38 protein-coding genes (1 of these 38 running past the window's edge) are annotated in these 57,671 nt (G+C 61.3%); 27 read left to right on the forward strand and 11 right to left on the reverse strand.

Annotated elements, in window-relative coordinates:
• The 11 genes from PMX70_RS00775 to PMX70_RS00825 all read left to right on the forward strand — a co-directional run.
• Positions 1-2,777, forward strand: the 3' portion of a protein-coding gene (locus PMX70_RS00775; RefSeq protein ID WP_271742513.1) for a PD-(D/E)XK nuclease family protein. The gene continues 319 nt to the left of window position 1, outside the view; the window shows 2,777 of its 3,096 coding nt (coding positions 320-3,096); its start codon lies off the left edge, out of view; the stop codon is at positions 2,775-2,777.
• Between the two features lie 3 nt (positions 2,778-2,780).
• Entirely contained in the window at positions 2,781-6,413 is a 3,633-nt protein-coding gene (locus tag PMX70_RS00780; protein ID WP_271742514.1) for a UvrD-helicase domain-containing protein, read from the forward strand.
• 176 nt (positions 6,414-6,589) lie between these two features.
• On the forward strand, positions 6,590-10,393 hold the full coding sequence (dnaE, locus tag PMX70_RS00785; protein WP_271742515.1) for a DNA polymerase III subunit alpha: 3,804 nt from the start codon (positions 6,590-6,592) through the stop codon (positions 10,391-10,393).
• A 160-nt stretch (positions 10,394-10,553) separates the two neighbouring features.
• A complete protein-coding gene (locus PMX70_RS00790; protein WP_271742516.1) occupies positions 10,554-14,018 on the forward strand; it encodes a DEAD/DEAH box helicase in 3,465 nt (1,154 codons plus the stop codon).
• Between the two features lie 165 nt (positions 14,019-14,183).
• Entirely contained in the window at positions 14,184-14,546 is a 363-nt protein-coding gene (locus tag PMX70_RS00795) for a desulfoferrodoxin family protein (RefSeq protein WP_035137352.1), read from the forward strand.
• A gap of 117 nt (positions 14,547-14,663) precedes the next feature.
• Positions 14,664-16,649 (forward strand): NAD(+) synthetase, encoded by a 1,986-nt coding sequence (locus tag PMX70_RS00800; protein ID WP_271742517.1) that lies wholly within the window; start codon positions 14,664-14,666, stop codon positions 16,647-16,649.
• Between the two features lie 137 nt (positions 16,650-16,786).
• Positions 16,787-17,308: a crossover junction endodeoxyribonuclease RuvC gene (gene ruvC, locus PMX70_RS00805; RefSeq protein ID WP_022095142.1), complete on the forward strand. Its 522-nt coding sequence runs from the start codon at positions 16,787-16,789 to the stop codon at positions 17,306-17,308.
• A complete protein-coding gene (gene ruvA / locus PMX70_RS00810) occupies positions 17,308-17,928 on the forward strand; it encodes a Holliday junction branch migration protein RuvA (protein WP_271736621.1) in 621 nt (206 codons plus the stop codon). Before ruvC ends, ruvA begins: the two co-directional genes overlap by 1 nt.
• Positions 17,928-18,995 (forward strand): Holliday junction branch migration DNA helicase RuvB, encoded by a 1,068-nt coding sequence (ruvB, locus tag PMX70_RS00815; protein ID WP_022095140.1) that lies wholly within the window; start codon positions 17,928-17,930, stop codon positions 18,993-18,995. The genes ruvA and ruvB overlap by 1 nt, the downstream gene beginning before the upstream one ends.
• Before the next feature lie 144 nt (positions 18,996-19,139).
• Positions 19,140-20,807, forward strand: a complete 1,668-nt coding sequence (locus PMX70_RS00820; RefSeq protein WP_271742519.1) for a formate--tetrahydrofolate ligase — start codon at positions 19,140-19,142, stop codon at positions 20,805-20,807.
• A 179-nt stretch (positions 20,808-20,986) separates the two neighbouring features.
• Positions 20,987-21,979, forward strand: a complete 993-nt coding sequence (locus PMX70_RS00825) for a hypothetical protein (protein ID WP_271742520.1) — start codon at positions 20,987-20,989, stop codon at positions 21,977-21,979.
• A 12-nt stretch (positions 21,980-21,991) separates the two neighbouring features.
• Here PMX70_RS00825 and PMX70_RS00830 read toward each other — a convergent pair whose 3' ends face one another.
• Positions 21,992-23,173 carry a cation diffusion facilitator family transporter gene (locus PMX70_RS00830; RefSeq protein WP_271742521.1) on the reverse strand — a complete coding sequence of 394 codons (1,182 nt, stop codon included), beginning with the start codon at positions 23,171-23,173 and terminating at the stop codon, positions 21,992-21,994.
• Positions 23,174-23,391: 218 nt separating this feature from the next.
• On the opposite strand from PMX70_RS00830, the gene PMX70_RS00835 reads away from it, so the two are divergent.
• A complete protein-coding gene (locus tag PMX70_RS00835; protein ID WP_271742522.1) occupies positions 23,392-24,729 on the forward strand; it encodes a TFIIB-type zinc ribbon-containing protein in 1,338 nt (445 codons plus the stop codon).
• 724 nt (positions 24,730-25,453) lie between these two features.
• On the opposite strand, the gene PMX70_RS00840 is transcribed toward PMX70_RS00835, so the two are convergent.
• On the reverse strand, positions 25,454-25,726 hold the full coding sequence (locus PMX70_RS00840) for a helix-turn-helix domain-containing protein (RefSeq protein ID WP_117848843.1): 273 nt from the start codon (positions 25,724-25,726) through the stop codon (positions 25,454-25,456).
• Between the two features lie 254 nt (positions 25,727-25,980).
• Between PMX70_RS00840 and PMX70_RS00845 the strand changes: the two genes are divergently transcribed.
• Entirely contained in the window at positions 25,981-26,250 is a 270-nt protein-coding gene (locus tag PMX70_RS00845; protein ID WP_117769543.1) for a hypothetical protein, read from the forward strand.
• A 95-nt stretch (positions 26,251-26,345) separates the two neighbouring features.
• Here the strand turns inward: PMX70_RS00845 and PMX70_RS00850 are convergent, their stop codons facing one another.
• Entirely contained in the window at positions 26,346-28,847 is a 2,502-nt protein-coding gene (locus PMX70_RS00850) for a phosphatidylinositol-specific phospholipase C (RefSeq protein WP_271742523.1), read from the reverse strand.
• Between the two features lie 305 nt (positions 28,848-29,152).
• The gene (locus tag PMX70_RS00855) at positions 29,153-29,746 is read right to left on the reverse strand and encodes a hypothetical protein (RefSeq protein WP_138112914.1); all 594 of its coding nucleotides are present in this window, start codon (positions 29,744-29,746) and stop codon (positions 29,153-29,155) included.
• Positions 29,747-30,206: 460 nt separating this feature from the next.
• Here PMX70_RS00855 and PMX70_RS00860 point away from each other — a divergent pair, with 460 nt between their 5' ends.
• The 7 genes from PMX70_RS00860 (at position 30,207) to PMX70_RS00890 (ending at position 40,758) form a co-directional block, all read left to right on the forward strand.
• Positions 30,207-30,839 (forward strand): cyclodeaminase/cyclohydrolase family protein, encoded by a 633-nt coding sequence (locus PMX70_RS00860; protein ID WP_271742524.1) that lies wholly within the window; start codon positions 30,207-30,209, stop codon positions 30,837-30,839.
• Between the two features lie 2 nt (positions 30,840-30,841).
• Entirely contained in the window at positions 30,842-31,696 is an 855-nt protein-coding gene (locus PMX70_RS00865) for a bifunctional 5,10-methylenetetrahydrofolate dehydrogenase/5,10-methenyltetrahydrofolate cyclohydrolase (protein WP_271742525.1), read from the forward strand.
• Positions 31,697-31,808: 112 nt separating this feature from the next.
• Positions 31,809-33,332, forward strand: a complete 1,524-nt coding sequence (locus PMX70_RS00870; RefSeq protein WP_117770612.1) for a C69 family dipeptidase — start codon at positions 31,809-31,811, stop codon at positions 33,330-33,332.
• 99 nt (positions 33,333-33,431) lie between these two features.
• Positions 33,432-33,848, forward strand: a complete 417-nt coding sequence (locus tag PMX70_RS00875) for a hypothetical protein (protein ID WP_022095127.1) — start codon at positions 33,432-33,434, stop codon at positions 33,846-33,848.
• An 8-nt stretch (positions 33,849-33,856) separates the two neighbouring features.
• A complete protein-coding gene (locus PMX70_RS00880; RefSeq protein ID WP_271742526.1) occupies positions 33,857-35,620 on the forward strand; it encodes an ABC1 kinase family protein in 1,764 nt (587 codons plus the stop codon).
• A gap of 431 nt (positions 35,621-36,051) precedes the next feature.
• Positions 36,052-39,840 carry a DUF4430 domain-containing protein gene (locus PMX70_RS00885; RefSeq protein ID WP_271742528.1) on the forward strand — a complete coding sequence of 1,263 codons (3,789 nt, stop codon included), beginning with the start codon at positions 36,052-36,054 and terminating at the stop codon, positions 39,838-39,840.
• Positions 39,841-39,849: 9 nt separating this feature from the next.
• Positions 39,850-40,758 (forward strand): DUF4430 domain-containing protein, encoded by a 909-nt coding sequence (locus PMX70_RS00890; RefSeq protein ID WP_271742529.1) that lies wholly within the window; start codon positions 39,850-39,852, stop codon positions 40,756-40,758.
• A gap of 160 nt (positions 40,759-40,918) precedes the next feature.
• Here the strand turns inward: PMX70_RS00890 and PMX70_RS00895 are convergent, their stop codons facing one another.
• The 3 genes from PMX70_RS00895 to PMX70_RS00905 form a co-directional block, all read right to left on the reverse strand.
• Positions 40,919-41,326, reverse strand: coding sequence for a GtrA family protein (locus PMX70_RS00895; protein WP_022095123.1), 408 nt, complete (start codon positions 41,324-41,326; stop codon positions 40,919-40,921).
• Positions 41,327-41,545: 219 nt separating this feature from the next.
• On the reverse strand, positions 41,546-41,941 hold the full coding sequence (locus PMX70_RS00900) for a GtrA family protein (RefSeq protein ID WP_161144770.1): 396 nt from the start codon (positions 41,939-41,941) through the stop codon (positions 41,546-41,548).
• Between the two features lie 78 nt (positions 41,942-42,019).
• Positions 42,020-43,936, reverse strand: coding sequence for a fructose-1,6-bisphosphatase (locus PMX70_RS00905; RefSeq protein ID WP_271742530.1), 1,917 nt, complete (start codon positions 43,934-43,936; stop codon positions 42,020-42,022).
• 320 nt (positions 43,937-44,256) lie between these two features.
• Here PMX70_RS00905 and PMX70_RS00910 point away from each other — a divergent pair, with 320 nt between their 5' ends.
• A complete protein-coding gene (locus PMX70_RS00910; RefSeq protein ID WP_055285769.1) occupies positions 44,257-45,147 on the forward strand; it encodes a DegV family protein in 891 nt (296 codons plus the stop codon).
• A gap of 80 nt (positions 45,148-45,227) precedes the next feature.
• Here PMX70_RS00910 and PMX70_RS00915 read toward each other — a convergent pair whose 3' ends face one another.
• Positions 45,228-46,319, reverse strand: coding sequence for a beta/alpha barrel domain-containing protein (locus tag PMX70_RS00915; RefSeq protein ID WP_271742531.1), 1,092 nt, complete (start codon positions 46,317-46,319; stop codon positions 45,228-45,230).
• Positions 46,320-46,511: 192 nt separating this feature from the next.
• Here PMX70_RS00915 and PMX70_RS00920 point away from each other — a divergent pair, with 192 nt between their 5' ends.
• Complete coding sequence (locus tag PMX70_RS00920; protein ID WP_271742532.1) at positions 46,512-46,682, forward strand: hypothetical protein; 171 nt, start codon at positions 46,512-46,514, stop codon at positions 46,680-46,682.
• Between the two features lie 24 nt (positions 46,683-46,706).
• Here the strand turns inward: PMX70_RS00920 and PMX70_RS00925 are convergent, their stop codons facing one another.
• Positions 46,707-47,810, reverse strand: a complete 1,104-nt coding sequence (locus PMX70_RS00925) for an RsmB/NOP family class I SAM-dependent RNA methyltransferase (protein WP_271742533.1) — start codon at positions 47,808-47,810, stop codon at positions 46,707-46,709.
• Between the two features lie 151 nt (positions 47,811-47,961).
• On the reverse strand, positions 47,962-50,112 hold the full coding sequence (locus PMX70_RS00930) for a class I tRNA ligase family protein (RefSeq protein WP_271742534.1): 2,151 nt from the start codon (positions 50,110-50,112) through the stop codon (positions 47,962-47,964).
• 132 nt (positions 50,113-50,244) lie between these two features.
• Here PMX70_RS00930 and PMX70_RS00935 point away from each other — a divergent pair, with 132 nt between their 5' ends.
• The 3 genes from PMX70_RS00935 (at position 50,245) to queA (ending at position 52,679) form a co-directional block, all read left to right on the forward strand.
• Positions 50,245-50,811 carry a DUF3267 domain-containing protein gene (locus PMX70_RS00935; RefSeq protein WP_271742535.1) on the forward strand — a complete coding sequence of 189 codons (567 nt, stop codon included), beginning with the start codon at positions 50,245-50,247 and terminating at the stop codon, positions 50,809-50,811.
• Positions 50,812-50,821: 10 nt separating this feature from the next.
• Positions 50,822-51,397 carry an epoxyqueuosine reductase QueH gene (locus PMX70_RS00940; RefSeq protein WP_117773028.1) on the forward strand — a complete coding sequence of 192 codons (576 nt, stop codon included), beginning with the start codon at positions 50,822-50,824 and terminating at the stop codon, positions 51,395-51,397.
• A gap of 70 nt (positions 51,398-51,467) precedes the next feature.
• Positions 51,468-52,679, forward strand: coding sequence for a tRNA preQ1(34) S-adenosylmethionine ribosyltransferase-isomerase QueA (queA, locus tag PMX70_RS00945; RefSeq protein ID WP_117773026.1), 1,212 nt, complete (start codon positions 51,468-51,470; stop codon positions 52,677-52,679).
• 367 nt (positions 52,680-53,046) lie between these two features.
• Here queA and PMX70_RS00950 read toward each other — a convergent pair whose 3' ends face one another.
• Positions 53,047-54,810 carry a coiled-coil domain-containing protein gene (locus PMX70_RS00950; RefSeq protein ID WP_117773024.1) on the reverse strand — a complete coding sequence of 588 codons (1,764 nt, stop codon included), beginning with the start codon at positions 54,808-54,810 and terminating at the stop codon, positions 53,047-53,049.
• 294 nt (positions 54,811-55,104) lie between these two features.
• Between PMX70_RS00950 and PMX70_RS00955 the strand changes: the two genes are divergently transcribed.
• Both PMX70_RS00955 and tgt read left to right on the forward strand, forming a co-directional pair.
• On the forward strand, positions 55,105-55,905 hold the full coding sequence (locus PMX70_RS00955) for an SDR family NAD(P)-dependent oxidoreductase (protein WP_006235414.1): 801 nt from the start codon (positions 55,105-55,107) through the stop codon (positions 55,903-55,905).
• Positions 55,906-56,329: 424 nt separating this feature from the next.
• On the forward strand, positions 56,330-57,469 hold the full coding sequence (gene tgt / locus PMX70_RS00960; protein WP_055250876.1) for a tRNA guanosine(34) transglycosylase Tgt: 1,140 nt from the start codon (positions 56,330-56,332) through the stop codon (positions 57,467-57,469).
• Positions 57,470-57,671: the final 202 nt, after the last annotated feature.

The following is a 57,671-nucleotide window of genomic DNA, read 5'->3' on the forward strand; positions in this document are numbered from 1 at the left end:
GCAGCCAGGGCACAGTGCGCATGCTCGCGCGCATGGCCCGCGACGTGTTGCCGGGCGTTGCGGGGACGGGTGCCGAACGATGCCGTGGCGACAACTGCCAGCCTGAGCCAAAAAGCGATGCCGAGGCTCGTGTGTTCGAGCTTTTGCGTGCCTACGCGGGCGATTTGGACCGTCGAGATATGGTCGAGCCCTGCGAGGCGGCTGACATTATGGCCGGTGCCCTGGCCGATAGCCTGCCGACGTGCACCCGCGCCGTATGCGTGCGCGGTATCACGTCGTTTACGTACGCACTGCTCGAGCTACTGTCTGCCGTGGCGAACAATGGGGGAGAGGTCGTCGTGCTGCTTGCCCGCGAGCAGGCGGCGATGCGCGAGGAGCTTGCCGTGGCATTTGATGCCCGCGGTGTGCTGTTTGAGGTCGCGCCGCTGGGGGAGGACGCCGTCGCGTCTGATGCCGCTTGCGGGACCGCCGCTCAGCCTGCCTTTATTGAGGTCGCTGGCCCCCATGCCCGTGCTCATGCTTATGCGGACGCAATTGATGATCTGGTAAAAACGTGCCGGGGTTCCGAGGTCGACGGCGTCGCGACGCCTGCCGACCCTGTGCGCGTGCTCGTTGTTTCTGCCCGGGCACCCCAGCTGTTCGTTGAGCTCGCCTCTCGTCTGGCGGCTCGTCATATCGCTTCCGAGACAACTGAGTTCACGGCGTTTTCCCAGTCCATCGCGGGCAGGCAGTTTACGGCGCTCGCCGGCCTGATCGAGCGCATGAAGGCCGCCGATGAGGGCATGGCGTCAAAGACCGAGTGGTGGCCCGCGCCGGAGCTTACCGACTGGATCTACAGTCCGCTTTCGGGTGCCGACGCCGCGAGCGCTCGCGGCTTCGACAAGAACATGCGCCTGTCGCGCAGCAAGACCGCTGCGGGCGTCAAGAGCCTGCTGCAGAGCGTGCAGGGCCAGGTGAGGGGCGCCCGCAAGGCCGCCAGCGACGATAATTGGTTTAAGAATGTGCCGTGCGTGGTCTCGGACGTGTTTCAGGCGCTGTGGCGCGACAAACCCGTGACGGCGCTCAAGGCCATGCTCGCCGTTGCAGAGGCGCTGCCCGATCGCGCTCTAGGCGGTCTTGACGGCCAGGCCCGTCGTCAGGCAGAGACGGCTTTGCTGCGCCATGCCATCGACATCCTTATGAACGATGCTCGCGCGCTCGACGTGTCGCAGGCCGCGACCGTGCCGGTTCTCGACGGCGTTCGAACTAAGGTGGACAAGCGCAGCACCGCCTACGATTACGAGACCTACGAGGTCGATCGCACGCCACGGGCGCAAGTGCGCTTCGTGTCGCTTGCCGATGCGTCGGTTTTGCGTCCTGGCGGCTACGATGCCGTGCTGTTTGCCGATGTCGACCTGGACAGCTATCCGCTTTCGCACGAAGAGGGCCCGCTTGCCACGTTGATGGCCGAGCTGCGCCGCGACGGCGTGTCTTTGGAGCCCGCCGCCCTGCTGCGCGTGCGCTTTGGCCGTGCAATGCAGGCGACGAGCGGTCCGGTCGCGCTTGCCCGCGTGACACACGATCGCCAGGCGCGAGAGTGCTACCCGGCAGCCGTATGGACCGAGCTGCGGGCACATGCCGAGGCCGCTGGCGCTGCCAAGTCCACGTGCGTGGGCGAGGGCGATATCATCGCCGACTTTGATCCCGCGGCAGGTGAAGGCCTCAAGCGCGAGCGCGTGACCTGCGAAGCCCCTCAGCACCTGAGCGATGAAGCCATTCCGTATCTGGTTCTGCGCCGTCGCGATGGCGAGGGCGAGAACGCGCCGCTCGTGCCGCGTCTGACGTCCGCCTCGCAGATCGAGGCCTATTCTACCTGTCCACTGTGCTGGTTCGTGTCGTATCGCGTCAAGCCCCAGTCTATCGACGCGGGCTTTGACAACATGGAGAAGGGCAACTTTGTCCACGACGTGCTGGAGCATCTGCATGCCCGTCTGCCCCAAGAAGGCATGGAGCGCGTGACGCCCGAGAATCTGCCGCGTGCACAGGAGCTGCTGCACGAGGTCTTTGACGAGACGTTGGCCGAGCACGCTGGCAAGCGCGGCACGGAGGGCCCGCTGGTGCCGCTCTCCCCGGTGGAGGAGCGCCAGGTGGCCGAGATCTTGCCGCAGCTGGAGGGTGTGCTTGCCTACGAGTCCGAGGCACTTGCCCCCTTTGCCCCGCGCTACCTGGAGTTCGCCTTCAACGAGCTCAAGGTCGAGTATGCCGGTTGGCCGCTTGGCGGGCGCATCGACCGCGTGGACGTGGACGCCGAGAATCGTGCCGTGGTGATCGACTACAAGCATCGCACGGGCGTTGAGGAGTTTAAGCTCGCCGACCCTACGGTGCGCGACGAGGAATCGGGCACGGCACCCATCGACGATCCGCGCTGGTTGCCACCACATACCCAAACGCTTATTTACGCCCAGGCCATGCGCCGGGCGCTGGATTTGGACACCCGCGCGGCGCTCTACTTTTCGACCAAGGGCGGCAAGCCGGCGTTGCGCGGTGCCGCGAGCGCCGAGCTGCTCGAGGAAGAGCGCGGCGACGGCCGCATCCCGGGCCTTAAGAAAGGTTTCCCCGGCGAGGGTGGCAGCATGGACTTCGACGCCCTGCTCGATCGCGTGGAGGCCGGCATCGCCGAGCGCTTGCGCGAACTCGAGGCGGGCAACGTCGCTGCTGTCGACCCGGCGTCGACGCAGGCCGCGCATGCCCGCTGCTCGTATAACCACGAAGGAACGTTTGTAAGGAGGGACGTGTAGACCATGGATCTTTCGACTTTGATGCCGCAACAGCTGCAGATTGTCAAAACGCTCGACCGCCCGCTGTTTGTCTCGGCGGGCGCCGGTTCGGGTAAGACCTTTACCCTCACGCGCCGCATCGTCTATGCGCTCTCGCCCGAATCCGGTCCGTTCGTCGAGCATCTGGACCAGGTACTCGCCATCACCTTTACCAAGGATGCCGCGGCCGAGATCCGCGACCGCGTGCGCCGTGCGCTTATCGACGAGGGTATGGACGAGGAAGCACTGACCGTCGACGACGCGTGGATTTCGACCATTCACGGCATGTGCTCGCGTATCCTGCGCGCGCACGCGCTGGAGCTGGGCATCGACCCCGAGTTCACGGTGCTCACCGATACCGACGAGCTCATGGATCAGGCTGTTGAGCATGTGCTGGGTCGCGCGACGGCACCCGATGCCGCCCCCGAGCTCGCGGCATCGCTCAAGGCCCTCTATGCCTGGTATCCCATGGCGGGCGAGGGCGGTTCCTTTGGCGGCGGTACGACCATCAAGGGTCTGGTGCGCGACCTGCTGGAGCTGTCGAGCCAGTTGCCGGGCGGTATGGACGACGTGCGCGTGGCGCGCGGCCAGGCCGATACCTCGGCACTCGCCGATGCCTATCGCGCGGCGCTGGGTGCGAGCAAGGCCTCGACCGAGAAGGCGCAGGCGGCGCTCGATGCCATCGACGCGTTCGAGGCGAGCGGCAAGACCATGGCCGATGCGGCGCGACTCATGATGTCGTGCACCATGCCGCGCGCGAGCAAGGCATTCCCTAAGGAGCAAGCCGAGCTGCTCAAGGCCGAGGCCGCCGATGCGTTTATCAATATCGTGCTTGCCTGCGGTGGCCCGGCGCTCGATGCGCTGGTGGGCCTGGCCCGTTCCGTGGAGGCGGAGTACCGTGCGCTCAAGGCCGACCAGTCCGCGCTCGACAATAACGATCTGCTGCGCATGGCATATGAGGCGCTGCGCGATTATCCCGCCATCCGAGCCGCCTACGAGGGCCGCTTTAAGATGGTCATGATCGACGAGTTCCAGGATACCGACCAGATGCAGGTCGACCTGATCCGTTACCTGACCGGCGCGGGGGAGCGTGCGCTTTGTACCGTGGGCGATGCGCAGCAGTCGATCTACCGCTTCCGCGGCGCCGAGGTCGAGGTCTTCCGTCGCCAGGAGCGCAAGGTGGGCTCGTCTACCGCGCCCGAGGCGACTGCCGCGGCCGACGCCCCTGCTGGCGAGCTCGTTAAGCTCGTGCGCAACTTCCGCAGCCATGACGAGGTGCTGCGTTACGTGGCGCGCGTCTTTGATGGCGACGATGGCGGCCTGATGCAGGGCTTTTTGGATCTTGAGGCGAGCGACGGCCGCAAGGACACGCTGGTGGCGGACGCCTCGCGTCGCCAGGCCCTCTTTGTTGCCGGCGGCAGTACGCAGGAGCGCACGCAGGCCAAGGCCCGTGCGATCGCCGAACGCTTCCGCGCACTTGCCGATGCCGGCCAGCCCCAGGGCGGCATGGTGCTGCTGCTGGGCCGCATGACCAACGCAGATGTCTACGCGCAGGCTTTCCGCGATCAGGGGCTCGACTGCGTCATCGCGGGCGGCTCGGTCTTTGCCCAGGCTGCCGAGGTGCAGACGGTGCGTGCCCTGGTCTGCGCGCTCGCCAATCCGGCCGATACGGCGCAGGGCCTTATGCCGCTGCTCGCCTCGCCGATGTTTGCGCTCGGCGCCCAGGAGTTCCTGGCGCTGGCGACCAAACTCGACGAGCAGACGGGCGAGACGTCGCGCCGCAACATCGATGTGGGCATCATGAGTGATTTCGACGTGCCGGGTTTGCAAGACTTGCCGCTGGTGACGCGCGCCCGCGAGGTGCTGCGGTATGCGCTTCGTCGCGTGGGCCGCGATTCGTTCGCCGCCATCGCGCGCGACGTGGTCAACGCCTCCGGCTGGTTTGTGCGTCTGGCACAGCGCGGTCCCGAAGGCAAGGCCATTGCCGCCAACGTGCTCAAGGCGCTCGACGCCGTGGCCGAGGCGGAGGCCGAGTTCGGTAACTCGCCGCGTTCCATCGCGCTGGCCTTCGACCGCTTCTTGGCGGGCAAGGAAGCCCCGGGTGCCCTCAACGAGGAGGGCGACGGCGCGGTGCGCATCATGACGGTTCACGCCTCTAAGGGTCTGGAATATCCGGTCGTGGCGGTCGCCGAGTGCTTTGGCGTGCGTAAGCCCTCGGGTGCGGCACAGATGGGTCGCGTCGAGGGAGGAGCGCAGGTCGTGGCGCTGCCGGCACGCTTCGACGGCGTTAAGCTCACCGACGGAACCTTTGTGAAGGGCGACGACGTCAAAAAGCAGTTTGAGCACGCGTTTAAGGGCAAGGGCACGTCGCTGTGGCTACCGCCGGAGCTCATGGAGGATGTCTGCGCGACGGGTTCTCCCGCCGAGGCATTCGTTCGCCTGCGCAACGACGACCTGCAGCTTTCGCTCGAGGAGCGGGCTCGTCTGCTCTATGTCGCCATGACGCGTGCGCGCGAGCTGGTGATCTTGGCGATGGATGCCGGCGTGAGCCGCGGCAAGGTGGCGGCGCCGACCTTCGATGTCGAGACGGATCTGACCTACGATGTCCTGCGCCGCATTCTGCCGACGGACGCTCTGGACATGCCGCAGCTCGATAGCGACCGTTTGGTGTTCGACAACTCCAAGCCGGGCGACTACGAGCTCATCTCGCTCGCGGGCTTTACCTTTGGCGAGCAGGCGTTTGAGGCCAACGCTTCGCTGGATGTCGAGGGCAGGCTTGTCCGCGGCGATGCCGATGCAGATGCTGCCGACGATTCGGCCAGTACAATCGTCCCTGGTCCTGCCGACCCCAAGCCCGATTCGTTTGAGCTTGTGTATCCCCAGGCAGTGGGCGTGCGCATGGGCATCTGTCCATTTCCGGTGCGTGACTCGTATAGCTACTCGTCAATCGCCGCGGCGCTCCATGCCGAGACAGAAGACCGTGCCGCCGAGGCGCGTGTGCCCATGGACGAGGCTGGCGATGATGCGGAGTCGGATGGTTCCGAGATGACGGATGCGGACGTGGCCGCTGTCGAGCCCGCCGGCAACCCCATGGCGCTGGGCTCGGCGTTCCATGCCGCCTGCCAGTGGCTGATCGAGATGGGTTCCGATGCGCTGCCCGCTGAGCGTGCCGATGCTCTGGCGCGCCTGTGGCGCCTGACGCCGGAGCAGCGCGAACGCTTCGACGTTGCCCTGAACCGCTGGCTCAAGTCGGCTGTTCGTGCCGATCTGCTCGCGTGGCCGTGCGTTCGCGCCGAGGTGCCGTTCTTTTCGCTGGGCTGCGAGGACGAGGACATCGCTCGCTACGGTGCCTATGCCGAGGGCGCCATCGATGCACTGGCCACCGACCCGGCCGATCCGTCGCGCGCCCTGGTCATTGATTACAAGACGGGCGGCACGCCGGACGAGACGCCGGACCAGCTGCTCGAGAAGCACGCCCTGCAGGCGCGCGTTTACGCCGACGTGTTGCACAAGGCGGGCTTTGAGGCCGTGACCGTCAAGTTCGTCCGCGTGGAGCAGCCGGATCCGACCCTCTTCGTCGAACCCGCCGAACCTCAAGTGGTCACCTACAACTTCTAGCCCTCAGATAACTTGCGGTGGAATACGGACTGTTTTGGCCAAAAAAGCCGCCAAACAGTCCGTATTTCAACGCAACTGCAAGAGGAGCCGTGTGGGTTTGGCTAGGTTCGGGTGCCGTCCGCGCCGTGCGGTAAAATCGTTCAGTCAGAACACGAACCCGCATCGGAGCTCATCACATGGCATTCGTCCATCTGCACAATCACACTGTTTTCTCCATGCTCGACGGCGCAACCCGTATCCAGGATATGGTCAATCGTGCCGTTGAACTTGGCATGCCCGCCGTGGCCATTACCGACCACGGCTACATGTATGGCGTGCCCGACCTGTCGCTGGCCTGCGACGCCGTCAATCACAACACGCCCGAGTACAAAACCTGGAGCCACGACAAGGCCTTCTTGGAAAAGGACCGCCGCGACGAGCTGGTGGAGCCCGACCCCGAGGCAAACCCGCGCGAGCATGCCCAGTACGTCAAAGACATGGCCATGTGGGACGAGAAGGGCAACATCGACGAGCTCAAACCGCCCCTGGTCATCAAGCCCATCTTTGGCTGCGAGGTCTACTTTACGCCGGACGAGACCCTTGCCCGCGACCACAAGCCCGAGCTCTACCACATGATCCTTCTGGCCAAGGATCAGGAGGGCTACGTCAACCTAATGCAGACGGTCTCCGAGGCCGCCGTGCAGGGCTTTTACTACAAGCCGCGCGTGACGCTCGACAACCTGCGCCGCCATGCCAAGGGCATGATCTGCACGAGCGCCTGTATCGCGGGCATCATCCCCAAATACATCGACCGCGGCGACATGGAAGGCGCCATCAAGTGGGCCGAGACCTTCCGTGATACCTTCGAGCCCGGTGACTTCTACATCGAGATCCAGGAACACGGCATCACCACCGACAACGGCCTGACTGACGAGCAGATGGACCGCACGCTCATCGACATCGCCAAGCAGGTGGGCGTCAAGGTCATCGCCACCAACGACTTCCACTACCTGCGCCGCGAGGATGCGCCCGTGCAGGACGTCATCATGTGTATTGGCATGAACGCCAAGGTCGATGACCCCAACCGCATGCGCATGACCGGCTCGGAGTTTTACATGAAGACCGAGGAGGAGATGCGGGCGATGTTCCCGTATTGCCCCGAGGCCTGCGACAACACGCTCGAGATCGCCGACAAGTGCTACGTTGAGCTGGACTGGGACTCTATCATCCTGCCGCGCTTTCCGTTGCTCGATCCCGGCGAGACGCACGAGAGCCAGTTCCGCCGCGAGTGCGAGAAGGGCCTGCGCCAGCACTATGGCGACGACTGGGCCACGCGCGAGATCGGTGGCGTCAACATCAAAGAGCGCTTTGAGTACGAATACAAGGTCATCTGCGACAAGGGCTTTGCCGCCTACTTTTTGATCGTTGCCGAGTACGTGCAATGGGCTAAGGACAACGGCATCGGCGTCGGCCCCGGCCGTGGCTCGGCCGCCGGCGCTATCGTCGCCTACGCCATGAACATCACCGCGTTCGACCCGCTCGAGAACGGCCTGATGTTCGAGAGGTTCCTGTCCCCGCAACGTACCGAGATGCCCGATATCGATATGGACTTCGACGATGAGCGACGCCTCGAGGTCGTGGAGCACGTTCGTCAGCTCTACGGCCCCGAGAAGGTCACCCACGTCATCACCTACTCGACCATCAAGGCCAAGCAGGCCATCAACGACGCCGCGCGCGTCCTGGACTACCCGGTCTACATGGGCCAGCGCCTGTCCAAGATGGTCTCGAGCGACCCCAAGGTCAAGCTCAAGCAGGTGCTCGAAAAGCAACCCGGCAAAGAGGATCTGTTTAACCCCGATTTTGCCGAGGCCTATAAAAAGGACGACGACGCCCGTCGCATCATCGACACGGCGCTCTCGATCGAGGGCCTCACCCGTGGCGAGGGCGTGCACGCGTGCGCCGTTCTGATCTGCCGTGACCCCGTCAACGAGCACGTGCCCACCAAGCTCGATACCAAGGGCGGCGTCGAGATTACCCAGTACGAGGGCCATACCGTCGCCGACATGGGCCTGCTCAAGATGGACTTCCTGGGCCTGCGCACGCTGACGGTTATCTCCAAGGCCAAGGCCAACATCAAAAAGAACTTCGGTATCGACATCAAAGAGGAAGAGATCCCCTTTGACGATCCCGAGATCTTTAAGCTCATGGGCTCCGGCCACACCGCCGGCGTCTTCCAGGTCGAGTCCGCCGGCATGACGGCCACGATCAAGAACATGAAGCCCACCGAGTACAAGCACGTCGTAGCATTGATCGCCCTGTACCGCCCGGGCCCGTTGGGCGCCGGCATGGTCTCGTCCTACATCAACCGTATGAATGGCAAGGAGCCGGCGGTCTCCTACGACGACCGCCTGGACGACATCCTGGGCGAAACCTACGGCACCATGGTCTACCAGGAGCAGGTTATGCTCATCTCCGTCGAGATGTGTGGCTTCTCCAAGGGCGAATCGGACTCGCGTATCCGTAAGCCCGTGGCTAAGAAGAAAATCAAGCTGCTCACGTCGACGGTGCTCCACTGGGAGGATGGCTCGGACGAGACCACCTACGACCACTGGATGAACGGCGCCATCAAGAACAACTACACGCGCGAGGTCGCCCAGAAGATTTGGGACGATGTTCTTGAGTTCGCGTCCTACGCCTTTAACAAGTCGCACTCCGCCGGCTACGCCATTTTGGTTATGCAGACGGCGTGGCTCAAGGCGCATTATCCGCACGAGTACATGGCGGCCGTTCTGACGTCCTACACGGGCAAGACCGACAAGATCGTTCACTACGTCTCGGCATGCCGTCACGACGGCATCCCCGTGCTTTCGCCAGATGTCAACGAGTCCGGTACCGAGTTCACGGCTACCAAGGAGGGCGTGCGCTTTGGTCTGGCCGGCATCCGCGGCGTGGGCACCGGCGTGGCGCAGGCGATTATCGCCGAACGCGAGGCGGGCGGTCCGTTTAAGACGCTGCACGACTTTGTCGAGCGCGTGGACTCGAGCCAGGCCAACCGCCGCGTGATCGAATCGCTGATCAAGGCAGGCGCCTTCGACTCCACGGGGTATCCGCGTCGCCAGATGATGCACTTTGTGGACAAGAACAACCCCGAGAACATCATCGATGCCGCGGTAAAGCGCCAGAAAGATCGCGCGAGCGGCCAGACGTCGTTCTTCGATATGTTTGGCGACGTTGAGGGCTCGGGCTTTGAGGTGAGCGTGCCCGATCCGGATGGCCAGGAGTGGGACCGCCACCTTAAGCTGAGCCAGGAGAAGGAAGTTCTGGGCATCTATGTCTCGGACCACCCGCTGCGCCCGTTTGAGTATGCACTTAGCAAAGCGCGCGACTTCTCGTTCTCGCAGATCGACACCGGCTACGAAGTTCAGAATCCTACAGGCGGCACCATCAACCAGGAGATTCCCGAGGGCAAGGCGCTGTGGTGGGCCGGCATGGTCTCGAGCGTGTCCAAGCGCGTGACCAAAAACGGCGACCCCATGGGCATCGTGCAGCTCGAGGACATGGAAGGCGAGGCCACGGTCGTGGTGTTCCCCAAGACCTACAAGGAGGCCGAGGGGTATCTGTACGGCGAGGTCGATCCCGAGACCGGCGCGCAGCTGTCCGACGCGTTTGTGCGCATTAAGGGCAAGCTCGAGCGCTCGGACCGCGGCGACCAGATCATCGCGCAGGAGATTGTGCCGCTGGAGCTTAGCGAGGAGAAAAACAAGCCCAAGGTCTTTGAGGTCATGGTGCCCAACAGCCGATTTAGCCAGGGCAATATGGCGCGCCTGGCCACGGTGCTCACCACCAACCCGGGCGGCGACCGCGTGGAGATCTTTATTGAGCAAGTCGACGGGCGTGTGCTGCGTGCCGAGGTGCCGGCCAAGGTCAATGCACGCTCGATTCCGCTGCTGGCAGAGGCAAAGGCCATCGTCGGCAACCAAGGCCGCGTGACGGTTATCTAAAATGATTTTGCCGGGGTAGCTAATTTGGGACGGGGCTATTTTAGCTACCCTTTGACTGATGGCGAATGAGTCGGGGTCGGAATACATCTCAACCGATGTATGGGGGTAGCTAAAATAGCCCCGTCCCAAATTAGCTACCTTGTGTGGATTGGAGGAAGTGATGGCGCAGGGGACGTTTGTGCGGGCGCTTCGCAAAGAGGCGGCGTTGAGCGGCACCTTTATGAAGGGGCGTTCGCTCATGCTCAACGGCGCCGTGCTGTCGATCGAGGACAGCGGCTCGCGCTTCTCCAAAAACGTGACGGTTGAGGGCTCGGTGCGCGGTTCGCGCGGCGACCTGTACAAGACGCACGTGGCGCTCGACATGGACGAGCACGAGGTGATCGACTATGACTGCGATTGCCCCGCTGCCTATCGCTACCCCGGTATGTGCAAGCACGCCATTGCCACGGCTCTGGCGTATTTGGATTCCAGCGGCGCCGAGCCCGTCGAAGGTTTGCGCACGCCGGTCCGCACGTTTGCGGCTCAGCCCAAACAGTCCGCGCGTCCCGCGCCTACAACGCCCACGGTCAACCCCAACTTTCCCTTCCCAGCACCTGTCCCCACGAGTCCCAGCCTCATGGCGGCGCTCTCCGATCTTTCGGACGCGCGCATGGATGAGCTGGCGAGCATGCGCCGCAAGCTTGCCGGTGCCGTTGGTCCCGACGCCCCCAAAGCGGCGTTGGAGCCCTCGTTGGTGCCGTACTACAATCCGCTGTTCGCCGACCGCTTTAGCTGGGCGCTCGAGTTCCGCATTCGCTGCGGTTCGGTGTCCTACGTGGTCAAGGATATCGACGGCATGGCCGATGCCTACGTGCGCGGCGGCACCTTCTCGTACGGCAAGAAGCTCACGTTTGTCCATACGCCCGAAGCCTTCGAAGATGTGTCGACAAAGCTGCTCAGCCTTGTCTTGACGACAGTTGCCTATCTCGATGACATCACAAGCTCGCGTTCGGCGTCGTACGACTTTGCCCGCAGCGGTTTTGTCGCCGAGCGTCAGTTGCCGCTGTCCGAGCATAGCATCGTATATGTGCTGGACCTGCTGCGCGGCCAGACCATCTCTTTTGAGCCCGCCTGGTCGCGGGGGACGACGACGCATCGCACCTATGACGTGGCGGTTGAGATGCCTCCGGAAGGGGAGGACGAGGGTCTGTCTAAGCGCCCACCGCTCCTTGCCGCCAAAATCGCGCCGGCGGCTGGTGGTAGCTACGATCTGCGCCTGCCGGCCGATGCATACTGCTTTGCTTCGGGCGACGTAGCTTATCTGGTCGACACCCGCCGTGCGCGCCGCACCGATGTAGCGTTTGCCCAGCATGCGGCGCCGTTCCTATCGCGCTTGCTGCCCTGTCGCACGCCAGTCCATATCGCTGCCGACCAGGTGGGGGAGTTCTGTCGTATGGCTCTGCCCATTTTGCGCGACTATACCGACCTTACCGCGCCCGCTGCGCTCGATACCGTGGCGCCCGAGCCGAGCTTTGCTATGGCAATCGGCGTCGACGATGGGCTCGTGACCTGCAAAATTACGGTTACCTACGGCGACTGGTCGGCAGACCTCTTTAGTCTGGGCGCTCCGGGCAGCCCCTTCGAAGAGCAGCGCCCGGGCGTGCCGCCCCGCGACGAGGTGGCGGAGTTTCGCGTTATGGACACGGCGGCCCTGTACTTCGATTTCTACGAGGGCGGTCTGGCGTTTGAGGAGCGCGATGACGAGAGCTTGTTCTGCCTGCTGACCGAGGGCCTATCCGCCCTGTCCAAGCTTGGTGAGGTCATGCTCAGCGACCGTCTGCGCCAGATTTCGGTCCGCCCCGCGCCCAAGCTTTCGGTGCGTGCGACCGTCAAGAGTAACCTGCTCGACGTCGAACTGAGCGCGAGCGGGCTTTCGGCGGCAGACCTTGCCATCTATCTGGACTCCTACAAGCGTCACCAGACGTTTGCGCGCCTTACGTCCGGCGACATCATTCGCCTGGACGAGGGCGCCCGAGCCGCGTTTGGCCTCGCCGAGGATCTGGGCGTCGATGCCGTCGACCTGCTCGACGGCGTGTTGCTTCCCGCATCGAGCACCCTGTTCGTCGATAGCATGCTCGCGCGCACGCCCGCGCTCGAGGCCGATCGCGACGCTGCGTTCCGCCGTACCGTCGAGCGTCTGGATACGCTCGGCAAGATGGACTTTACGGTGCCCGCCACGCTCAAGGCCACGCTTCGAGGCTACCAGGTCGATGGCTACCAGTGGCTCGGCTCGCTCGAACACCTGGGCCTTGGCGGCATCCTGGCCGACGACATGGGCCTGGGCAAAACGCTCCAGATGATCGCGCATATCCTGGCGCGCGTGGAGGCGGGGGACACCAAGCCCACGCTCGTGGTATGCCCGGCCTCACTCGTGTACAACTGGACTGCCGAGCTGGAGCGCTTTGCGCCCTCGCTCGATGTGTGCGCCATCGTGGGCGCCAAGGCGCAGCGTCGCGTACAGATTGCCGGCGTGGCCGAGCATAACGTGGTCGTGACGTCGTATGACCTTATGCGGCGCGATATCGACGAGTACGCCGAGCAGGACTTTGCCCGTGCGGTGCTCGATGAGGCCCAGTACATTAAAAACCCGCTCACCCAGGTGGCGCGCGCCGCAAAGCGCTTGCCTGCCGGCGTGCGCTTTGCCCTGACGGGCACGCCCATCGAAAACCGCCTATCCGAGCTCTGGAGCATCTTCGACTTTTTAATACCGGGCCTGCTCGGCACGCGCGAGTCGTTTGCCAAGCGCTTCGAAAGCCCGGTCGAGCATGCCGAGGGCGACAGTGCCGCTCGCCTGCAGGCGCTCGTGTCGCCGTTTGTGCTGCGCCGTGTCAAGGAGGACGTGGTGGCCGACCTGCCCGAGAAGATCGAGGATACGGTCATGGCGCAGCTCACCGGCGAGCAGCGCAAGCTCTACCTGGCCAACCAGGACCGCATCGCCCAGCAGGTGCAGCACCGCGAGTCATCCGAGTTTAAGAAAGACAAGCTCAAGGTGCTCGCTGAGCTCACCAAGCTGCGCCAGATCTGCTGCGACCCGCGTCTACACTACGAGGATTACAAGGCGGGGAGCGCCAAACTCGATACGTGCATGGAGCTCGTGCACGGCGCACTCGACGGCGGACATCGCATCCTGTTGTTCAGCCAGTTTACGGGTATGCTCGATATCATCGGCAAGCGCTTGGCCAAGGAGGACATCGCCTTCCTTAAGCTCACGGGCGCTTCGTCTAAGGAGAGCCGCGCCAAGATGGTCGCGCAGTTCCAAGCGGGCGAGGTTCCAGTCTTTTTGATTTCGCTCAAGGCGGGCGGCGTGGGCCTTAACCTGACGGCGGCCGACGTGGTCATCCACTACGACCCGTGGTGGAACGTGGCGGCGCAGGACCAAGCGACCGACCGTGCGCATCGTATTGGCCAGCAACATACCGTGACCGTGTACAAGCTCATCGCCAAGGACACGATTGAGGAACGCATTATGCAGATGCAGGAGTCCAAGCGCGACCTGGTCAACAGCGTGCTCGGCGGCGACGGCATCTCGTCGGCGCTGTTTACCCGCGAGGATGTTCTGGCGCTGCTCGGCGGCGACGGGCGCTAGCCGCGCGCGGGGTGGGACTGCTGGAATGGGCAGGACGGTCGACGCATTTTGGCCCGACCGCTTGCCTGATCCGTTATGTGTTCATTTGCAATGCCGTGGATGGTTTGTCTGCCTTTGGGCATAAGAACCATCAAGAACATTGGCACATCAGCAAAGGAGAACATCATGGCGAAATTCTTTAAGGACCCTGACGGCAAGCTCATCGCTGCCCTTGGCGACGGCGTTGCGACCCCTGCCGGTTGCACGGAACTGACTGCAAACACTGAGGACGCGGCGCACGAGAAACACGTGCCTGTTGTCGAGACCGAGCGCGACGGTCACGTGATTCGCGCACGCGTTGGCTCGGTCGAGCACCCCAGCCTGCCCGAGCACTACATTGAGTGGATCGCGCTTGAGGCCGAGGGCCGCTTAGAGGTCCATTACCTTGAGCCCGGCATGAAACCCGCGACGTTTTTCGCGGGCGGCTCCAAGACCGGTACCGTCTATGCCTACTGCAACCTGCACGGGCTGTGGTCCGCGACATTCTAGGAGCGCGCCCCCGCTCGGGGTATCATAGCTAGCATATGCACATGCAAGCGCCGGCTGCATTATGCGGCCGGCGCTTTTACTACGATTTCGATGGTTTACGACGGAAAGGGCTGAGCCATGAAGCTCGCGCTTGCGCAGATCGATATGCGCCTTGGGGATATTGAGGGCATTTGCGGCCGCATCGAGGACCAGGCTCGTCTGGCCCACGAGCGCGGGGCGCGCGTGCTGTGCGTTCCGGCTCCGCTCTTTATGGGCGCCATGCCCGGTGGCCTGGTGGGCGCTGCCGACTTTGAGCACGACGTGCTTGCCGGTTTGACTGGTGTCGCCGAGCGTATCCAGGAGCTTGACATGATCTGCATCGTGCCCGCGGCGGTTTCGTTTGAGGGCCAGCCGCTGCTCGACTACATGATGCTCAAGGACGGTCATGTGGTGCCGGCGCGTTCGAGCATTGCCCTGCAGCGTGGCGAGAACAACGACACGCGTTGGGCGCCGCCGGTGTTCGACGTGGACGGCGTGCGCATCGCCGTGATTTTTGACTTGGACCGCGAGCTCGAGATGTTGCCGACCGGCGTCGACCTCATCGCGTATTTCCAATTCAACGCGTTTGACATGACCGACCGCGAGACTGCCGCCATTGCCGCCGTTCGCAGCGGCGCCTACCGCAAGATCGCATCCAAGCGCAGCGTGTGGTTTGCCTGCATGGCGCCGGTCGGTGCCTATGACGAGTCGGTGTATACCGGCGGTTCGTTTGTGCTCGACGACTGCGGTCGCGTGGTGGCCCAGGCGCCGTGTTTTGAGGAGAGCCTGCTGGTTCAGGAGATTCAGCGCGGCGTGATGCTCGATGCCCTGGAAGATCACGAACTGCCCGAGTTCCGTTCCGAGGAGTGGTTGTGGCAGGCGCTGGTGCTCGCCGTGCGCGACAACGCTCGGGCCCACGGTGCGTCGCGTGCCGTGGTGGCACTCGAGGGTGACCTGCCGTCATCCCTGCTGGCGGCGCTGGCCGTTGACGCTCTGGGTCCGCGTAACGTAATTGGCCTGGTGCTGGGGCGCAACCGTATCTTTACGCCGGCGCAGGAGGAGGCCGAGGCTGCCCGCTGTGCCGCCGTCCGTGCCATCGCCGAGCGTTTGCACATTCGCACTGTCGAGCGCGATGCACCGGATGCGGCGCGTGTGCTCGATCGCGACGTGTCGGCGGGCGATGCCGAGCGTCTGCGCTTGCGCACGCTGGGCCTCATGCTGGAGGACACGGCGCTCGAGCTGGGTGCGATGGCGCTGAGCCCGCTGTCCAAAACCGAGTACGCGCTGGCGGCGCCGGCGCTTTGCGGCGGTTACCAGGGCGACTTTGCGCCCTTTGGCGATGTGTACCTGTCGACGCTTGAGTTTGTGGCGCGTGTGCGCAACCGCACGTCTGCCGTGGTGCCCCAAGAGCTCGTGACGCTCAACGCGGTGGAAGATTGTATGGAGCGAGTGCTGGCGCAGGCGCTCTCGACGCTCGACGGTCCGGTCGATATGCTCGACCGCGCGGCACAGCTGCTCGGCGGGCTTGAGCCGGGTGAGGTCGATGGCGCGCTCGAGGCGCACGTGGACCGCAATCGAGCTTTCGACGACATCCCGATGGCCGCCGGCAAGCCCGAGGCTTGCTCGCTGCTGCTGATGCTCGTGCGTCAGGGCGAGGCCGCCCGCCGCATGCTGCCGACGGCGCCGATCGTCTCGGCCCGTTCGTTTGTCGAGCGCGCCTGGCCGTACATGCTCGCGTGGTCCGACCTGGGGCTGAGCGGCAAGGAACGCATGACGGTCGATGCGCTGGCGCGCGCCGAGGTGAACCGCTTTGCCGACGAGGATACAAGCGAGCGCATGCGTGGCGAGATGATGGGCATATTGGGTGACCTGTTGGGTATTTCGCCCGAGCAGATGGAGGAGCTGCGCTCTGAGGACGGTCAGCGTCGTTTACACGAGGGAATGAAAAAGTTCGAGGGCGAGGTTCAGGACGCCATCGATAAGATGATGGGCGGTCAGGGCGGCTCGCAAGGTAGTCCCCAGGGTGGCCCGATGCCGCACCCGCCAGTAGATCCGAGGCAGTTCCCCTTTTTCTCGCAGAACTAACTATGGGATAGGATTCGCTTCCAACCCCGATACTTCAACTAAGCATCTTGGTCCCGTTGTGTTATTCTAGAACAGACGTTCGTGAATGATGCGCGGGGCCTTGCTTTGTGCTGTGCTGGTGACGAGGGGAGGTTGGCTTGGTCATTTTGGGTATCGACCCCGGTTTGGCCCATACGGGTTGGGGGATTATCGAGGAGCGGCGTGGCGAGGTTCGCTGCCGTGCCTATGGCTGCATCGAGACCAGTGCCGGAAGTCCGCTCGCGGTGCGCCTGTCGCATATCGCCCATGACCTTAAGGATGTCGTTGAGCGTTATCGACCCGACACGGCTGCTGTCGAGAGCATCTACTTTGGCGCCAACGTTCGTTCGGCCATCCCCACGGCGCATGCCCGCGGTGCTGCACTCGTCGCACTTTCGGAATGCGCGCTCGAGATTGGCGAGTACACGCCCATGCAGATCAAACAGGCTGTGGTGGGCACTGGCGCCGCGGACAAGCGGCAGGTCGCCTACATGGTACGCACACTCACACAGCTCGATCACGACCCGCATCCCGACCATGCCGCCGATGCCCTGGCCTGCGCCATCTGCCACGTAAACCTCAGCCGCACCCGCGCCCTCACCGGTGGCGAGTTCTATCAACAGAGAGGAACCGGATACTGATGATTTCCCAGCTCCACGGAACGCTTGTCGAGGCCACGATGAGCTCTGCTGTCGTCGATGTGTCGGGCGTTGGCTTTGAGCTCGGCATCTCGGGCAGCACTGCGGCCACGTTGCCGACGCCCGGTGGCGAGGTCTGCCTCTACACGCGTATGCAGGTGCGCGAGGACGCCATGACACTTTTCGGTTTTTCCTCAAAGGATGAGCGCATGATGTTCGACCGGCTCGTGTCCGTTTCGGGCGTTGGCCCGCGCCTGGCGCTTGCCGTGCTTTCCACCTATACCGTGGGACAGCTGTATTCGCTGGTGATGGCCGAGGACGACAAGGGCATGGCCAAGGTACCCGGTGTGGGCAAAAAGACAGCTCAGCGCCTGATCCTGGAACTCAAGAGCACCTTTGCCAAGGATAAGGGCTTTGTGCCGGTCGACGTGATTCCCGGACAGGTTGCGATGCCCGTGCCCGCTGCCGCTCCCTCGGTGATCGATGATGCCCGTGCGGCGCTCCTTTCCATGGGCTTTAGCCCGCAGGAGACCGATGTTGCCCTGAGCGGGTATGATGGGCAGAATATGCGTGTCGAGGATCTGCTCGGCGCGGCGCTTAAGCGACTCGGAATGGATGCGTGATGTGGGAAGCCGATGACTCTCAGGACTTGTGGGCGACGCCCGGTAACTCGCCGGCGGCATCCATGGCGCACGGCGAGCGCATGGTGGGCTCGGAGCTGACGGCCGAGGATCTCGATGTCGACCGCACTTTGCGCCCTCAGCGCCTGGACGATTACTGCGGCCAGGAGCACATCAAGCAGAGCCTGCGCGTGTTGATCGAAGCGGCGCAGAGCCGTGGCGAGACGCTCGACCACGTGATCTTCTCGGGTCCTCCGGGCCTGGGCAAGACCACGCTGGCCACCGTTATCGCCAACGAGCTGGGCGCTCAGATCAAGACCACGAGTGGCCCTGCCATCGCGCGCACGGGCGACCTGGCGGCCATCCTTACTAACTTGCAGCCGGGCGATGTGCTGTTTATCGACGAGATCCACCGCCTCAACCGTTCGGTCGAGGAGGTCCTGTACCCCGCGATGGAGGACTTTGCCCTCGATATCGTGATTGGCAAGGGTCCGGCGGCGCGCTCGATTCGCCTGGATATCCCCAAGTTTACGCTGGTGGCGGCAACGACCCGCTCAGGCATGTTGACCGGCCCGTTGCGCGACCGCTTTGGCATTTCATATCGCCTGGATTACTACACGGTCGAGGAGCTCGCGCAGATTGTGACGCGCTCGGCGACTATCCTGGGCGTGACGATCGACCATCCCAGTGCACTCGAGATCGGCTCGCGTTCGCGCGGCACGCCACGTCTTGCCAACCGTCTGCTCAAGCGCGTGCGCGATTACGCACAGGTGCGCGGCAACGGCCCCATCGAGCTCGATATCTGTCGCCAGGCGCTCGAGTTCTTCGAGATCGACGAGCTCGGTCTGGACTGGATGGATATTCGCATTTTGGAGACGCTCGCCAAGACGTTCTCCGGTCGCGCCGTGGGACTTACGACCCTTGCCAGCGCGGTGGGCGAGGACCCGGGCACGCTCGAGGATGTCTATGAGCCCTATTTGCTGCAGTGCGGATTGATGATTCGTACGCCGCAGGGCCGTCAGGCAACCCTCCGCACCTTTGAGCACCTGGGGATTGAACCTACCGTTTAGGGCGTTTTGTTTTGGCGGGCTGTTGGACTATCGCTGGGCATCGGGTAAACATATCGCCGTTCATCGGTTATGGGCGTTTTACTATTGCGCGCCCGTGCTATGCTGAATTGGTCTTTTTCTCATTCGGTAACGAAAGGACCGCCCATGCCTACTGACATCGAAATCGCACGTTCTGTCACGCCGCTGCCTATTACCGAGGTGGCCAAGAACGCCGGCGTCGACGTTAAGCACCTTATTCCGTACGGCTTCGACAAGGCTAAGGTCGACTATTCACTGCTCAACGAGCCGACTGATCACCAGGCCAAGCTCGTCCTCGTGACCGCTATCAACCCAACGCCCGCGGGCGAGGGCAAGACCACCACGACCATCGGTCTGGCCGATGGCCTGCGTCGTCGCGGTATCAAGAGCGCCGTGGCCCTGCGTGAGCCTTCGCTCGGTCCCGTCTTTGGCGTCAAGGGCGGTGCCGCTGGCGGCGGTTGGGCCCAGGTCATTCCCATGGAGGACATCAACCTGCACTTTACCGGCGACTTCCATGCCATCGGTGCTGCCAACAACCTGCTGGCCGCCATGCTCGATAACCACATCCAGCAGGGCAATCAGCTCGGTATTGACGTTAAGCGCATCACCTGGAAGCGCGTCGTCGACATGAACGACCGTCAGCTGCGCCATGTTATCGATGGCATTGGCGGTAAGGCCCAAGGTGTGCCGCGCGAGGACGGCTTCGACATCACCGTTGCCTCCGAGGTCATGGCAATCCTGTGCCTGTCTACGAGCATCAACGACCTCAAGGAACGCTTGGGTGAGATTGTCGTCGGCTATAGCTTTGCCGGCGAGCCCGTCCGTGCCCGCGACCTCAAGGCCCAGGGTGCCATGGCCGCGTTGCTTAAGGACGCGCTTAAGCCCAACCTGGTGCAAACGCTCGAGGGCACGCCCGCGTTTGTCCACGGCGGTCCCTTCGCCAACATTGCCCACGGCTGCAACTCTATTATGGCCACGCGTATGGCGATGCGCTTTGGCGATGTTGCCATTACCGAGGCCGGCTTCGGTGCCGATCTGGGTGCCGAGAAGTTCCTCGACATCAAGTGCCGCATGACGGGCGTTCGCCCCAGCGCCGTCGTGGTCGTCGCGACCGCTCGTGCGCTTAAGTACAACGGTGGCGTCGCCAAGGCCGACCTCAACGAGGAGAACCTCGAGGCACTCAAGGCTGGCATGCCCAACTTGCTGCGTCATGTCGACAACATCCAGAACGTTTATGGTCTGCCCTGCGTGGTCGCCATCAACCGCTTCCCGACGGACACCGAGGCTGAGCTTGCACTCATCGAGTCCGAGTGCCAGAAGCTCGGCGTCAACGTTAAGCTTTCCGAGGTCTGGGCCAAGGGCGGCGAGGGCGCGCTCGAGCTGGCCGATGAGGTCATGCGTCTGATTGAGCAGCCGAGCGAGCTCAAGTTTGCCTATGAGGACGGCGCTGATGTCGCTGATGCCCTCGAGGCCGTTGCCACCAAGGTCTACCGCGCCGACGGCGTTGACTTTACGCCGGCCGCCAAGCGCCAGCTCGCCGAGCTGCGCGAGAACGGCTTTGGCAACCTGCCGGTGTGCGTCGCCAAGACGCAGTACAGCTTTAGCGACAACGCCAAGGCCCTGAGCGCTCCCGAGAACTTCCGCATCACCGTGCGTGAGCTTAAGGTTTCCGCCGGTGCCCACTTTGTGGTCGCGCTGACCGGCAGCGTTCTGACCATGCCGGGTCTGCCCAAGGTGCCCGCGGCCGAGAACATCGACGTCGACAACGACGGCAACATCACCGGCCTGTTCTAAGTCTGCTGTCCATAGCTGCTTGTCCGCCCCGCCGTGCCCACAAGGCCCGGCGGGGCTTTTTGATCCTTAGGCCCGCGCATGTCTTGTAGATACCGACGGACTCTGCCCATCATAGGCTTTTGCGCGGGTAGAATGCATGGATAACTTGAGGCTCACGCGCGACGGAAAGGAATCGTTGCATGGATCAGGACAAGACAACCGTGATGGGCGGCTACGGTTCCGCGCAGGCTGGCGATAGCGCCGATGCGACCCGCGTTGTTCCCAACCCCGGTTATGCCGACCCCGCCGCGACGCAGCCTTCTGCCGAGCCCACCCGGGTTATGGGCTATGGCGACACGGCGCAGGATTCTTACGCTGCATCTTCGCAAGGCCCCTATGGCAACGCAGCTCCGGATCCGTTTGATTACATGCCGCAGGATTCTTATGCTGCCTCGACGCCGAATCCCTATGACAACCTGCCGCAGAATCCCATTCCGCAGCCTCAGCAGACGACGTATATGCCTCGCACGGCGCAGCCTCGCTACGAGTCGCGCGAGCCGTATCGCGAGTACCCCAAGTCGATTCCGCAATATAGCGAAGACGAGGAGAAGAGGCCGTCGCGTTCGTCGAGCGTGATCAAGAAGATCCTCATCGTGCTGGCGATTTTCTTTGCGCTGTCGGTTGTGTTTGCCATCGTGTCGGGCATGCTCAACAAGCGGGGGAGCTCAACGGCCGATACCGCTGCCGAGCAAACCGAGTCCGCCTCGTCTAGCACCGTCGATCTGAGCGATATCCCGGGGCAGTATTGGTCCAACGCCAAGAAGCTTCTCAAGTCGCGCGGCGCCGATCTTTCGAATGCCGTGGTCCTGACTGATGATGGCTCAACGCCCGTCGTCGATGCCAACTGGGTCGTTACTTCTGCCTACTATAACGACAGCGGCAACCTCGAAATTCAGCTCACGCACAAGGACGGCTCGTCGGGCAACGCGTCCGGCGACCAGGGCGGCGCGGACAGCTCGAGTTCCAATACGCTGGAGGACTTGAGCAACAAGGCGCAGGAGTTGGGAGACAAGGCGCAAGAGCTGGGCGACACGGCACAAAACCTGGGCGATACCGCGCAGAACTTGGGCGGCTTGGCGACGGATGCCTGGAACGCCCTGCAAAACGGCATCTCGGGCGCGCAGGGAAACTAGCTGTTAAGCAGGCTACAACTGCTCGGCCGGACGCTCGGGCGAGCTAAAGCCCGAATCAAACGTGACGACGCATGAGGCATCGGGTCGGCGCTCGTGCACGATGCGCGTGACGAGCTCCAGCAGCTCCTCGTCGGATATGTCAAAGCCGTCGGGACGCACCAGGTCAAACGAAACGAACCCGTCGTGCTCGTGCAGGTCGTGGATGGAGAGCGCGGGATCGATCTGCATGACGCCGCGCTTGACCCAGCTGCGCAGGTCGTCGCTGGTGGTGGCGATGGGGTCGCAGTGCAGCGTGATATCGATGCCCATTTGGCGCTTGATGTCGTGCTCGATGGTGTCCAAAATCTCGTGGTGCTCAAATGCGTCGCCCTCGCCGGGCATCTCCACGTGGGCGCTGGCAAACTGACGACCGGGGCCGTAGTCGTGCACCATCAGGTCGTGTGTGCCCAAGACCTGCGGATAGGACATGATCTTATCGCGGATTGCCTGGACAAGCTTGGGGTCGGGCGCTTGCCCCAGCAATGGGCTGATGGCGTCGCGCACTAGGCCCATGCCGCTGATGCAGATGAAGATGCCCACACCCAGGCCTGCCCAGCCATCGAGGTCAAAGCCGGTCGTCTGCGAAATAAGCGCCGCCACCAAGACCGAGCCCGAGGTGATGACGTCGTTTTTGGAGTCCTGCGCCGTGGCGATGAGCGTTTCGGAATCGATGCGGTTACCCAGCGTGCGGTTGAACGCGGCCATCCAGAGCTTTACGAGCATGGACGTAGCCAGTGCCGCAAGGGAAATGAACGTGTAAGCGGTGGGGGAAGGCTTGATGATCTTGGTGACCGACTCGAGGATCAGGTTGATGCCGACGGCGCAAACCAGGACGGCGACGAACAGGCCGGCTAGGTACTCATAGCGGCCGTGACCATAGGGGTGGCCTTCGTCTGCCGGGCGGCTGGCAAGGCGGAACCCGAGCAGGCTCACGATGTTGCTCGAGGCATCGGAGAGGTTGTTGAAAGCGTCGGCGATGAGGGAGACGGAGCCGGCGAGCAGGCCCGCGATGCCCTTGGCCAGGCACAGGGTGATGTTGAGGCCAATGCAGACGAGGCTTGCGGAAAAGCCCGCGTTGGTGCGGCAAGATGCATCGACCGGCTCGCTCTCGCTGCCGGGAACAAGCGTATGTACCAGCCGATTTACAAATAGCATAGCGGTCGTCCTCACAATCATGTTTAAGGGGATAGTGTAGCTTGCGCGGGGGCGCCGTGCACCGATGCTCAGAAAATGCAGCAATAGTCTGCCGGTGCTAACGAGCGAGCCTTCTCGTCTGCCTGGGTGGTCCATTTTGGGCCACATGGGTATGGGCATGTGCCTGCTTGCTCGACATACTTAATGTCGACAGCCCCTGTGCAAAGGAGGACGTTTCCATGGACGAGATGTTTGCCATTAAATGTCAAAACTGCGGCGGCCCTATGTACTCGCACCAGGCTAAGCGCAGCTTTGAGTGCGCCTATTGCGGCACGGTCGTTCCGTGGCAGGCTGATGCGGGGGAGCCCAAGAGCGCCCTGGGCATTCGCCATACGCCGCTGACGGTGGTGAATGGACTGCTCAAGCTCACGCATGTGTCGCAACTCGAGCGCCCGGAGGACCCGGACTGGTATTTCTTCAATTCGCACTGGCGCAATCAGTCGGTCCTGGAACATCTGCTGTGGGAGGATCGCGGCACGGCGCAGGAGTTCCAAGAGGCCACGCATGTGAGCATTCCTTGCCCCTTCTGTGGTGCGTCCTTTGAGGGCGAGTCGACCCAGCGCGTGTTTGAGTGCCCGTCCTGCGGCAACAAGATCGGCATTGCCGACCTGCTCAAGCCGGGGACGTTTAGCAAGCGTCTGACCATGGGCGTGGGTGCGGAGTATGTGCCGGATCAGGGTATTCCCTGCGAAATCTCGCCGCAGCAGGCACGTGCCAACGCGCTGCAGCTGGTGCGCCAGTATCCGGATGCCTTTGCCGGGCACGACGTGGAAGATGCGATCCAAAACGACATGATGCTCTTCTATTTCCCCATGGCGCTGGCGGACCTGCGCATGATGGCGAGCTTCCCGGGCAAGGGCCTGAGCAAGGAAACCCTGGTGTACTACGAGGTGCTCGACTGGGCATACCCCAGAGCAAACTACCTGGACGTTCGCCTCATGGGCATTTTGGAGCCGTGGGACTTTGCCAAGGTCGGTCCGTTCGATCCCGCCATGCAGGAAGGCGACTTCCGCGTCGTCTCCGTCGATGCATCTACCAAGGACCAGGTGGTCATTGATAAGTTGGCGCTCGACGTTGCGGGTAACGACGCCGAGGCTGTACTGGGGCTCAATAAAAAGAGCATCCGCACCTGGGCGCGCAAGGCCCGCAAGCATAAGGACGGCCTGGTGATGGTGCCGGTCTACTTTGTCGATCGTCCGGCGACAGACGGCCGCGATGGCGAGCAGGTGCGCATTGCCGTAAACGGCCAGACGGGCCGCGCGGCCGCGGTGGTGTTTAGCGACAAGCGCGAAACGCATATCGTGGCGCCGCTTAGCCCGAGCCTGCATCTGTCCAGTGAAAGCACCGTGCACGCCACGCCCGTCGAGGTCAAATACGTTAAATCGCCGTTCCTCTACCAGATTGTGCGCCGTGGAGACGGCGAGCAGCCGCGTCAGGTGGCAGCCGCCGTCGAGGGTTCTTACCGAGAGGAAAAGCCCAAACGCAAGGGCTTGTTCGCTGCGATCTTTGGGAAGTAGGGGAGTAGCGCCGGTTGTTGCCGTAACGTGATGGCCGGGGGTGCGGGGCGGCTCTCAGGAGTGCGGGCTGCTGTCTGATTGTTTGAGGGTGCCAGATGTAAATAAACAGTGGAGCGGCTGCAAAAGAGCTGCCTCACTGGGTAAAATCAGGTTGTGCCGCGGAACCCGCTCCTCAGCGCTTAAACTTCGGAGACGCGGGCAACGCAGGTATTATCGTCTAGGGCCGGCTGCAACCGGCCCTTTTCTATGACTCCCTTCGCTATCCGTTACTGCTTATATTCCCGCCAGATCGCGTAGAGGTTCCGGGCAATGCCGGTCGCGTACATCGAGAGGCGCAGGATTTCAAGAAACAAGTTCATAGGCTTCACCCCAATCGGAGATCGGAGCGTTGCCCGCAGGCGGATTCCGCGGCAGACAAGATTTTACCCTATACGCCGCAGCGGGGGATATCTGACCCCAGTGTTAGAGTGGTGTCCATTTGCATGGATGACCGGGCATGATCGCGACATGTCCTGGAGTTGAAATGCCGCTGGGGATACGAGGGGGAGCCGGGGTCGGATGTTGGGGCTCAACGAAGCAAGTGGCGCTTCTGTCTTTTTGGGATCGGGGATGCGAATCAGCCTGCAGCAATGGGCCCAGCTCGATTCGGGGCGCAGTGAGTCCCGAATCGAGCGTTCCTGGCTGCCATGCATGTCAGGTGATGAAAGCCCACAGCGGCATCGCCTTACACGGCAACGGGGGCCTCTTTGGGGCGTCCCACCCTTGGTGCATCGGCGAGTCGTGCCTCGATGGAGGCTTTGGACATCATGTGCTTGGTGCCATCCTTCCATGAATCCAGCAGTCCTGCATTTAGCAGTTGTGACACCCGTGCTGAGCTAACACCGAGCATACGCGCGGCATCCACTGCGGTGACGGCGGGAATGTCGCCGAGTTCGCGGTTGACGGCTACAGCGATAATCTTGCCGCCGTGTCGCGGCTCATGTCCGAAGTCTGGCACGGGAAGTTCAATGCCGTCCGAATCAAAGAACTCGAATTCCCATACGTAAACCAGGTAAGACCTCCTCTAATGGCGAATAATACGAGGCGTGCTCCTAGAATATTCCGGTCGCATCGATGCAGCTGAGCATACCTATCTTAAAGCCTCGCGCGGACACGAATTGCTGTGCTGTCTGACATCATCGCATGGGGCCTTGCGGTGGTTAAAATGTGACCATAGAGGCAGTTTTAGCGAACCCCGCGGGAGTGACGCGTATGGACAACAACACGCTGCTGTTCCAGGACAAAGGTTCGGGTAGGTTTAAAGACGTCAAGATCTACCTTAACCGCATCGAGGTGCTCAAGAAGGGCACTTTTGGTGGCAAGCACACCGAGATTGTTTATCTTAAGGACATTACGGGGGTCAGCAGGATCAAGGGCCGCGACGTTTTCCTACGTAACAGGCTGTTGACTGCCTGTGTCTTTAGTCTGAGCAGCCGCTCCCAAGCTCAGGAGTTCGTGAATGCGCTGAACATGGTGATGTAGCCGATAACGGTGTTCGGGCTAAGGTAAAAATCGGGGCGCAGAACGGTATTCTGCGCCCCCCCAATTGAGTCGATGTGTCTAAAAGGCGGGCTTGCCTATTCGCTGTCGTCCCCAACGTTTTCGCGGTCATTGGCAAGCATCGCCGCGCCGGCGACCGTTGTCGCCACGGCGGCGGCAGCGAGCCCGGCGGCAATGCCGGAGCCGTCGCCCGTGTCGGCGAGTTTTCCGCCCGAGTTCTTGCCCTTGTTGCCCTTACCGTTCTTATCAGCGCTGCCTGCGTTGGAACCCGTGCCACCGTCGGTGCCGGTGCCGGCGCCGCCTGCACTGTCCGAGGCCGCTACGGTAAAGCTTGCGGCTCCGTCGCTGGCGAGCGTGTAGTTCTGCGCCGCGTCGCCCAAGAGACCGTTCACGCGCACCCAGTACGTTCCTGCGGCAAATGTTTCGCCCTCGGCCATTGCCGTGCCCGGAGCGCCGTTCGCGTCGTGCACAAACTCGAGCTGGGCAGTGCAGGCATCGGTTTCGAGCTTGCCCTCGAGTGATGCCGCAATCTTGGCGCGCACGTCTTCGTCGGCCTTAAGGCCTTCGAGTCCCTCAAAATGGGGCGTCAGCGCGCGTGGATCGATATCGATGGGCACAGAGCCCTGCAGCCCCGTAACGGTCTCGTTGCCCAGGGCGTCGACATCCACGTATTCAATGGCAAACGCATGGCCCGAAGCTGTCGCGTTGAGCTCGTTGCTGCTGTCGGCAAGGCGGAAATGACCCTCGCCAACGGTCTTGCCATCCTGGAATGAGGCATCGCTCAGCGAGTCGCCGTACGTCATGCGCATGCGGGTCGGGAGATAGTACGGGAGATAGTACGAAGCCGTCTGCTTGTGCTCCGTATCGTAATTGCGCTGATAGATGCTCCGGGCCAGCGCCGCATCAACAAAGTCGGATGCGATGATGCCAATGTGCTTGAGGTAATCTGACTTTGTATCCTCGATGCCGCTGGGATTGATGTACGGGCTCTTATACAGATGCTCGTTGACTACTCGTGCCGAGGTAAAAGGATTGCCTCCGTGCGACAAGCCCGTGCAGCTGGTGTAGTTGATAGACCAGCAACGCTCCAGGACTTTCTCCTTGGCCCCGTTATCGTCCTCGACATCTACCTCGTTGCGCGTGCGCCCGGACGTTTCCTTCAGCGCATTATCGACCCAGCTGAGCTTGTCGGTTCCCGTGAGTTTGTACTTGTCCTGGGCGTATACCTTGGTGCAATAGGGCTCTTTGTCGCCTGTTTCCCCCGCGGCTTCAAAGCCCCGCGCGTCTTGGACGAGACACATAGTGGCGCTGTCGGAGTGAGCCTTGATCTTGTCATCCCATTCGGTGAGGTCGAGTCCCCACGTGTGGCCGCTTACGCTGTCGCCGGCGAGTCCAAATCGACGTAGCAGGACGATTTTTCCGCGCACCTCGCCCAGTGTGGGAACGCGGCTCGACGTATAGAACAGTTTGGGGTTATCGGCCATAACCTTGGCGAAGGCCGTCGTTATGCTTTCGTCGGTAGCCTCATCGTTGCCGCGCGATGCGAGCATGATGAGCGCTTCTGACGGGTTTTCGTTCAAAAACGTTTTGAAGTACCCGATGACATCGGAGAGATGCAGATAGTTCCCGTCTTTTTTGAGTAGGTAGAAAATCCCGTGGTCGATGCCGGGGTCATCGCCCTTTCCGAGCCGGATATCAAAATAGCGAATGCCTTCGAGCAACTGCGTGGGAATGTAATCCTGCTGGCATTTTACTTGCGAGGATTGGGGCTCAGTGTCGTTGTCCACGCTACAGGTGCCCGAATCGTGCGTACCCGGGATGCTCAGCTCGTCGAGGAACTTGTTGTCGTCGACGTATTTCATCCAACATGGCCCATCGACGTAGCTGCTGTACGTGATCCAGTCGAGGCTGCTAACCGTGGCATCGTTCTTTTTCATGTCGTAACCGATAAGTTCGAGCTCCCACGGAATGCTCTTACTCTTATGGCAGATCTTATTGTTGTCCTGGTCTTCGCCGTTCGATTCTATTGTCAGGTACTTAATGTCTTTTTTCTCGGTTTCTTTCTCGACCGTGCGGTCTCGGATGATATAGGTTCCGTTTGATTGCCGCTCGAACGCAAAAGAGCGGCTGGGCTTGCCGTCATGCTCGCCACTCCATACGTGGATGACCTTTCCGTCTTTGTCCGAGTCGCCATCGACCGACCAAATGCTGTAGCCCGTCTTTTTATGCTCTTCGAAATTGAGCAAGGTGCGGATAGCATACCAGTTTGTATCGTCATTCTCGGTCGTTACGTTCTCAAGGATGAGCTTGCTGGACGTGCCGTCATTAAACAGATGGCAGACGTTGCCGATGACGTTGCCGTCTTCGTTAACGCTTGCGGTACGAAAATAGCCCGCGGGGCGAAGGCGAATGACGAAATTGTCGAGGCTGACTGCTGGCCCGGCCGTGCCGTCCGCAAAGGCTGCCCGCGGGCTAATGCCCAGCATGGCGGTTTCGGGCAGGCTTGCAAGTGGCGACAACGCCGCGAGTCCAAGGCCCAACGTAAATGCTCGGCGGCTGATGGCGTGATGTTCGGTCATAACTTCTCCATTCGCAGAGTGCGGTTATGCGATAGTTTTGGTCACTATACTGCCCAGATGTTTAAAGATGCTGGTTTAATTGTCTGCGCGGCGCAATAAATCGGTGGGCGGACGTGTTGGGGTGTTTGTCGTTTTCGTACTGTTGCCACATTTGGGGCGGTTCCGCCGTCCGGCATCCTCGCGTTCGTCGGCTACCGGCATAAGAAAGGGAGGGTCGGTTTACCGGCCCTCCCTGGGTACGAAGCGCTGGGGTACCGTCGCTTGTTTGCACTGCGACCGTGTTTCCCGTTGCGCTCGCCAGTCGCTTAGCGCTTGATCTCGATATCGTCGAGCTTGACGTCCATGGCCTCGGTCTTGGCCTCGGCGATGTCGTCGGCAAATTCCAGAGACTTCATCATGGTCTCGACGGCGTCCTTGTGCTCCTCGACGTTGTCGATACGCACATACACACTGCCGCCGTCAACGTCGGTGAAGTATTCGGTCGTTACGCCGCCCGAGTGTGTATAGGAAGCGTTGCGCCAAGTCTTGCCGTTGTACTTGACGGGGTCATTCTCGGTCCACTCAAAGCTGGCATTCCACTTTGCCTCGTAGTCGAACAGTTCATCGGCGTTCTTGTCAGAGTCGAAGACGGGGATGAAGCGATCGCTGGCGTGCTCGCTCTCGGTGAACTTAAACTGGGCCCTGTCGGCGGTGTCGCCTGCGACGTCGGTGATCTCGACGCCCTCGGGGACCTCGACCTTAAACCAAATGAAGTCGGTCCTCATATCCACGGCTGGCTTTTCTGCTCCACCGCCACCGCCACTTCCGGTAGCGCCGCCGCTGCCACCGCAGCCCACCAGGGCAACTGCGGCAAAGAGGCTTATGCAGAGGGTGAGAATCGCAAAGGCCTTCTTTTTCATGGTCGTGTCCTCCTCGATCTGTAACCGCCCACGGATTACCTGCCTTTACTGTACGCGTGGACGGCTCGCTAGGGTGGGCCATGTGTCCCATTCTGGGGGCTGGAATTGCGCCGACAAGTGGCAATATGTGCGGTCGCAAAAGAGGGGAGGGCCGATGCTGTCGGCCCTCCCCGGGGTGAGGTGCCCGTTGATTTAATGGGGCGCGCGTGCGTGGGCGTTGCCCCAACAGGTTCCTTGTTTATAGATATGCCTCAGTTTTTGACGTCCGGAAGTCTCGAAAGGTGGGCCATGTGTCCCATGTTTGCGGTGGCATGGTCTATCGTTCGTCATAGAAATCCGCGATGGCCAGGTGCGCTGACGCTCATGTACTTATGGGCTAGACTTAGCACCATTATGTGATTGATGCGGTCGGTCGGCGGTTGCCACCCGACCGATGTATATGACTTGAAGGTGCGTGCGTATGAGCCAAGAGATGATGGATAAAACCTGTCGAGAGTTTGCCCAAGCGCTAGCTGCTCGCGAGCCGGTTCCCGGTGGCGGTAGTGCGAGCGCCTTTGTGGGCGCACTGGGCGCCTCGCTTTGCGGGATGGTCGCTCGTTATGGGGCAACTAATCCCGCGCTTGCCGATCGCGCAGACGATCTGACGCGCGCATTTGCCCAGGCAGACGAGTTGGTGCAGGAGCTTGTGGGCCTGGTTGCCGAGGATGTTCGTGCATACGGCCAGGTATCTGCGGCATACGGTATTCCTCGTGATGATCCGGCTCGACCTGCGGCGATTCAGGATGCGCTGCGCGTGGCTGCCATGCCTCCGTATCGGATCATGGACGCCTGCGGGCGCGCGCTGGCGCTGCTCGAGGTCATGGCGGACAAGGGCTCCCGACAGCTGCTGTCCGACGTGGCGTGCGGTGCCGTATTCTGCCGCGCCGCCATGCAGGGCGCGAGCCTGACGCTCTTTGCGAACACCACATCTATGAAGGATCGCGCTCGTGCTGAGGAGCTCGAGACGGCGTGTGATGAGTTGCTCGACACATGGTTGCCGCGCGCCGATGCGCTGGCGCGCCGCGCCTCCGACGCTGCAAGGAAAAGGGGATAGACATGGCTGAACTGCTGAAGGGTGCTCCCGTTGCTCGCGCTTTGACTGAGGAACTTGCTGCTCGCTGCGCAGCCCTGCGCGAGCGGGGCGTTGTTCCGACGTTGGCTATCGTGCGCGTGGGCGAGCGCGAGGACGATCTGTCCTATGAGCGTGGCGCTCTTAAACGCTGCGAAAAGGTTGGCATCGAGGCTCGTCGCGTTTTGCTTCCTGCCGACGTCTCGCAGGACGAGCTGCTGGCGGCTATCGAGGGCATTAATGCCGACTTGGCTGTTCATGGCTGTTTGATGTTCCGCCCGCTGCCCGCCGGCCTTGACGAGAACGCCGTCGCCGCAGCGCTCGATCCCGCCAAGGACGTTGACTCCATGACGCCGTCTTCGCTGCTTACCACGCTTTCGGGGCGCGGCGAGGGTTTTGCTCCCTGCACGGCCGAGGCAGTGTTAGCGTTGCTGGACCATTACGGTGTTGAGCTGGATGGAGCTAAGGTTGCTGTGGCCGGGCGTTCGCTGGTGATCGGGCGTCCTGTTGCCGCCATGCTTACGGCGCGCAATGCGACCGTGACGACGTGCCATACGCATACGCGCGACCTTGCTGCCGAGTGCCGTGCTGCCGACATTGTGGTTGCCGCCGTTGGACGCGCGCGTACGATTGGCGTGGATGCCGTTCGCGAGGACCAGACGATCATTGATGTGGGCATTAACTGGGATGAGGACGCTGGCAAGCTGGTCGGGGACGTCGATTTTGATGCTGTGGAGCCGGTTGTTGGTGCCATCACCCCCGTGCCGGGCGGCGTGGGCGCCGTGACAACGGCGATTCTCGCCAAACACGTGATCGAAGCGGCCGAGCGCGCATCGAAATAGGCATTTTCGCACACAGGGGTCCCGAGGGGTCCTGAAGGGTTGCGGTTTCGCCCTTTTTGCGTCGAAGCGATACACTGTTGCCGTTTGATTTCTTCGCTCAAGGAGGATGCGCATGCCGTGCACAACGATTTTGGTCGGTAAAAACGCAAGCTACGACGGGTCGACGCTTGTCGCGCGTAACGAGGACTCGTCCAACGGGGTGTTTGAGCCCAAGCGCATGCGCGTGGTGCACCCCGACGAGCAGCCGCGCGTCTACACGAGCGTCCTGAGTCACCTGACCGTTGAGTTGCCCGATAACCCCATGCGCTACACGAGCGTCCCCGATGTTGTCCCGGGCCACGGCATCTGGGCCGAGGCCGGTTTCAACGAGCTCAATGTGGGCATGTCCGCAACCGAGACGCTCACCACCAACGAGCGCGTCCGCGGCGCCGACCCACTCGTGGACTACGTGCCCGCCAAGGGCAACGAGGGTGAGGACGGCTATGTGCCGGCGCAACCTGGTGGCCTGGGCGAGGAGGATATGGTGACCCTGGTCCTGCCCTACGCCAAGTCCGCCCGCGACGGCGTCCGTATCCTGGGCGACCTGCTCGAGCGCTACGGCACCTACGAGAACAACGGCATCGCCTTTAGTGATGTGGACGAGATCTGGTGGCTCGAGACCATCGGTGGTCACCACTGGATTGCCAAGCGTGTGCCCGATGACGCCTATGTGACCATGCCCAACCAGCTGGGTATCGACAGCTTTGACCTGGATGACGCCGAGGGCGCCCAGGCCGACCATATGTGCTCCGCCGACTTGCGCGCCTGGATGGCCGAGTGGCATCTGGACCTGACGCTGGGCGTCGAGGGCGACGGCCCGGCTGTGGTCTTTAACCCGCGCGAGGCCTTTGGCTCGCACAGCGACAGCGACCATGTCTACAACACGCCGCGCGCCTGGTACATGCAGCGCTGCCTCAACCCCAGCGACGTGTGGGATGGCCCCGACGCCGACTTCACGCCCGAGAGCGACGACATCCCTTGGAGCCGCGTGCCCGAGCGCAAGGTGACCATCGAGGACATTAAGTACGTGCTTTCGAGCCACTACCAGGGCACGGAGTACGACTGCTACGGCAGCAAGGGCACGCCCGCCACGCGCGGCGCCTATCGCCCCATCGGCATCAACCGCAACAGCCAGCTCGCCGTGTTGCAGCTGCGTTCCTATGCGCAGCCGGCCTATCGCGCCGTGCAGTGGATGGCCTTTGGCTCCAACTCGTTTAACGCGCTGGTTCCGCTGTACGCCAACGTCGAGACCATGCCCGAGTACTATGCCGACACGCAGGCTCGCGTGACGTCCGAAAACTTCTACTGGGCCAACCGCCTGATCGGTGCCCTGGCCGACGTCCGTTTCCATGAGTGCGGCCGCGCGGTCGAGGATTATCAGGAGAAGATCGGTGGCATGGGCCACAAGCAGATCCATGACGTCGACGCTGCCGTAGCCGCTCTGCCCGAGGCCGAGGTGCCTTCCGAGCTTACACGCGCCAACGAGGCCTTTGCCGAGCGTGTTCGCGTGGAGACCGATGCCCTGCTGGGCAAGGTGCTCTACACCACGAGCTGCGCCATGAAGAACTCTTTCGCGATGAACGACAACGTGAGGTAGGGATTTCCCGTCGATCGAATAGCGCTAAAACGCTTTGTCGCTTTCGCTCAATCTTGGGTACAAGAACGCCAATGCAGTTGTTTGTGATTGGAGACAACCATGGTTATGAAACTCGATCAGCTTGTTAACGGCGCCATTAACGTGGGCTTTGGCGCTGCCGCCGTTGCTGTCGAAGGCGGCAAGAAGGTCCTCGACGACCTTAACACCAAAGGCGAGCAGGTCCGCAAGGACACCGCCACCCCCGATATCGCCCGCAGCGTGTCCGACATGTTCGAGCAGGCCGGTGGCACCATCTCCGATCTGACCGAGCGCTTGGGCATACAGGGCGAGACTGCGGCCCAGCGCGTGCTCGACGAGCTCATCCTTGCCCGCGTCCGCGTTATGACCGCCCCTGAGCGCACGGCCTTCCTAGCCCATGTGCGCGACATCGTCGATTCGGTCGAGGACAACGTGACCTCGGTGCCCGTCGAGTCCGTTGAGCCCGACGATGCGAAGGATACCGAAGAGGCCGAGTAGCAGCGCAGATGGCAGATTCCACCACCGATTACAACAATCTAGATCCTTTGGGTGACGAGGCGGCGGTTGTCGATGAGGTCGATGCCGCCGTCTCGGGCGCTCGCAAAAAGCCGCGCGCTGTCGATATGGTGCCCGAAGAGCCCGACGCGATGGCGCCGGACGAGGAATACCAGCTCACGCCGGCGGGTCGTCGCGAACGCATCGGGCAGATTGTTCGCTTGGTCAAAAAGTACCGTGTGTGGGATAACCTCACGCCGGTTCGCTTGCGCCGCCTGCTCGAGGAGCTCGGCCCCATGTTCGTCAAGATGGGGCAGATTCTGGCCAACCGGTCCGAGATTCTGCCGCAGCGCTTTTGCGATGAGCTGCGCCGTCTGCGTTCCGACGTGGAGCCGGTGCCGTACGAGGTAGTGCTCCGCTGCTTGGAAGAGGAATACGGCCTGCGCCTGGGGGAGATGTTCGATGCGATCGACCCCAATCCGCTTGGTAGCGCATCGCTCGCGCAGGTGCACCGCGCTCGTCTGGTGACGGGCGAGGACGTGGCCGTTAAGGTGCAGCGCCCCGGTGCGCAGCAGGTTATGGCACAGGACATCGATATCATCCGCTCGGTGGTGCGTATCGTTTCCAAGTTCGTCAACACCGATCAATTCGTTGATCTGCACGGCGTAGTCGAGGAGTTGTGGACCTCGTTTCGCGAGGAGACCAACTTTTTGGCCGAGGCCAAAAACCTCAACGACTTCTACGAGTTCCATAAGAGCGTTCATGGCGTGACGTGCCCTAAATCCTATCTGGACCTGTGCACCGAGCACGTGGTGGTTATGGACTACGTCGACGGCATTTCGATCGCCGATCCCGAACGCTTGGTGGCCGAGGGCTATGACTTGGAAAAGATCGGTGCCGCGATTGTCGAGGACTACTCGACGCAGGTGCTCGATGACGGTTTTTTCCATGCCGACCCGCATGCGGGAAACATCATTCTCAAGGACGGCATCGTCTACTTTATCGACTTGGGCATGGTCGGACGCATGTCGAGTCACGATCGCGGTATCGTCAAGGATATGATTTTCGCCGTGGCCGAGGGTGACGTGCCCAAGCTCAAGGATTCGCTCATGCGCTTTGCCGTGACGCGTGGCGACTCGGCCGAGCTTGACCATTCGGCCTTTTTGTCCGATTTGGACTTTATCGTCGCCGACTTTGCGGGCCTTGACCTGAAGGATCTTGATATCGGCGAGTTTTTGACCTCGTTGTTAAACCTCGCGCGTAAGAATGATGTTGAGCTGCCGAGCGTGGTAACGATGTTCGCGCGCGGCATGGTGACGCTCGAGGGTTTGCTGACCGAGTATATGCCCAACGTCAACATGATCCAGATTATCCAGACGCACATCAAAAACGAGAAGAGCGCCTATGCGCGCGCGCGTGATATGGGACGCGATCTTGCCGCGAGCAGCTATCGCGCGGCAAAAGGCTCGCTTGAGGCAGCCGAGTATCTGGGCTTGGCTTCGCGCATGCTCACGCGCGGCCAGCTTAAGGTGAACACGCAGATCATGAGCAGCGATAAGGCGCTGCGACAGCTAGGTGGGATTATCGACCGCATGTCGATGGCTATCGTTATCGCCGGTCTGTTTATCGGTTCGTCGGTGGTGTACTATGCACGCATCGAGCCGGTTGTGTTTGGTATCCCAGTCATTGGCTTTATGGGCTACGTGAGTGCGCTGGTGCTGGCGCTTATGCTGGGTCGCAATATCTGGCTCAACAGCCACGGCGGCAAGCACTAGAGGCTGCGACCGTCACCGCATTCTCCTATCGCAAACAATAGCTTTTACCTTGGGCTTCGCCTGCGTGCGAGGCCCTTTTGCGTGATAGCATATTGACGGTTTTAATCGATGGCCTAGATGGTGGTGCGGAGACGCACGAATGCGCGGTTTTCCTGCGCGTTTGGGAGAATCGGGGTGCAAGTCCCCGGCTGTACCAGTAACCGTAATTCCTCTTGGCTCGGAATGTTCGCGTCGCAGATCGGACGGCGCGCCCGAGTCGTTAAGGTTAAGTCGGATCGCCTTCCATCTTGCATGCGGCTGCGGCGTATGCCGCCGGTGTGCATAGGGCTCTGGAGGGAAGGGGGACCCCGATGGGGGAACTCGAGCGCAACATGCGCGATGACGTGGGGCAGCTTCAAGGCAACGCTCCAAGTACAGACAGTAGGAGACAAATGGATATGTTTGAGGACGAGTGCCAGCGTTCCTCGCTTCGTCGCCGTGGCGTAATCGCGCGCGGTGTGGCAAAGCGCTGCCTGGTGGCATTCCTGGCCTTCGCGATGGCCTTTGGCACCACGCCGGCTCAGCTGTGGGCCGAGGGTGCCGAGGGCATTACCGACGCTGTGGCTCAGGCTACGACGCCAGGCGAGGACGCAGCGCTTGCGGGCGGTACCGCTGAGCAGAGCGGCGCCGAGGTTTCGGATTCCGGGAGCGCGCCTGCAGCTAGTGCCGCCACTACAGAGGCAGCAACTGGCGACGAAGGCTCGGCGACGGGGGAGAGCCCTGCCACGAGCGAGCAGTCTTCGACGGTATCCGCTGGCCAAGCAGGATCTGCCGCCGCGGCTGCCGTCCAGACAGAGAACCCGACAGAAACCGGCGATGTCGCCAAGAAGCAAGTCGAGGTCTCGTTCTCGATTATCGGCACCGATGCCGACGGCAAGGCTCAGACCTGGGTGGCACCTACGCAACTCAAGCTCGACGAGGGCGCGACGGCTGCGGATGCCTTCGTTAAGCTGCAGCAGAAGACGGGCTTCAAGGCGGATTACGATCCGAACACGGCATACGGTTTCTACCTCAAAAGCATCACATCCCCGAGCGATGGCCGTACGCTTGCCTTCGATCCGGCGACTTATGCCTACTGGCAGCTGTTCGTCGACGGCGCGTCTTCCTCGGTTGGCGCGAGCAGCGTCAAGCTCACCCAAGGGCAGAAGATTGAGTTTGCCTATACGGCTGGTAGCGCGTCCCCTGTCGTTAAGGACCAGGTTGCCGCAAATGTGACCGTCATTGGTCGCGATGCCCAGGGCAAGACTCAGACTTGGGTCGATAACGCGCAGTATGTGGTGACGTCCGGTTCGAGCGCGCTTGACCTTACGAAGGCCGCGCTCGAGGCGAATGATATTGACGCCGTTGCTGCGGGCTCCTTCATTCTGAGCCTTAAGTACAACGGTGTTGAGCTGGGTACGCCCCAAGATTATTCGACCTATTGGCAACTGTTCATCAACGGCAAGTCGAGTGACTATACGGCGGACAATGTCACCATCCATGTCGGCGATACCGTTACGTGGTTCTACGGTGGCTGGGGCGACCAGCTGCCCTCCGATTCTGTCCATGCTTCTGTTCAGGTTCTCGGTAAGGATAAGGACGGCAAGCAGCGGGTTTGGGCTTCGACGGGTCAGACGAGTCTCAAGGCAGGCTCCACTGCTAAGGATCTCCTTGAGCAGACCGGCCTTAAGCTTGATGCTAGCGAATCGTCTTGGGGCTGGTTCCTCAACGGCATTTATTCGCCGTTCGATGGCAAGTCCTATGGCTGGGATGCTGCGACCAATAGCTATTGGCGCTTCTACGTAAATGGCAAGTTCGCCGACGTTGGCGCCGGTGCCTACGAGCTCCAAGAGGGCGATGCCATCACCTTTATGTATGGTGCTGACGCCGATGCCCTTCCTGGCCAGGTTCTTGGGTCTGTCGATGTTATCGGCCCCGATGTCAACGGCAACAATACTCGCTGGGGCTCGGCAAGCAATGTTTCCCTGCCCGAAGGTTCTACGGCCCAAGACCTTATTGAGGCGGTTCTGAAGGCGAAGGGCGTTGATTACAACGCCTCCCAGAATGGTGCTTACTGGTTCCTCAATTCCATTACTTCGCCGTTCGATCACAAGCCGTATGGCTGGGATGGTGCGACCAATAAATATTGGCATCTGTATATCAACGGAGAGCCCTCATCTCTCTGCGCCAACCAGGTCACGCTCAAGAGCGGCGACAAGGTTACGTTTGCCTACACCACCGATAATTCGCCCATGCCCGATCCCGACAAGATTGTCGTGGACCCGAGTGCGACGACTCCTGATTGGGATGTCGAGTGGGCCGGCTACGGCAACAGTGGCAACGGTTCGACCGTAACGGATGCCAAGACGCCTGCGCAGGCCGCCGGTCTTAAGTGGGCCTTCGATTGGAAGGCCGAGTCTGGCCAGCAGTATGCCAACTGCAGCGAGCCTGTCATCGCTAACGGCTTTGTGTACATCGCGACCGAGAACGAGCTCATTAAGATCGATTCGTCCACGGGCAAAAAGGTTGCCTCTGCGCCGCTTGCCTCCAAGGTGAGTTATACCTCTCGTCCGATCTACACCAATGGCCTTATCATCGTTCCGCTCAACGGCGGTGCGGTCCAGGCGATTACTGCAGACAAGCTGATCTGCAAGTGGCTGACGCCCGGTTTGACGGACTTGACGCAGAGCTCCTGCACCGTCGTTTCGGACGGCGAGTACGTCTATGTTGGTACGGTCGATATTTCGTATGACGAGAACTACAACGCGACCTACGGCAACGGCTCCCTTAAGCGTATCAAGATTGCCACGGGCGAAGTCTCTTGGCAGAACATTGACGCTTCCGAGGGCTATTACTGGACTGGTGCGGCTTTGACGGATAAGTATGCCATCGTTCCTACGAGCGCGGGTACGCTTAAGTGCATTGATAAGACGACGGGCGATGTCGTTTCGACCATGAAGCTCGGCACTGTCGCAAATGCCGATTGCATTGCCGATCCGTCCAATGGCTCGACCTTCTATCAGATGACGCACGATGGAAAGCTCCATGTGATTTCGCTTTCGGCGAAGGGCGTGCTGAGTGAACAGAAGACGATTGATCTGGGCCTTACGAATAATCTGAGCGCCCCTGCGGTGTCTGGTGACAATCTGATTGTCGGCGGACAGACGGCTACGGGCTCTGCTCTGGTTCTCTATAACCTGAAGACGGGTAAGACCACGATGGTCGCTGCTGCTGACGGCAAGGCGCTGCCGGCTGGCCTCAACGGTATTGCCGCTACTCCGCTGGTGAGTGTTCAGGGTGGCAAGACCTATGTGTACTTCACCGTTAACAGCGCGGATAGCAAGGATTACGTCAACTACTCTGTTGGTGGTGGCGTGTATCGCTATACGCTCGGCGATGCAGAGGCGACGCAGATTTATGATGCGGCTGGCCATTACCAGTACTGTGACTCTCCGGTCATTGCCGATGCATCTGGCAACCTGTACTACATCAACGACTCGGGCACGCTGTTCAAGCTTGGGGCCGTTGAGTCTTGGACGGTTGCCTTTAATTCCAATGGCGGGTCTGCTTGCGACACTAAGTTTGTTGCTACGGCCGATGGCAAGCTGGTCAAGCCGGCCGATCCGACGCGCGATGGCTGCACTTTCGACGGTTGGTATACCGATGAGGCTTGCACGCAGGCGTATGACTTCAGTACGCCGGTGACGGCCGATCTGACGCTGTATGCCAAGTGGACCAAGAATGCCGTTAACCCTGGCGGCAATGGCGGTTCTGGCTCCAATGGCGGCAATGGTGGCGCTGGTAACGGTTCCGGTGCTGGCGCTGGCACGGGTTCCGGCTCCGGCACGAAGGGCCAGCAGGCTGGCGGCGCTGTCGCCCCGGGTCAGAAGCCGGTGACCAAGACGACGGTGTCGACCAAGACCGAGACCAAGGACAACAAGTCCGACAAGAAGGACTCCGATAAGTCCGATAAGAAGGACGAGAAGAAGTCTGACAAGAAGTCTGACAAGAAGGACAGCAAGTCCGACAAGAAGTCCGATTCCAAGTCCGATACGGGCGCTGCTTCCACGACCACTGCTAAGAAGCCCTCTGGTGCTTCCGAGCAGGAGACTGGCACCAATCCGCTCGCCATTGTTGGCGTTGCCGCCGGCGTCATCGGACTCGCCATCGTCGGCGTGTTCGTGTTCACCAAACGTCGGTAGGTGAGGGCTGTGTCCAATAAATCCAAGGACGCTGACCCCAAGCAACCAGATTCCTCGTTCATTCAGTTCGACGATGCAAAGCAACAGGGCGCCGCTTCGGCGGCGTCCGCCCCTCGGCGGAAGGCGCTTGCTGGCGTCCTGACCGCCGCGTGCACCATTCTGATCGTCGTCTCGCTGGGCTTCGTCCATCCTTCCGAGAGCGGCGCCTGGTCCATCGACTGGATCGTTCAGACCGTGACGGGGGAGAGCGTCGTCACCAAGGACACCAAGGCGTCTGGCTCGACTACGACTTCGGGCGAGGCCAGTTCCGAGGGCTCCAAGTCATCGAATGATGCAAAAGACAAGTCCAAGGATTCTGATGAGTCCAAGTTCAAGGACGATTCCGAGTCCTCGGACAAGGAATCGGATAAAAGCTCGGATGGCAAGAAGTCCGATGGTCAGGACGGCAAGAAGTCTGGAGATAAATCCGCTGCCCAGAATACAGGAGCCGGCGATACTTCCAATGCGTCTGGCGGTGCTTCTTCGGGCGGCGGTCAGTCGTCTGATGGAGTCTCCAGCTCTAATGGCGGAAGCGCTTCCTCGGGCGGCCAGGGCGGCTCGCAGGAGTCCAACTACGTAACAGTGACGGTTTCGGTCACATCGAGCGCTGTGGGCAATCCTGTGTCCTCTGGTGGCACCTTTACCTTTAACGAAGGCGCTACCGTCTACGATGCCCTGTGCGCGCTGGGCCTTTCTGTCAACGCACACGGCTCGTCGTACGGCACGTATGTTTCTGCGATTGGTGGTTTGGCCGAAAAACAGTACGGCGGCACGAGCGGCTGGATGTACTCCGTAAACGGCACAACGCCCATGACGGCCTGCAGCAACTACGTTCTCTCCAACGGCGACAACGTGGTCTGGTATTACGTAACAGGTTAGAGGCCTCGACATATCGCACCATACGGGCGGTTCGGACAAACATCCGGGCCGCCCGTTTTTCGTGCGAATGGGACTGGGCCACCGGGTCTCTCGGTAAACAAAAAAACCGGTTGGAACGGGAATTCCAACCGGTTATACATTCAAGCAAATAGTGAATCGACTACGACCGTGCGCCCTCGAGGAAGAAGCGGCGGCTGAAGTAGTTGTACCAGGTGACGAGGAACGTGGCGATGGCCTTCATGGCCTGGTAGCCGATGCTCAAAAACGTGACGCCCACAAACATGTACAGGTCGTTGAGGCCCAGGCCGATCACCGACAGGATGGTGAAGATCGTGAACTCGCGCTTGCGGCTCATGCCTTCGCGGTGGTCGAACACGTACTTCATGCTGAGCCAGTAGTTGACCACGACGGACGTGATAAACGAAACCGTGGTGCTCATCAAAAAGTCGAGGTGGAACAGCTCGACGAGCGCAATGAGCATGCCCCAGTCGATGCCAAAGGAGATAAGACCCACGACGGCAAACTTGAGGAACTGCTTGGTATGAGGTTGTGCCAGCGCCTTGCGCACGTAATCACATCCAATGCGTTGATGAATCGAGCAGAGGATACTTTAGAGCTTTTACAAGGGAAACGTAAGGTCTTTGCCAAGAACTATATGAACTCGCCAAATTTTCAAGAGCTAATCCGCAAACGTTGAAAATTTGCCCGTAAACGAGCGACACCCACGGACGATACTGCGCTGAGTGCGCGTCGTCCGTGGGCGCCGTAATGCTGCAGGGGTTTCGAGCTATTTTGTCTCGTCGCCCTCCAGGAAGATCTTTCGGGTCACAAAGTTGTAGACCATGACAAGCGCGGTGGCGCAGATCTTGGCGATATTGGCCTCGAGCCCCAGACCGGCGTTGAGTGCCAGCACGATACCGTCGTTGAGTGCCAGGCCGATCACGGACAGCACGACAAAGATAATGAACTCGCGGCGGCGGCTCATGCCTTCCTTGTGCGCAAACACGTACTTCATGCTGGCGACGTAGTTAAAGATGAGTGAGATGATAAAGCCGCTGGTGTTGGCGATTAGGATGTTGAGACCCAGACCGTAGTGGAGCAGATTCATAATGCCAAAGTCGATAACCGTGGCAATGACACCGACGACGCCAAATTTCATAATCTGCGCAAGGAGCTTTTGCATGGTACCTGCCTTAAGCTGGCGCCGAAGCGCCGCGGGGATGACAAACTTAGCAAGTTTAGCCAATCCCCGCGGGTGGTGCTAGGCGCGCTCCTCGATAGCACCGTTTCTATATGCATCGAGCAGCTGGCGCAGGTCCTGGATCTGGCTGCGAATCTTGGCGCCAGTATCGGTGTCGCTCACCATGCGGCGACGGTCTGCTTGGTCAAAACGGTTGGTCTCGCTCTCGATGTCCACGTTGCGCGTGAGTGCCTCGGCAACCGTCGTAAAGGCCCGGTGCGACTTGAGGCGGCAGCCGCGCGAGCTCGAGATGAGCGTATAGCCGGCGATGCCCGTCTTGGGATGGTAAGCGCGGCAGAAGCCGCCATCGATGACCAGCAGCTTGCCCTCGGCGCGGATGGGCTGCTCGCCCTTGGTGGTTTTAACGGGCGTGTGGCCGTTGATGATGTGGCCGGTCGGCGAGCATGCCATGGGCGCGACGCCAAACTCGCGCATGATATCATCGCAGACCGAGGGCGACTTGGTAAGCGTAAAGTACGGGTCCATCGGCTCGACCCAGGTGCTCTTATCGGCGATATAGGCGCGCTCAAAGGTACGCACCAGGCGTCCGCTGGCGGGTGAATTGAAGCCAATCCACAGGTACCACATCCAGTCGAGGGCATCGCGGTCGCCCACGCGCCACGCGCGGCGGGCGATATGGTCGCAAAAATCGAGATAATCGCGGCCAGCGTGCCAGGTGCCCAGGCAGTTCATGCTGCTAAAGGTGCCGTCTTCGTTGAGCGGAACGCAGCCGTGGAAGAGCAGGTTGCCGTTGGCGACCTTGTACATCGAGCCGTGGGTGTAGAGGAAATCGATATGGCGATGCAGGTGATCGGCGGTGACAAACTCGGACACGAGCTTGTCGATGATGTGCTGCTCCTGAGACGTGAGCGTGTAGGGGTCCGCCGGGTCGACGGTGGGGAAGTCGTTGGTCGTGAGCGGCCACACGCTGCCGTCGGCGAGCGTGACCGTGCCGGTGTCGTGGTCGATCTTGTCGAGTAGCAGGCGGTCGGTCATATCGAACTCGGGGTGGCGCTGGATAATCTGGCCCTCGAGCTTAAAGAGCAGCACGTTGATGGCCTTGATCAGCGGGGTGATGGACTCACCGGCGGTGTAGGTGGCATCGGCAAAGGCGACAAGCTCACGCAGCGAGATGCCGTAGTCGTTCTCCAGGATCTCGTAGTTGTCGTAGCGTAGGTTGTTGCGCAACACCGTGGCGATGCAGGCGGGCTCACCGGCCGCAGCGCCCATCCACAGCAGGTCGTGGTTGCCCCACTGGATGTCGAGTGAATGGTAGGTGAGCAGACGGTCCATAATCTTGGCCGCGCCGCCGCCGCGGTCGAAGATGTCGCCCACCAGGTGCAGGTGGTCGACGGCCAGGCGCTTGATGAGCGAGGCGAGCGACTCGATAAAGTCGTCGGCGCTGGCGGTCTCCAGGATGGACTCCACGATGCGCTCGTGATAGCGCACGCGATAGTTGTTCTCGTCCGGGTGCGTGTGCAACAACTCGTCGATGATGTAGGCGTAGTCGCGCGGGATGGCCTTACGCACCTTGGAGCGCGTGTAGCGGCTCGAAAGCGAGCGGGCAACCACAATAAGCTGGTCGAGCATGGTCTTATACCAGGTGGGCGAGTCCTCGCGACGGCTGCGGACCAGGTCGATCTTCTCGCGTGGGTAGTAGATGAGCGTACACAGCTCGCCCTTTTCGTCAAAGGAGAGCGTGTCGCCAAAGATCTCGTCGACATGTTCGCGCACGACGCCCGAGCAGTTGTTGAGGATGTGCATAAAGGCTTCGTACTCACCATGCACGTCGCTCATAAAATGCTCGGTGCCCTTGGGCAGGTTGAGGATGGCCGAGAGGTTGATAATTTCGGTAAATGCGGATTGTTCGGTGGGGAACTGTCTCGACAGCAGGCGCAGATACTTGAAGTCTTGCGGGTTGCGATCGAATGCGACCATGAAACACCTTCCGATATGGTTGGTAAAACTGATAAACAGCGTCAAACGTTTATCAGTATGCGCCGCTTTTGTTTCGATTTTGCGCCAGCGGCTGAATTGTCGGCTGAACGGTTTGGTAAATCGATTTAGTTGAGGTAGATATGGCGGTTGGGTGGAGACGACAGAGGGTGTTTTCTCAGATATTTATGCGTGGGGCCGGTGGAGACGATGGTGGTAAAGATGTTCACTATTTTTGGTTCGATTTGGTAAATAGTGGACATATGTACCGCATGTAGGCTCACTGTGCGATAATTTGCGCAGCAATGAGTAGGGAGCTTCATATGAGTGATTTTGTCCTGACCTGTGAATCCGCCGCCGATCGAACCCGTGAGTTCTTTGCGTCGCGCAATATCCCTGTCGTGTGTTTTCATTACGAGATCGACGATGTTGTCTATACGGACGATCTGTATCAGTCGATTACGCCGGACGAGTTTTTTGCCCAGATTGCCGCGGGCGCCATGCCCAAGACGTCTCAGGTGAGCGTGGGTGAGTACGAGGAGTTTTGGGAGCCGTTTGTTGCCGAGGGTAAAGACGTGCTGCACCTGACGTTGTCGTCGGGTATTTCGGGCACGTATGGATCGGCCTGCGTCGCGGCGCAGATGCTTGCGGATCGCTATCCCGAGGGCGGCAAGGTGCGCGTCATCGATTCGCTGGCGGCGTCTTCGGGCTTTGGCCTGTTGTTGGAATATGCCGCCGATGTGCGCGATAGCGGGGCTTCACTCGACGAGACGGCTGCCTGGATCGAGGAGCACAAGCTCAACCTGCACCACTGGTTCTTCTCGACCGATCTGTCGAGCTACCTGCGCGGCGGTCGCATTTCGGCCGCGAGCGCGATCATCGGCACGGCGCTTAAGATTTGCCCGCTTATGACGGTCGATTGCGAAGGTAAGCTGTCGCCACGTGAGAAGATTCGCACTAAGAAGCGCGCGATTTCCGAGATGGCTAAGACCATGATGGCACACGTACAGGACGGTGCAGATTATTCGGGTAAGTGCATCATGTCGCAGTCGGCGTGCCGCGAGGATGCTGAGGCGGTCGCGGCGCTGATTGAGGAACAGGTTCCGCAGCTTAAAGGCAAGATTGAGATCAATGACATCGGTACTCTGATTGGCTCGCATACCGGACCTGGTACGGTGGCGCTCTTCTTTATGGGCGACAAGCGCGTGGATTAATTTGCCCCATCACGTCGCTGCATGATTGCTCAAACGAAAACGGCCCGCCTCACGTTTGTGGGGCGGGCCAAGATGTTTTGCTAGCGTTTCTTTCCGCGGAAGAAAAAGCCGTGCAGTGACGGCTTGAGGCCGCGGTTGGCGCGATGCTCCTCGACGCGCTCGTGGATCGAAGCGACGCGCTCGATGACTTCGTCGGGAATCGGCACATCGGGATTCATGTTCTCGACTTGGCTGACCTCGGCGGCGGCGACCTGGTCGATAATGGGCACGTCGTCGCGCGAGATGACAGGTGTGGCGTCTTCCTTCATCTTGCGATAACGCTGCATCATGTCGGTCTGTAGCTGCTGGGCCGAAGGCGGTGTCCAGATGATGGCGTTGGCGCCGGCGGCGATGGTCTCGCGAATGCTCTCGGGCGTCTTGCCGCCCGGCGCGATAAGCGGCAGGTTGGGATAGTGCTCGCGCAGCTCGCGTAGGACCTGGGGCGTGTTCTTGCCGGCGGCGATGTTGAGAATCTTGGCGCCGGCGCGCACCTTGGCGTGGGCATCGTCGTCGCAGCGAACGACCGTGGCGATGACGGGGATGTCGGCGATGTTGGTGATGTGCTCGACCATCTCGGCAGTAGCGGGGGAGTTGACCACGCAGCCCGCCGCGCCCTGCATCTCGGAGACGGCTGCCATCTGCACGGAGCGCTTACCGGTCGTAGTTCCGCCACCCACGCCTACAAAGACCGGGCACTCGGCGACGGTCAGCAGCGCTTGCGTAATGGCGGGCTGCGGCGTGAAAGGGTAGACCGCAAAGACGGCGTCGGCGTTGGAGTTGCGGATAACCGCGACATCGGTGGTGTAAATGAGCGACTTGATGCGTCGGCCAAAGAGCGTGAAGCCGCTGGCCTCCTCGATCTCGTCGGGCATGCGAAGGGCAGCCTTGCGCAGGCGTCCGTCGATGGGCAGCGGCTCCATGGGCAAAAGGCCGTTGGGGGTTACGGCCACCTGGGGCTCGGTAAATTCGTCTGCAAGCTCAACCTCGGAGAAGTCGACCGAGGCGACGACGTCTTCGTGAACCTCGGCGGGCACATCGATGGGGGCTTGATCGTCGGTCGCGGCGGGCGTATCGAAGGAGCTGGTGCCGACAAAGGCGTCGACGCGCTCGTTCAAATCGTTGAGAGAATCCATGGCGGTCCGTTTCTATGTTGTGCGCCCGTCAGCGTGCGACCGGCGCTACGATTGCTAAATCGTTTGACGAGTTGATTTTTCCCCGCCGCGCCATCCGTTAGACTGAAGGGCTGGCGAACGTGAAGGAGCTGTGGTGGCGGGAATCGAGGTGCTATCTTGAATGTCCCGTATACAAAAGAGAGGTGACGCGGTATGGAATTCTCGGCAATGTTAGGCTCGATTGGCCTATGCGTGGGCGCAATCGTTGCCGCCGCGGTCATCTACTTTGCGGTCACGGCCATTAAGGGCAAAAAGGCCGAGCGCAAGGAGCACGAGGCACTTAAGCAGTGCCGTGACCAGCAGGACAAGCGCGCACGGAGATAGTTTGTTGAGTTTTGAATCCGTGCGCTAGCTGCGTTTTCGGACCAGGGCGATATAGAAGCCCTCAAAGTCGCGACTGGGCGGAATGGTCAGCGTGCCGGGCATGCCGTTGGCAATGGCCGAGACGTGGCCCGCGGCAATGGCCTCGGTAAGGGCGTTGCACTCGATGCGCGGTTCCTCACCGGCTTCGCGGGCGCGGCGTGCTTCGCTTTCACTCGGCGTGCTGTCGAGGGGGATGAGCTCGCAGTCCATGTGCTTGTCGAGGGCCTCTTGCAGGGCATCCTCGTTTTCCTGCGGCAAGATCGAACATGTCGAATAGACGAGCGTGCCGCTCGGTTTGAGGGCCCCCATGGCGCGATCCAGAAGTGCTCGCTGCGATCGGGCGCACTTGCTCAGCAACTGCTCGGTGAGGCCGCGCAGGCTTTTCTCGTTGCCGCTGATGACGGTGCCCGTGCCGGTGCAGGGAGCGTCGAGCAGGATGCGGTCGAAGCGGAAGAACTCGTCGAGCTCGCGTGCGTCGATGCGCATGACGGGCACGTTTTTGGCGCCCTGGCGGCCCAAGTTGGCCTCGAGCTTTTCGGCACGGGGAATGCTCATCTCGCAGGCGGTAAGGTGCGCCTGTCCCTGCGTGAGGGCGGCGATCTGCGTCGTCTTGCCGCCAGGGGCTGCGCACATGTCCAGGATGTCCTCGCCTGCCTGGGCGCCCAGGACCAACGGCGGCATCATGGATGACAGGCTCTGCAGGTAGATCTTTCCGTCTCGGTAGATGTCGAGGTCCCATAGGTCGGAAACCTGGGCCTCGGGCAGGATAAAGGCGTCCGGGTACCAGGCGACAGCGTTGTGGGCGATGCCGGCGGCATCGAGCGCCGCAGCGATGTCCTCGGCGGTTGCCTTGAGCGTGTTGGCGCGCAGCGTGACCGGGCGTGCAGCTGCGGCGCCAAAGCCCTCGATCATGAGCTCGGCATCGGTGGGGGCATAGGCGCCGGCGACCGTGTCGACCATAAAGCGCGGCAGGTCGGCGGCGCAGGGAAGGGCGGCAAGCTGGTCGGAAAGCTCGGTGACAGCAAACTGCCTAAGCTTGAGCTCGGGCTTAACCTGCTTTTTTTGCTTACGACGACGCGGCTTGGACATCCGTCTTTCCTTCCACCTAAATGATTATTCTGGGACGGGGATTAAAAAATCATTTAATGATCCCCGTCCCAAAAAGACTAGTTTGTGGCGCCCGGGAATGATTTTTTAATCCCCGTCCCAGAATAATCATTCCCGGGCGCGTTGCGTTTGCCTAGTACTGGCTCTCGTGCTTGCTAAAGAAGTCGAAGCGCGGGGGCAGCGGCTTTACGCGGTGCTCGCCGGGCTTCTCGCCCAGGCTCTCCACAAACTCGTCCGTGGAGGCAAAGATGTTATCCCAGCTAAAGAAGGCGACCGGATCGACGTCGAAGTATTCGCAGATGAGCTCGCAGCCGGCCGGCACAATACCGTGCATGAGCACGGTCGCCACGCGCAGCTCGGTAAAGGTGTCGACGAGGGCCTGCGTCATTGCGACGTTGGCTGGCTCACCCTCGAGCTTGTTGGCGGCCTTGGAGGCGTCGCTCCAGCGCTTGTTGGCGGCGCGCAGGTAGTCGTCGCACACGGCAAGCGCGCGGTGCGTCTCGAACTTGTACATGGCCTGCTCAAAGGCGAGGGTTGCCTGCTCGGCAGCCTCGACCACGGCGGCAGAGGCGGCACCGGCGGGAATGCAACCGTTGCGATAGGGGCTCTCGTCACCCTCCTTGACGGCGACGCCGTAGAAGCAGCTGCGGGCCAGGCGGTTGAAGACGCCGGTCAAAAGGGCGCTCTCCTTTAGGGCCGGGTCGATAACGCGCTTGTCGTCGCAGGCGCGCACCTCGTTGCCGTCCTTGTCCTTGCCGGTCACGCGCGTGTCATATGCCTTGGGGCTAAAGCTCACCGGCTTCTCGGACAGGCCGAGCGACAGCCAATGCGCGCGCATCTGCTCGCAGGTGTAGTGGTTGAGCAGGTCGTCTGCCGGCGGGGGAGGCGTCTGCGAGGACGAGCTGGCTTTTTTGCCCATGTAGAGCAGGTGGTAGCAGGCGCTGACGGTGCTCTGCGTGAGGTTCCAGCCCAGGGCCTCCCACATGGCGGTCTGCGCGATGCAGTAGAAGTAGATGTTGTCCTGGCCGATGAACTGGTAGATCTGTGCGTCGTCCGAGCACCACCAGTCGCGCCAGTCGAGCGAACTGTGCTGGTAGGTGGGTGCGGGTACCTGCGTGGAATCGGCGGCGGGCTCGCCCATGAGGGCGGCGTCCTGGGCGGCGACACCCTCAGTTACGCCGGCGGCCTTGGCATCGCGGGCGAGCACGGTGCGGGTGTAGCTGATGGGCGCCCACAGGCTCTCGGGCCAGCACCAGCAGGTGACGTCGGTCACGCCATCGACCTCAGGCACCGGAACGCCCCAGTCGATGTTACCGGTGATGCGGAAGGGCACGAGCGCCTTGCCGCTGCGGAAGCGCACGCCGCCGTTGGCGAGCACCGCGTGGGCGTCGTCGCGCTCCTTCCAGCTGGGGAAGGTGACGGTAAAGCTGCTCTTGTTGCCCTCGGGTTCTAGCACGGTGTGCTCGGGCAGCTGGTCCTCGACGGCGTCGAAGGCCTCGCGGAACTTGTTCTGGATGTAGAGCTGTGCCGGCAGCAGCCACTCCTCCATGGTCTTGGAGACCACGGAGCGAACCTGCGGGTTCTGGGCGAGCTTGGCGGTATAGGTCTTCATAAAGTCGAGGTAGGCCGGCAGGTCGAAGTAGAGGTTGTCTACCGGGCGCAGCTCGGGCACCTCGCCGGTGAGCTGGCTCTTGGGCGCGATGAGCTCCTCGGGCTCAAACTGGTGACCCAGGTCGCACTCGTCGGCGTACGCCTTCTCGGACTTGCAGCCCTGGATGGGGCAGCGGCCGATCACCTGACGGCCGTTGAGGAACGTGCCGGCCTTGGCGTCGTAGAACTGCAGCGTGGAGCGCTTGGAGATGGTGCCCTGCTCGTGCAGGCGCTTGATAATCTCGGCGGTCACCTCGTTGTGAATCTGCGCAGCCGGCTCAAGGCCCGAGCCGCCGTAGATGTCGCAGCTGATGCTGTAGTTGTTGAGGGTCGCGGCCTGGCGGGAGTGGTTGGACTCGACATACTCGCTAATGGACTTGTCGTAGCCCTCGTTCTCCTTGAGCTTGCGGTAGCTCTCCATGATGGGCGAGCCGTAGCAGTCGGTGCCCGAGGTGAAGATGACGTTCTCGCGGCCCAGGCGGTCGCGCAGGAAGCGGGCGAAGAAGTCGGCCGGGACAAAGACGCCACCGACGTGGCCAAAGTGCAGGCCCTTGTTGCCGTAGGGCTCGCCGGCGGTAACGATGGCGCGGCGCGGCCAGCTGGGACGGTCGTTCATGGAATATTTGGATGCCATGGGACTCCTTCGCATATGGTGGGAGCGCGGCCGGGCACGGGGTTCGGCAGCGCGGTGGTCAATTCGTGCATATCGTTCGACATTATCGCACATGCGGACGGGTACGTGGCAGGGGCGCTATCCTAAGATGCTATGAATGAGATTTCCAACATACATGCGTTTGAGGACGAGGATTTTCTACACGCTTGCTTCGTGTGGGGGATGGCCGTGGTCGCGGTGTTTGCCGTGTGCCTGGTGCCGGTGTTTATGCTGCTGGGCGGGCCTGCGGACTTGGACGCGGCTGAGGCGGGCGGCTGGACCACCGTCGTGGGCTGGATGGTCGGTGTGGCTGCGGTTTCTGCAGCGTCGTTTGCCGTGCACGAGCTGGTGCATGCGGTGTTTTTTAAGCTGCTGGCGCCTGCGGGCGCGCATGTGACCTTTGGCGCGAATCGTGAGACGGCGATGATCTATGCCTGCGCCGAGGGCGTTGTGTATTCGCGTCGGCGGTACATGGCCATTTGCCTGGCGCCCACGGTTGTTTTGACGGTGGCGTTTGCCCTGGGCTTTGCGCTCTCGGGCTATCCGCTGCTGTGTTACCTGGCGGCTGGCTTGCATTTGTCGGGCTGTGTGGGCGACTGGTATTACGTGCGGGCCATTTTGCGCGACCGCCGCATCGCTGCCTGCGAGGACACGTCCTTTGGCGTGCGCTTTTTCGGGTGAGGAGATGTTGATGAGGCCGTTGTTGTTGCACGCTTGCTGTGCGCCGTGTTCGCTTGAGCCGGTTCGCCTGCTGCGCGAGGAGGGGTTTGAACCCACGATCTGCTGGACCAACCCCAATATTCAGCCGCGCGATGAATGGCAGCGTCGTTTGGACGAGCTGCGCCGGTGGTGTGCCGATGGCGACATCGAGCTCATCGAGGCCGGGGAGGACCGCGAACGCTGGGAAACCGGCGTGGCTCCGTTGGGTGCCGATCGTCCCCGTCGCTGTCGCGCGTGCTATGCCTTGCGCTTGGCCGAGGCATGCCGCGTTGCCCAGGAGCGCGGGTTTGAATATGTGGGTACGACGCTCGCCGTATCGCCGTATCAGCTGTTCGATACCTGCAATGATGTGCTTGAGCGCTTGGCTGCCGCCCGCGGTCTCACTCCGGTCATTCGCGATTTTCGCCCGTATTACCCCGAGGCGACACGCCGTTCGCGCGAGCTGGGCATGTATCGGCAGAACTACTGTGGTTGCCGCTTTTCTGCTGTCGAGGCGGCCATGGACCGCGCCCGCATCCGCGACGAGCGCAAAGCCGCCAAAAAGTAGTTCGTTTGGGACGTCAGCCTGCTAGGATGTAGAGCGGACTTTAGCTATATAAGGAGTATCCGACGTGTCTATGCGTACCGATGATTTTGACTACAACCTTCCTGAGGAACTGATTGCCCAGGCTCCTGCCGAGCCGCGCGACTCCTGCCGCCTGCTGGTGGTTGATCGCAAAGGCTCCGAGACAGGAACGCCGCTAGAGCATGGCGGTACCGTTGAGCACCGCATCTTCCGCGACATCATCGACTATATCGAGCCGGGCGATGTGCTCGTCATCAACCAGACGCGCGTGATGCCGGCCCGTCTTATCGGTCGCAAGGCTGGCTCGGGCGGTGTGGTCGAGACGCTGCTGCTCAAGCGCCGCGAGGATGTTGACCCGCTGGGTCACGTTTGGGAGTGCCTGGTCAAGCCGGGCAAGCGCCTGAAGCCCGGTGCTCAGATTGAGTATCGCGCCGGTGGCGCCCATGCGCCCGAGGGGGCTCCCGTGGTGCTGATGGCCGAGGTCATCGACTTTGTCACCGATAGCCGCGGCGGTCGTCTGGTGCGTTTTGAGCCGGCCGGTTGCAATGCCGCCGGTGACCCGCGCACGCTCGACGAGGCCATCCATGCTGCCGGCCACGTGCCGCTGCCGCCTTACATTACCGATTACGAGGGCGATCCCGAGAAGTACCAGACCGTCTACGCCATGAAGGAGGAGCACTCGGCTGCCGCTCCTACGGCGGGTCTGCATTTTACGCCCGAGCTTATGGCCGCTATCGAGGCCAAGGGTGCGAAGTTTGCCGCCGTCGAGCTCGAGGTGGGTATCGATACCTTCCGTCTGGTGGAGGAGGACGACCCCACGCAGCACGTGATGCACACCGAGCGCTACCACGTGTCGCAGGAGGTTGTCGACGCCGTGCATAAGGCTAAGGCCGAGGGGCATCGCGTGATTGCTGTCGGTACCACCGCAGTGCGCTCGCTCGAGAGCGCCTTTGACGCTGAGGCACCGGTGTCCGATCCGGCCGTGACGGCGCGCTATTTTGAGGGCCGCGAGGACGGGGCCGATACACTTGGCCGCGGTGACATCGTGGTGCGCGAGAACGCCACGACGCAGCTCTACCTTATGCCCGGCTCGACCTATCACGTGGTCGACGCGCTGATCACAAACTTCCACGTGCCGCGCTCCACGCTCATGATGCTCGTGAGCGCGCTTGCCACCCGCGACCAGATCATGGATGCCTACGCCGCCGCCATCGAGGAGCGCTACCGCTTCTTCAGCTTTGGTGATGCGATGCTCATTTGTTAGTTACGCGGTTCTACGAACCGCGTAACGGCTCGACACTGCAAACCCGCCAGAGCGGCAATCTGCCTTTCAACTTCGGCGGCATGACCAGAAGGTCAATGCCGCCTCGTTTCAAGGCACCTTGCTCGCTCTGGCGGGTTTTCGCTGACTTTGCCAAGGCATCGGCGTCGCCTTTGTTGGCACTTGGGGACGTTCCTTTTGTGTCGGCACTTGGGGACAGTCCTTATGTCAAGAGATTGGTGCAAGAGGGATAGGTTGCCTTGCGTCGATTTAAATAGGTTGCGGTGAGATAGTTCTTGAATTGGCCTTATTGAGGACTAAACAGGAACTATCTCACCGCAACTGCGTTGAACGTTTTTTGGCAACTGGTTTACTTGCTCGCGAAGAGCCAGACCAGGATGATCGCTAGAATCACGGCGACGATGCAGACGATGGCACCGGTGAATTTGATGCGTGAGTCGCGGGTGCGCTCTCGTACGTCATCCTCGGTAGCCTCGAGCTGGGCCACTTCGCGCTCGGTTTCGGCGTGTTCGGCCTTATCTCGTGCCAAGGACCCGGCGAGCGATTCAGTGATCTCTGGGTGGTCGTGTACTTCGGTCGCCTGTTCGATGATCGACTGTGCATGTGCGGCATCTGCTTGGGCGTTGGCGATGGTCTGCTCCTGGTCGCGGCGTGCCTTGTCCTCCGCGGCGATCTTCTCGCGCAGTTCGCGCTGACGAGTCGCGGCGGCAGTCTTCGCCGTCTGCAACTCGTCGCGCGCGGCATCGGCTTCGGTCGTCACGGCTTGGTGCGCGCGTTTTGCGTCGGCGATAGGGGCTTGAGCCTGCTCGACGGCCTGCTCGGCTGCGGCAAGTGAATGCTCAAGGTCGGCGGTGATGCGCGGGACATCTTCTTCGGCTTTACGCAGGGCATCTGCCGTGTCGGAAATCTGCATCGAGAGCTCGCTGGTGCGCACCGTATAGTTGGCGGGATTTGCCGAGGGATTGCGTTGCAGCTCGGCATACTCATGACGCAGCGTCTCGAGCTGGGCGCGCGTGGCGTCGACGGTTTGTTGTGCGGCGGCAATGCCGGTGTCTCGCTCTGCCTTCACCTTGTCGCGGATGCGCTTGGAATCCTCAAGACGTCGAACGAGGCGGTTGCCGGTCTCGCGCGAGCTCGCCTCGCGGGCCTCCACGGCATCGAGCGCGGCCTTCAGGCGGAGCTCAGTCGCGTCATCCTCTGTCTTCATTTGTTCGAGCTGACCCTTGAGCTCTGTCGCTTTGGAGGCGTGGGCATCACGGTCAATCTCGGCGGCCGCTGCAGTCTTTTGGGCCGTGGCAATCGCCTGGCGCTGGTCGGCGACGATCTGATCGTAGCGGCCTGCGATATCCTGGCGTGTCTCGAGTTCCTCGGCCTGATCGGCAATGCGCTGCTCAAGTTCGGCCAGGTGGGCGCGGGCATCGGCAAGTGCCTTTTTCGCGGCGTTCATCTCGCGCATGGCCGAGGCACCTTGGGCGATAAAGGTGCCCACGGCGTTCGCAGTGTTCGAGACAGCGGTCCCCAGATCGCGGCTCGCGGCGGGGGAGTGCGGGGCAGTCGGGCGAGCGGTGTCGGCAGCGTCAACATCGGTAGTTTGTGGCGCGGCGATATTGCCGGTGCCGCCTTCGATCACGGAAAAGCCCGCTGCGTGCGGGTCGACTGCGTCGGCGCCGATCGTGGGGTGCTCGAGTTGCAGGAACGAGGGCATGGTGCTGCCCTGGTCGGCAACCGGAGTCTCGCCGGGTACGAAGGTCGAGGCTGCCTCGGCGGCCTCCTCTTCCTCGGCGTCAACGTCAGCGTCGGCCACGGCGTCTTTCATCGCTTTGACGGCATCCATCATGGAGTCCATGACGGCGTCGAGCTCTTCTTCCGAAGAAACCTCGATAGGGCCCGCAGCTTGCGGAGCAGCATCCTGTACAGGGGCGTCGTCCTGAGCGGGCACATCGTCATTTTGCTCGCCTGCATCTTCGGCGCCGGGGGTTTCCGCCGTAGCGCTTTCGTCCAAGATGGGGTCGTCGAGGTCAATATCATCGCAGGTCACAGCGTCAGCATCTGCGGTGACGTCTGCGGAATCATCAATATGCTGTTGAGTCTGGGGGTCCAGCTCGTCTGTCATAGGCATGTGCTCCTCATCGTTGTTTGTCACCCTATGATAAAGTCTCGCGCCGACATCCCGCGCGCTGCAGCAAAGTTTCAAAACGTGTTCGATGGCTCGCGTCGATAGCAAAAACTCGGCCACTTTATCCAGTTTGTACTTGACAATCCCTTCGCCGAAAGACGTTATGCCGTTCGCCTGCCGAGGCCTTTTCTTTTCACTTGAACCCGTTAAAGTTGCATTTCAGCTTTTGTCGCGTTTATTTGGATGCGCGCAGTCGGCGGGTGCGCCCGTCGCGATTTGAAAGGACTTTATATGGGACTTTTCACTGGTAAGACCGTGATCGTCACCGGCGGCGGCAAGGCCACGCTCAAGGACGGCTCCGCTGGCTCCATCGGCTACGGTATCGATATCGCTTTTGCCAAGGAGGGCGCAAACCTCGTCATTACCGGCCGCAACGTTGCCAAGCTCGAGGCCGCCAAGGAATCCCTCGAGGCCGAGTACGGTGTCAAGGTTCTGCCTGTTCAGGCCGATGTCTCGGCTGGTCAGGACAACGAGGCTGTCGTCCAGAACGTCATCGACAAGGCCATTGAGGAGTTCGGCCGCATCGACGCCGTCGTCAACAACGCTCAGGCCAGCGCCTCGGGCGTGACGATCGCCGATCACACCATGGACCAGTTCAACCTCGCCATTTACTCCGGTCTGTATGCCACCTACCTGTACATGCAGAAGGCCTACCCGCACCTGAAGGAGACCAAGGGCTCCGTGGTCAACTTTGCTTCGGGCGCCGGCCTGTTTGGCAACTATGGCCAGTGCAGCTACGCCGCTGCCAAGGAGGGTATCCGCGGTCTGACCCGCGTCGCTGCCAACGAGTGGGGCAAGGACGGCATCAACGTCAATATCGTTTGCCCGCTTGCTTGGACCGCTGCGCTCGAGAACTTCCAGGATGCCTATCCTGAGGCGTTCAAGGCCAACGTCCACATGCCGCCGGCTGGCCACTACGGCGACGTCGAGAAGGAAATCGGCCGCGTTGTCGTTCAGCTCTGCGGTCCCGACTTTAAGTATATGAACGGCGAGACCGTCACCCTCGAGGGTGGCATGGGCCAGCGTCCTTAAGGGTTCCGCCGTTCTACCGAACGGCGGACCGGCCGACGCTGCGCGGTCGCCAGAGCGACAACTTGTCATTCAAAGAGGGCGGCATGACCAGAAGGTCTATGCCGTCCTCTTTTCATGCCAATTTGTTCGCTCTGGCGACCGCTCGCTGACATTCCCAAAACGTCGGCGTTGGCGTGGCTGGTAAATAGCTCCACTCATTGGGGACGTACTTAAATGAGTACCCGCCGAACGAGTGTGGATAATCTCCCGTTTTTGGTCTGTGTTTCGGGCAAAAGTGGGAGATTATCCACTCTCATGAGATGGGCATCCGAAAATCCACGCTCGTTTGCTGCCCCCTTTGCACCAGTTTCTGTCGAGTCGGTGCTCCTTGCGGGTTGCCCGTATAATGGTTTGCGTATGAACCGCAACCAAGGAGTTCCAGTTTATGGACCAGAACCTTTTTAAATTCGACCTGATTGCCGAGGATCCGACGACGCACGCGCGCGCCGGCGTGCTGCACACCCCGCACGGCGACATCGAGACGCCGATCTTTATGCCCGTGGGCACCAAGGCAAACGTCAAGGGCATTCCTACCGAGACTGTCAAGAAGCTCGGCGCCCAGATCGTGCTCGCCAATACCTATCATCTGTCCATGCGTCCCGGCGAGGATACCATCGCCGAGCTGGGCGGCCTGCACAAGTTCATGAACTGGCACGGCCCCATCCTCACCGACTCGGGCGGTTTCCAGGTCTTCAGCCACAACGATGCCGTCAAGCTCACCGATGAGGGCGTGCGCTTTATTGTCAACGATTACGACGGCCGCCACGTGTTTTGGACGCCCGAGGACAACATGGAAATCGCCATGAAACTCGGCTCCGATATCTGCATGCAGCTCGACCAGTGCCCGGGCTATCCCGCCACGCGCGCCTACGTTGAGCGCGCCGTTGAGCTGTCGAGCATGTGGGCCGAGCGCTGCTATAAGGCGCATACCCGCGATGACCAGGCGCTCTTTGGCATCGTTCAGGGCGGCATGCACCTGGATCTGCGCCTGCGTTCGCTGCGCCATCTGGAGGAGTGCGGCGACTTCCCGGGCTATGGTATCGGTGGCTATTCGGTGGGCGAGGATCACGAGACCATGTTCGAGACCCTGGCGCCGCTCGTGAGCGAGTACATGCCCAAGCATAAGCCGCGCTACCTGATGGGTGTCGGCAACCCCACCACGCTCGTACGCGGCGTGGGCGTGGGCATCGACATGTTCGACTGTGTGCTGCCGACGCGCACCGGTCGCATGGGTACGGCGTTCTCCAGTGAAGGTCGCCTTAACTTCCGTAACGCGCGCTTTGCGCACGACGACGGCCCCATCGACCCCACCTGCACCTGCCCGGTGTGCACGGGCGGCTACAGCCGCGCGCTCATTCGCCACATGGTCACGCAGAAGGAGATGCTCGGCGGCATTTTGCTTTCGATGCACAATATCTACTACCTGCTCAACCTTATGCAGCGTGCCCGCCAGGCCATTATCGAGGGCCGCTACGGCGCATTCGTGAGCGATTGGATGAATAGTCCTGCCGCGGTGGATTACTAAGGGCGACAGACACGCTTGCAGAGCGTGGGCAACGGCAATGGTCGGGCGCCAGCCGGTCGTCACATTCGTTGACACCGGCTGCGCGACCGCTGACCGATAGCTTGCAAGTGCTTGATGCGTCGTGGGTACCATACCGAATAGTTGATGCTCGGGCGGGTGTTTGACGCATAGCGTCGACCCCGCCCGTTTTTCTTTTTCTCGA

It is taken from the genome of Collinsella aerofaciens (assembly GCF_028206795.1).
Classification (GTDB): domain Bacteria; phylum Actinomycetota; class Coriobacteriia; order Coriobacteriales; family Coriobacteriaceae; genus Collinsella; species Collinsella aerofaciens_AX.

Excerpts from the sequence above, each read along its gene's own strand:
- PMX70_RS00780 (WP_271742514.1), top strand. The coding sequence starts at position 2,781 with ATGGATCTTTCGACTTTGATGCCGCAACAGCTGCAGATTGTCAAAACG.
- dnaE (WP_271742515.1), top strand. The coding sequence starts at position 6,590 with ATGGCATTCGTCCATCTGCACAATCACACTGTTTTCTCCATGCTCGAC.
- PMX70_RS00790 (WP_271742516.1), top strand. The coding sequence starts at position 10,554 with ATGGCGCAGGGGACGTTTGTGCGGGCGCTTCGCAAAGAGGCGGCGTTG.
- PMX70_RS00795 (WP_035137352.1), top strand. The coding sequence starts at position 14,184 with ATGGCGAAATTCTTTAAGGACCCTGACGGCAAGCTCATCGCTGCCCTT.
- PMX70_RS00800 (WP_271742517.1), top strand. The coding sequence starts at position 14,664 with ATGAAGCTCGCGCTTGCGCAGATCGATATGCGCCTTGGGGATATTGAG.
- ruvA (WP_271736621.1), top strand. The coding sequence starts at position 17,308 with ATGATTTCCCAGCTCCACGGAACGCTTGTCGAGGCCACGATGAGCTCT.
- ruvB (WP_022095140.1), top strand. The coding sequence starts at position 17,928 with ATGTGGGAAGCCGATGACTCTCAGGACTTGTGGGCGACGCCCGGTAAC.
- PMX70_RS00820 (WP_271742519.1), top strand. The coding sequence starts at position 19,140 with ATGCCTACTGACATCGAAATCGCACGTTCTGTCACGCCGCTGCCTATT.
- PMX70_RS00825 (WP_271742520.1), top strand. The coding sequence starts at position 20,987 with ATGGATCAGGACAAGACAACCGTGATGGGCGGCTACGGTTCCGCGCAG.
- PMX70_RS00830 (WP_271742521.1), bottom strand. The coding sequence starts at position 23,173 with ATGCTATTTGTAAATCGGCTGGTACATACGCTTGTTCCCGGCAGCGAG.
- PMX70_RS00835 (WP_271742522.1), top strand. The coding sequence starts at position 23,392 with ATGGACGAGATGTTTGCCATTAAATGTCAAAACTGCGGCGGCCCTATG.
- PMX70_RS00845 (WP_117769543.1), top strand. The coding sequence starts at position 25,981 with ATGGACAACAACACGCTGCTGTTCCAGGACAAAGGTTCGGGTAGGTTT.
- PMX70_RS00850 (WP_271742523.1), bottom strand. The coding sequence starts at position 28,847 with ATGACCGAACATCACGCCATCAGCCGCCGAGCATTTACGTTGGGCCTT.
- PMX70_RS00855 (WP_138112914.1), bottom strand. The coding sequence starts at position 29,746 with ATGAAAAAGAAGGCCTTTGCGATTCTCACCCTCTGCATAAGCCTCTTT.
- PMX70_RS00860 (WP_271742524.1), top strand. The coding sequence starts at position 30,207 with ATGAGCCAAGAGATGATGGATAAAACCTGTCGAGAGTTTGCCCAAGCG.
- PMX70_RS00865 (WP_271742525.1), top strand. The coding sequence starts at position 30,842 with ATGGCTGAACTGCTGAAGGGTGCTCCCGTTGCTCGCGCTTTGACTGAG.
- PMX70_RS00870 (WP_117770612.1), top strand. The coding sequence starts at position 31,809 with ATGCCGTGCACAACGATTTTGGTCGGTAAAAACGCAAGCTACGACGGG.
- PMX70_RS00875 (WP_022095127.1), top strand. The coding sequence starts at position 33,432 with ATGGTTATGAAACTCGATCAGCTTGTTAACGGCGCCATTAACGTGGGC.
- PMX70_RS00880 (WP_271742526.1), top strand. The coding sequence starts at position 33,857 with ATGGCAGATTCCACCACCGATTACAACAATCTAGATCCTTTGGGTGAC.
- PMX70_RS00885 (WP_271742528.1), top strand. The coding sequence starts at position 36,052 with ATGGATATGTTTGAGGACGAGTGCCAGCGTTCCTCGCTTCGTCGCCGT.
- PMX70_RS00900 (WP_161144770.1), bottom strand. The coding sequence starts at position 41,941 with ATGCAAAAGCTCCTTGCGCAGATTATGAAATTTGGCGTCGTCGGTGTC.
- PMX70_RS00905 (WP_271742530.1), bottom strand. The coding sequence starts at position 43,936 with ATGGTCGCATTCGATCGCAACCCGCAAGACTTCAAGTATCTGCGCCTG.
- PMX70_RS00910 (WP_055285769.1), top strand. The coding sequence starts at position 44,257 with ATGAGTGATTTTGTCCTGACCTGTGAATCCGCCGCCGATCGAACCCGT.
- PMX70_RS00915 (WP_271742531.1), bottom strand. The coding sequence starts at position 46,319 with ATGGATTCTCTCAACGATTTGAACGAGCGCGTCGACGCCTTTGTCGGC.
- PMX70_RS00920 (WP_271742532.1), top strand. The coding sequence starts at position 46,512 with ATGGAATTCTCGGCAATGTTAGGCTCGATTGGCCTATGCGTGGGCGCA.
- PMX70_RS00925 (WP_271742533.1), bottom strand. The coding sequence starts at position 47,810 with ATGTCCAAGCCGCGTCGTCGTAAGCAAAAAAAGCAGGTTAAGCCCGAG.
- PMX70_RS00930 (WP_271742534.1), bottom strand. The coding sequence starts at position 50,112 with ATGGCATCCAAATATTCCATGAACGACCGTCCCAGCTGGCCGCGCCGC.
- PMX70_RS00935 (WP_271742535.1), top strand. The coding sequence starts at position 50,245 with ATGAATGAGATTTCCAACATACATGCGTTTGAGGACGAGGATTTTCTA.
- PMX70_RS00940 (WP_117773028.1), top strand. The coding sequence starts at position 50,822 with ATGAGGCCGTTGTTGTTGCACGCTTGCTGTGCGCCGTGTTCGCTTGAG.
- queA (WP_117773026.1), top strand. The coding sequence starts at position 51,468 with ATGCGTACCGATGATTTTGACTACAACCTTCCTGAGGAACTGATTGCC.
- PMX70_RS00950 (WP_117773024.1), bottom strand. The coding sequence starts at position 54,810 with ATGACAGACGAGCTGGACCCCCAGACTCAACAGCATATTGATGATTCC.
- PMX70_RS00955 (WP_006235414.1), top strand. The coding sequence starts at position 55,105 with ATGGGACTTTTCACTGGTAAGACCGTGATCGTCACCGGCGGCGGCAAG.
- tgt (WP_055250876.1), top strand. The coding sequence starts at position 56,330 with ATGGACCAGAACCTTTTTAAATTCGACCTGATTGCCGAGGATCCGACG.